The organism is Wolbachia endosymbiont of Protocalliphora sialia, assembly GCF_053891855.1.
Genome location: NZ_JAIUJX010000007.1, coordinates 1 through 52,786, shown reverse-complemented (window position 1 = coordinate 52,786; position 52,786 = coordinate 1). Strand labels below are relative to the sequence as shown.

The window sequence follows — 52,786 nt, the reverse complement described above, 5'->3', positions numbered from 1 at the left end:
ATAGACGAAAACAAAACTTTTGGAATATCTGAACGCAACATAGCCACCACCTTAATTAATTAGATTATCAATTACATTTTAAGTATAGTATTCTATCTTTAAAACTTGTCAATCATTATTGTAGAAAATTTTCTAACCCAAAGTAGTTTTAGGCAAAAGTCTCTTAAGAAGGTCGGTACGGGATTTTTCTTTACCTTCAAATTCTGTTTTCATTATGAGTTTGCCTTAAATTCCTCCTTAAGAAAATTAGTATTAATCTAACAACGTATTTTACTAATAGCTTAAATAATATAGCCATTTTCAGTGCTCAAAACCAGGGACGGTGAGAACAATTTTTCTTGGAATCAGTTGGTCTACCATGTGTACCATACGAACTTTTTTATATGGTAATTTCACTGTAAGCTAAAACCAGCTATATTGGATCACTTTCGCTAAATCTACGTACGAACTGGTTTGCCTAATTTTGTTGTAATAATTTCAAGCTTTTATTTTTACAACCCTATTTTTACGCAACGCGTTCTCGTAAATATACGTACTATTTTTGTGTTTTTGGGGAAAGTAAATAATTAAATCCTTTACGACGCTAATTCGCAGTATGTTTCTAATGCTATTTTCACTGCTTCAAATATAATTGACATTATATTTAAAACATATTAGACTTAGTTATATAATAATAGAATTTATATATATGATATCTGTAGAAATTAATAATTTAAATCAAGGATGGCGTTGGCGTAAATAATTTTACATCAATTTTAGGCTTTGTTTGAATTGTAGTTTTTATAGGGTATCACGATGTTGTTTTCCGTCATTTTTAAAGCTTTCTATTATAAGAAGTATCTTTTAGCGTTTCTATCTGTCCTGTTTTTTACTGTTGCAGTTTATGCTAATCATAAAAATATTGGTATTATTGTACCTCTTGAACATGAAGCAATGACTCAGATTGTTAATGGAATTAAAGAATCGTTGCAAGACCAGAGTGTTAAAATTACAGTTAAAAATGCTCATGGGGATCCTAATGTTTTACTCACAATAATTAAGCAAATGCAGCAGCAAGACATACTCATGCCTATTGGTTCTTCTACCTCTCTAATGACTATTTCTCATATAAAAAATAAACCTATCGTTTGTGTAGCTGCAGCAATAAATAACAAAAATCATCCCTTGGTGACCGGGGTTAATGATGAAATATCGATAATAAAGTTAGTTGATAAACTACCATCGTTGTATGATATAACATTATTATATAGTAGTAGTGAAAAAGTAGCACCTGCAGTAAAAGAATTAAAATTATATGCAGAAAAAAATAATATTGTTCTCCATAAAATGATGATAAATAACTTGACTGATCTCCCGCTAGCGGTAAAAAATAGCCCTAAAAATACGCAAGCTTTTCTAATCTTAAAGGATCATTTACTAGCAAGTGGCATAAATATCTTAAAACAAGAAGCGGATAATAGATCAATTCCTATAATTGCTTCAGATGAAGGGTCAGTAATTGACGGTGCAACTATAGCAATAGGAGTACGAGAAAAGGAAATTGGAGTTAATAGTGGATTAATTGCCAAAGATGTTTTAAACGGCATTCTCCCTAAAAATATTCCTTTTAAGCTTATGGATAGTTTAATGCTCTTTATTAATTCTAAATCATTTTCTAGACAAAAGATTCTAACTAAACTTGAAATATCTTCTTTACCATTTCAGCGTATAGAAATTGAGTAACAAATAATGGACATACTATTTATAGCGTTAGAACAGTCCTTTTTAATACTACCTCTTATTTTGGGGATGTATATAAGTTATGAAATTATGAAAATTACAGATTTAACTGTTGATGGTACTTATGTTTTAGGGGCCGGTATATTTGCCCGTACCATTGATTTTGGGCTATTTCCAGCATTAATATTTAGTATGCTTGCAGGTATGATAGTTGGAAGCATAGTTAGTTTTATGCAAAAAAATGACCGTATTGATAGTTTAATAGCCGGAATACTTGCAAGCTTTATGCTATATTCGGTTAATCTGCGAATACTTAGACGCCATAATATATCAATATTAGGAACGCCAACGATCTTATCATTATTTAATTTAGAAAATTGGTTGATTCCACTAACTATAATCAATTGTATTATCATTATATCACTAGTATTTTTACTAAATGGAAGGTTAGGATTATTACTTCGAGCATTTGGCTATAATAAAAATTTATTGGGTATTTTAGGGAAAAGACCGGAAGTTTATCGAACTATAGGTCTTGCATTAAGTAATGGATTCGCGGCTCTAACAGGTGCGCTTGCTGCTCAAGTAAATGGATTTGCGGATATTAATATGGGAATAGGACTTGCGCTTACTAGTGTTGGAGCTATTGTCATCGGATTACATATTTTTAGAGGTAATCCTCAGTATTTTCATATTTTTATGCAAGTAATTGCATGTTTTGTCGGAATATTTTTTTACTTTGTAAGCCTTAGCAGCATATTGCATATAGGAATTGATCCTGTAAATTTGAAGCTTGTTTTAGGGGTAATATTATTTATATCCTTGCAACGCAATAGGAATTATGGATAAAGAAAAAATATGGAATCTTATTTATATGCTAAAGAAATTGAGTTTAAAGTAACGAACCGTGATAAACCAATAATTTATGATACTACCCTTAATATTGACAAAGGTGAATTTGTAGTGTTACTTGGGGCCAATGGAAGCGGTAAATCTACCTTAGCTAAAATACTAGCCGGCTATCTTGCACCAACGAAAGGAGAAGTATTTTTAAATCAATTACCTATTGATAAAATCTTACCTATCCAAAAGGCTTTTATGGTTGTTACTTTAACCCAAAAAGCTGAAGATAGATTATTTACTGAATTAACTCTGGAAGAAAATATTCTTCTATGGGAAAGTAGGTTCCCAAAGAATGAGCGTTTTACAAGTAAAGAAGTAATTTCTAAAACCTATGCCCCTAAAAAATTTTTATCTCTTTTAAATCAACCGATAAATAATTTTTCTGGAGGAGAGAAACAAGCTATTTTATTAGCCCTTGCAATTAGTCATCCACCTCAAATTTTATTTCTGGATGAACATACAGCAAGTTTAGATCCGAAAGCTTCTAAAGAAATTATTGCGATAACAGCTAAAGTAATAGAAGAACATAACATCACTTCAGTAATGATAACTCATAATTTAGAGGATGCTGTAAATTATGGCAAAAGGATTATAGTATTGGATAATGGGCGAATAGTAATAGATAAAGTAAAATCTTTTAATTTTTACTTAAAAGAGTTAAAAGAAATTTTGAACTCTCTATAACAAAATTGATTTATTAGTAAGTATGGTTGTAGCTTTACTTTTGGAATATTCAAAAAAGCATACGCGTCAAGTTAAGGAAAAGTAGCTGATAAAAAGGGGCAAATGCTTTTAAGTAGAGTATCATCTCTTTGCATTTGATGGCGGTAAATAGGCACAATGTTGTTACTGGCAGGTGTAGCTAATTAAAAGTAGAAGCATCAATGTCAGTGAAGTTTAAAAAATACAAAAGTTAGAAAAATTATGCTTGCATTGGTTTTCTATCTACTATACATAATATTTCTATAAGCTGGGGAAAGCGTATTAAGTGAAGGTATTTTAAAACTTGAGCATGGTTATGGTAAGGCAGAAGTAAACAATCAAAAAAGCCAGAGAAGAGTAATAGTTTTAATGCGGTGGGCTAAGAATGGGGCTTTGTTATGGTGTTTGTCTATATAATATTTGGTGTACTTTTTATTGTTATCTTCTCTAATTTGTTAGACTCTTAATAAATGGAGTAGAATGTTAAAGGCTCCATAAGCTCAAATTAAGAAAAAATGACAGTGGGGCTAAGGTAAGTGATATTAGGTTAATAATTTAAGAGATTTTTTAGAGAAGTTATCTTGGCACTTATGGTTTTTGAGTATACGCTGGATTTAAAGAAGACTGAATATCTTCCACTTTCTCGAGCTGGGTATTGGGCTTTATAGCATTATACAGGGCAAAACCCATACAAACCAACCCAATAATCCCGCCAATTACCGCTATAACGTGTACTTTGGAATATTCAATCAGTAGATAAGATGCAACACAACTTACCAATAATACCGCACCAACAACACCAGCCAGGATTGCTTGTCTTTGCTGCGTTGTTTTTGTTGATGATTTCTCTTCCACAGCATCACATGGCTTTATTTCATTTGAAGGAAAGTCATTGGGTACATTGGACGTCTCTATTGGAGCATCTTGAGTCTTTTCGCTGGTTTCACATGTAGGCTGAGATATATTAATATTATCACTATTCTTATTGATATTTTTACATAGCTGAGTGTCAATTTCTGCAGCTTTATCAGCATTAGCGATCTCTTTTACCTCAACTTCTTCTGGAATATTAGAGTTCCTTGATTCCTCTATGACAGCTTCTTTTGCAGTAGTGGTATCTTTTCTATTTTTAACTTTCTGGTAATACCTCTCCATATTTTCTTCGGTGTTCTCATGATGTTTTTCTCCTTGTTACTTTTATAAACGTTACATCGCTAATCCATAAAATTTTTCTACCTGCTCACTCCACAGCATCGGTATTTCCCTCAAGTCAGCTAACTTTAAACCCCTTCGCTGTCTCCCATTTACTATATCTTCTTTAATCTTTGGTGCTAAATAATTCAACCTTAAAACTTGCTGTATTCGTCTTGTACCTATATTAATTTTGGCACTCAGTTCCTTCACACTTCTATATTTTCCTTCTTCTAGTTGACGTTTCCAGGAATGGGCTCTTACCACTGCTTTAAGTAACGCATTGTTTGTTTTTCCTTCTGGCTCTACTACTGTGCATTTGTTTCCTTTCTTTTTTAACCACATTGGTATAAATTCCACCTTATCCTCTAAACTCACCTCTATTCCATCTTCTTTTACCATTACTCCTTTTATTAACTTTTTTACTACTTCTTTCTGCTTTCCAAAACTTAAATTTTTCCATTCTTCCGCTTTTTCTCCCCATTTTTCATATAAATCTTCTGCTCTCTTTATTACCTCTTTTTCCACTTCTCCAGCAACTATTATTCGATTTATTGATTCACAATTCTTTCCCCTTAAGTGATTATTACATATGTAGTATCGATACCTTTTATTCTCTTTTTTTGAGTACGTTAGCGTCATATTTACATCACAGCTCTTGCACTTAATTATTCCCTTTAACAGTGCTTCCTCATATTTTGCTTTTCTATATGGTTGATTCCTTATTAATTCTTGTGCTTTTTTCCACTTTTCCTCTTCTATTATTGCTTCATGCTTTCCTTCATACTCTTTCTCATAATGCCTGATTTTTCCCATATATATTGGATTTGTTATTATTCTCCTTACTGTGGACTTTTTAAAGATATCTGCTTTCGTTCTGTAACCTTGACTATTCAATTCCCTTGCCAGTTCTGCCATTGACTTCAGCTCCAAATATCTTCTAACAAACTCCTAAGAACCTTTTTCATCTATCGGCTCCTCTTTCATTAGTATATAACCAAATTCCTTTGCTTTTTTAAGCAAATTTTTGACTACTCTCTCTTTGTAAAGTGTTTCATAATAGTTCATTCCTTTCTCTACATATTCTTGTCCATATTTCAACATTTGATAAAAGATACATGCTAATTTCCTTGCTGTCGCAGTTATTGCTTTTGGTGCTCCTAGCCTTTTTTTCAGCCTTCTACTATATGCACCTATTGCACTTTTGCTTCTCAACACACAATGGGCAGCCATTCGAAATGCATTCGCAGCGCGGTTAATAACTTTACGAGTTCCTGTTCCAACAATTTTTCCTCCTGTAATTTTATTAGCAGGGCTTAATCCAAGCCAGGAAGAAAAATGTTTTTCTGTTGGCCATTTATTATGATTTATACCTGTTTCCGAAATGATAGTTTGTACACTTAATACATCAAATCCCGGGACTTTAGTAAAATCTATCCCGGTTATTCGATTTAAATCCTCATCCGCAGCAAAATCTGGACCATTCTTCTGCTTCCGCTTTCGTATTTTATTCAACATCCTGTTCTCATTTGACTTTGCCTCAAATGTTTTATAGTAACTCTCTATACTTTTATCACATTCCGTTATTTGCTCTTGAAAAAAAGTATATGCTGCATATTCTTGTTTTAGTGCAAACAAGTGTTCTTCTCTATAGTCTTCTGTTAATGCTTTTGCTATAGTAGGCTTGTCATTCTTCATGTTTGAATTTCTAAATTCAGCTAGTTTTTGGGGGTCTTTCTCTCCTTCAATTATTGCTTTAATAATTTTCATGCCTGTTAAACCGTTGATATCACTAATAACCTTATGCAATTGAATATTCATTTGAATTAGCGCTTTTTGCATACGTTGAGTATGTTTAGCTGCATTTTCAATTAGATTAGCACGTTGTCTAACGTAACTACGCAATACACACATTTGATTATCCGGTCTAAATGATCCTTGAAGCAGTCCATAGCTGTGCAATTGTTGCAGCCATTGACAATCCTGAACATCAGACTTTCTACCAGGCACATTTTTGACATGTCGCGCATTTACTAGTTTTACCTCAAATTTATATGATTCTAATATTTGAAATAAGGGAATCCAATATACTCCAGTTGACTCCATGGCCACAGTTCTAACCTGACACTTTTTTAACCACTTTGCTAAGTTGTGTAGATCTACTGTAAAGCACCCAAATTTTTGGATACGTTGTTCATCTCTTCCTTCAGGTACACATATATAATGTACAGTCGAGCCAATATCAATCCCTGATGCGTCAGGGTTTATTATTTTTAATTTACTTTTTGCTTCTGCCATATAAAATTCCTCCTATACTATTATGATAAGAAGCACTTCAGCTTGGGACGGTTAGGTTATACAATCTTCTAAACGAGGTAGTCCAGAAAGAACTCCATCAATGGCTTTACCGTTTCCCCCAAAACCATGCTTTCAAACGGGCATTTATAGCACCATTGATTGTTTCGGTTATAGCTGCAGAAGCGCTTCTTCGTAAAACTATATCCAAAAAACATAAAGTAAAGAGAAAGAGTTTCTTTTTGGTTTTACAGATTTCGTCTGTTCAGGCTTTCAATGTTGAATTGATGAACAATACGCTAGATTATGAAAAGTTTAAATTTTATCTTCAGCAGGATTTTTTATATTTAGTGGACTGTACTCGTGCTTTATTGATTATTGCAGCTAAAGTTCATGACATTGAAATAATGAGCAGCTTAATAAATGTGGCAAGAGGAACATTTGATGTTCGGAGGCAATATAAAGAACATTTTGGAGATTGTGATTTATCTGATAATCACAAAAAATCAAGAGCCTGTTCTGCCTTTACTGACTTTTTCATGCGCGCTGCATATCACAGTTCTGTTGCTGAAGCTTTATCAGCATCTTACCCTTGCTTTAACATATACCAAATCATTCTACATAATATGATGAGTGAGGTAACACCTGATGAGGTTAAAAATAGCAAGTACGAAGGATGGATCAATATTTACAATAGCAAAGCAATGAATGCTGCAATTGATGAGTTTACTAATGTTATGAATAAATTTTATAAGAAAGCTGGCGATTGTGAAAAAAGAAGGATGCATGAGTTTTTTAAGAGAGGTTTAGAGCTAGAAATATTGTTTTGGGATGAGATGTATTCTCTAGCATAGTCTGTAGTATTAACACTAAATTATATTCTAGTTTATGTGATGTTCAGTGGTATAATTAAGAGCTATTATGGGTCAAATCTTTTAAAGGATATTATTGAGCATCCTTTTAATGTTGAATTAGCAAATAATACTTTAAACATAGAAAACTTCAAATTTTATATACAACAAGATGCATTCTTTTTAGCTGATTATGTTCGTACTGTTTTAATGATTGCATCAAAAATGGAGAGTTGTAATAACATTGTTCCATTGATTGGGGTGGCTAAAGGAGGAATAGAGATTATGAGAGTGTTATACGACCACTACTTTACTGTATACTCCATAAATCGTGGAGAAAAGTCGCTTGAGTGTTTCAATTTTACTAACTTTCTTTTGTCTACTTCATATAGCGATGTTTATGAAGCTGTAACAGTTCTTTACTCTTGCCATTTCATATATAAAATTGTTGTTGATAATATGAGAAATAAAATTAAAAAAAATAATAGGTATAAGGATTGGCTTGATTTTTTTGGCAGTAGCTTGATGGAATCTGGATGTGTTGCTTTGGAAGATATTGTTGACGAATATTGTAACAAAGTAGGAGAAAGTGAAAGAACCAGAATGCTAGAATTATTTAAAATAACTGCACAATTTGAGTTAGGCTTTTGGAATAGCGCATATAATTTTTCAAAATTTGATCAAGATTTTAAGAAATATTGACAATTTTAAGCTAATTTGTATGCTTGGTACGTATTTTTGAAGATGATATGAAAAGTAAAGAACATGATTTTCATTTAGTAGATCCAAGTCCCTGGCCAATTGCTATATCAGCAGCAATTCTTGTTCTTGCACTTGGATTAGTTGGTACACTCCATAAACAAATTTCTGGAATATTTGGTTTAGTTTTGGGAATCTCTGCGGTATCAGGGGTGCTGTTTTATTGGTGGAGAGATGTAATAAGAGAAGCAATTTATGATAAATGCCATACTGCCATTGTAAAACATGGACTCAAGCTTGCAATGTACTTATTTATCCTCTCGGAAGTTGTGTTTTTTATAGCGTTCTTTTGTTCATTCTTTAAAGCCTGGCTTGATCCGGTTTTTTTATTTGAAGCGTTTTCTCCTACAAAAAAAGTTGAATGGCCCCCTGAAGGGATTTTACCACCGGATCCGTGGTCATTACCATTCATGAATACATTAATATTATTACTTTCTGGTACAACGATTACTTCAGCACATCATTTTTTACTTGAAAATGATCAAAAGAGCATGATTAAAATGCTGTCTATAACTATATTGCTTGGGATGTTCTTTATAATAGTGCAAGCAATTGAGTATTATGAAGCAAGTTTTTCTCTACAAGAAGCGGGAGAGAAACTTATCTATACATCCAACTTTTACATGATTACTGGTTTTCATTGTGTACATGTTATAATAGGGATAATATTCTTGTCAGTATGTTTATTTAGAGCTCGAAAAAATCAGATTACACCTCAAGATCATTTATGTTTTGAGTTTGCTTCTTGGTATTGGCACTTCGTTGATGTAGTTTGGATATTTTTATTTTTGTTTGTTTATTGGCTCAGCATTTATTAAGTGATTAAGATAATAGGTCTAGATCCAGGAATAAGCAAAACTGGTTGGGCAATTATCAATCTGGAAGAAAAAAATAGTATTGAATTTTTGGGTGGTGGTGCCATATCAACTGATAGTAAGTTGGGTACAGGTAAGCGTTTACATATAATTTTTGAAGAATTAAAGAAAGTAATTTCTCTATACTCTCCAAATGAAGCTGCAGTAGAGAAAATTTTTGTTAATAAGAACCCAAAATCTTCGCTAACTTTAGGATATGCAAGAGCGATTGCAATTTTAGTATTACAAATGACGGATTTACCCATGAATGAATATGATGCAAACTATATAAAAAAGAGCATTACTGGAAATGGTCATGCTGATAAGGGTCAGATTATATTTATGGTAAAGCAAATAGTTAAAAGCTCAAATATAAAATGTCACCATACTGCTGATGCTCTTGCTACAGCAATTTGTCATGCTTATACGAGAAATTCTTGTTTTATTGAATAGTTTTACATGAATTCAGTTAAAAAAACTATTTGATGGTATTTATCTTATCTAACGTTCGTTGCAGAATAATACATGCAGCAATTTTATCATCTATTTTTTTTGATTTTGTGATTGATATTCCAGTAATTTTTAGTGCGTGAGTTGCAAGAGATGTTGATAGACTTTCGTCTTGTAGGTATATGTGTACTTTACATTTTTTTATTATTTTATTTGCAAACTGGATTATTGCTTTACACCATTCAGTCTCTTGGTCATCTATTTTGAATGGTAGTCCTATTACCATTGATCCAGCTTCATTTTCTTTAAGTACTCTATGTAGATAACCTAAATCTTTGCTCATATTTCTTCTATAATATATACTATGAGCTGTAGCTATAAGCTGTGTTTTATCACTAAATGCTACGCCTATTCGTTTTTCTCCCATATCAAGGCACATTATACGTTTATCTCTTGGAATAGACTTTAGAAATTCATCTGGATTTCTATATAGCATCTATTAGATTTCCTTTAAAACCAAGAATAAACAAATAAGTTGTAGTGTGATATAGAACTGTAAGAACGTTCTGTAAGGCAAGGTGTCATTCGAGTAGCTGACACTGGAATCCAGGCTATTTTATCATAGACGTTGTTTTTGACATATATTCCTAAAATCCCCTGCCAATTGTATGGTCTGCAAGCACTTTTATACCTGGATCCCAGTGCTCGACACTGGGATGACAAGAGGAGGAGTGTTTGGATGTTGGTGAGGATTACTTGAATGACGGGAAAGAGAATACTGGACGACAACTGAATTGCCTTGAAAACATAACTTTTGTACAATTGTATTTTTGTGACAGTAAGGTATGTACAGTCTACTGACATGATAGGCATTCATCATAATTAATATCTGTTTTTTGCTGCAGTATTTCGCTTTTTTTGAATATATCATGAGAAATCTTGTCAGCTCTCTGCATTGATTGTGACCTGCAGTAGTATAAGCTCTTTAATCCTTTTTTCCAAGCAAGCATATGTATTTTATGTAAGTAACGTTTATGCACATTGGCAGGTAAGAACAGATTTACTGATTGAGATTGACAAATATAAGAAGTTCTATCACTTGCATGTTCTATGATCCATTGTTGATCAAGTTCGTATGCTGTTTTAAATGTCAGTTTTTCATGCTTGCTAAGAAAATCTAAATGCTGAACAGAACCCTCATTTGTTGAAATTGAGGACCATGTTTCATCATTGTCTTGATTTTTTTCTGCTAGTAGTTTTTGCAAGAATTTATTTCGTACTACAAATGAACCTGTCAATGTCTTCTGTATAAATACGTTTGCTGCATATGGCTCTATTCCAGGGGAAGTGTTGCCTGCGATAATCGAAATTGAGGCAGTTGGAGCAATAGCGAGCTTATGTGTGAACCTTTCCATTAGATCGATTTCTTTAGCGTCAAGACATGGCCCTTTTTCTTCTGCTAATTTTTTAGAAACTACATCTGCTTGCTCGCGCAAATGCTTAAATACTTTTTTATTCCATTGTTGGGCTGTTACTGATTCAAAAGGAACCATTTTACTTTGTAAAAATGAATGAAAACCCATCACGCCAAGACCGATACTACGCTCTCTTATTGCGGAATATTTTGCTCGCTGTATTTCATTTGGTGCTTGGTTTATGAAATCCTCTAATACATTATCAAGAAAACGCATTATATCTTCTATGAAAAGCTCATTATCTTTCCATTCTTCGTAGTATTCAAGATTTACGGATGATAAACAACATACAGCAGTGCGTGACTTGTTCAGGTGATCGTAACCTGTAGTTAAAGTTATTTCACTGCATAGGTTTGACATTTTGATATCTAAATTGAGCTTTTTGTAAGGTTCTGGTTTATTGTTATTTGTTGCATTAAGAAAGATAATATAAGGTTCTCCAGTTTCAATTCTTGCTGTTAATATTTTAATCCATATATCCCGTGCTTTTACTGTTGAAATAACTTTATTGTTATGAGGGCTTATTAAATTCCATTCTTGATCATCTTCAACAGCTTTCATAAACTTATCTGTTACTATTACAGCATGATGTATATTTAATGCTTTGCGATTTGGGTCACCACCAGTTGGCTTACGTAAATCTAGAAACTCTTCTATTTCTGGATGCCATACAGGAAGATAAACTGCTGAGCTTCCTCTTCTTAAGGATCCTTGGCTGATTGCAAGCGTCAGAGCATTTTGTACTACGATAAATGGCACAATTCCTGATGTTTTACCGCTACCTTTGACACTTTCACCAATTGAACGTAAATTTCCCCAATAACTACCTATTCCACCACCACGTGCAGCGAGCCAAACATTTTCATTCCATAGATCAACTATTCCCTTCAAGCTATCTTCAGTTTCATTAAGAAAGCAGGAAATAGGCAATCCTCTTTTGGTACCGCCGTTACTAAGTATTGGTGTTGAAGGCATGAACCACAAGTTGCTCATGTAATCATAAAGACGTTGTGCATGTTTTCTATCATCAGAATAGTAATTAGCAATACGTATAAAGAGATCTTGATAACTTTCATTTTCTATTAAATACCTATCCAATAGAACTGCTTTTCCAAAATCGGTTAATTTACTATCTTTTGCGTAATTAATAGTAATGTAATTCATAAGGCTCCTTTTATGATAATATAGAAATTTATTTGAGTGATTTCTCGATTAAGTTGTTAAATTTTTTTGTGGATACTGTAATGCAAACAAGATACCATCAACTTGGCTGCCATATATTTTACAGTAACTCATTTGACTTATTTGCATATTTGTTTCTTTTGCAACATGCTGAATATAATCTTCTGAGTGACGAAAATAATCTCCTTTGTTTACAAAGTCAATACCTTTACTTTCCTTTCTTCTTACTAAACATACAATAATCCCTTTTTTGTTTGTCAATCCTTTTGCTAGTTCCAATTCTGCTAGAAAATCATGTAGATAGTGTAGCACTTCAGCAAAGATAATTACATCATATTGCTGATTCTTCTCTTGTTTAAGAAATTCTTTCATTTCTGTATGTATTAACTCATCGTAAACAGGTTTACCTTTTATAAGGCATCCTCTTGCAATATTGAGCATTCTATTTGAGATGTCAACTCCTGTTATGCGACTTCTAATATTACTTATTTTTAGGAAGTGACCACATATTCCAGTACCGCAACCAAGGTCGAGTATATTCAGTTCAGAAGTGGAGTTGTTAAAGACTTTTGTAATTATCATGTGTATGAGTTCATGCCCTCTGTATTGTTTGGCAATTAGCCAATGCTCAACAAAATATTCACCTGTGTAATCAAAATATTGCTTTATGAGATTTTTAGGCAATTCTACGATATCTGATGTGTTTGTTATTTTTTTTAAGTAGTAAGAAGCTTCTTTGTGACTACTATCTAATTTTAACGTCTTTGTTAAATAATTATAAGCTTTATTAGTATTTCCTACTGTAAAATGACATCTTCCAATATTATACCAGATTATAGGTAAATTGGGGTAGAATATGCTAATTAACCAAAATCTTAACTTTGCATCTGATATATTACCTTTATAGAAGTGATATAACCCGATTTCAATGTTGGTATTTAACAGGTTTTTAGATTTTTCAAGAAGCACTATAGTTTCTTTATGGAGAGTATTGTATTTATCCATAATGAAATTTTTTACTTTTTTAATGTTTAATAAGCCAGTAAGCTTAGATATAAAATTTAAAGCAAAGTTTTTTATAAGAGATAGATTACTTTTCATACATTAGAAATACTCCAAATGTTCATTGTCATTTTTAGGTAACTAATTTTAACACATTTTATCTTACAAAATATCTTTTTCATTAATTTTTCTGTACATATCAATTTATAGAATATTTCTCAGATTTTACTGTTTAAGATTGTTGATAATAATAGGTAAATGTTTTGTATAAAAAGGCGTTGACATATGATTTATCAGATTGTAACATATAAAAGATTAGTTTTTAGATGTTTGAAAAGTTTTATGGTAGAGATTATTTAATCTCAATTCAATTGTAAGTTAATATTTAACTCTGCATATTCTACATATAGTCAGATAAATAAATTATTAAGAGCACTTGATGGATGCCTTGGCGTTAAGAGGCGATGAAGGACGTGGCAGGCTGCGATAAGCTGTGGGAAATTGTCAACAAATTTTGATCCGCAGATTTCCGAATGGGGAAACCCAACTAGCTTAGCTAGTTATTATATACTAAGTATATAAAGCAAACTTGGTGAACTGAAATATCTAAGTAGCCAAAGGAAAAGAAATCAACCGAGATTCTGTTAGTAGTGACGAGCGAAAGCGGAAAAGGCTAGTGGTTTAAAAATAAGAATTAGAATACTCTGGAAATGGTAACCATAGAAGGTGATAGTCCTGTATAAATAGAAAGTTTTTAAATCCTTGAGTAGAGCGGGGCACGTGAAATCCTGTTTGAATATGGGGGGACCATCCTCCAAGCCTAAATACTCCTTAACGACCGATAGTGAACAAGTACCGTGAGGGAAAGGTGAAAAGAACCCCGGGAGGGGAGTGAAATAGAATCTGAAATTAAGTGCTTACAAACAGTTGGAGCTCTATATCAATTTATTGATATTTAGAGTGACAGCGTACCTTTTGCATAATGGGTCAGCGAGTTAATCTATGAAGCAAGCTTAAGCCGTTAGGTGTAGGCGTAGCGAAAGCAAGTCTGAATAGGGCGTTTAGTTTTATGGATTAGACCCGAAACCAAGTGATCTAGTCATGACCAGATTGAAGGTATGGTAAAACATACTGAAGGATCGAACCAGTTAATGTTGCAACATTATTGGATGAGTTGTGATTAGGGGTGAAAGGCCAATCAAACTTGGAAATAGCTGGTTCTCCGCGAAATCTATTTAGGTAGAGCGTTGTATTTATGTTGTTGGGGGTAGAGCACTGGATAGACTAGGGGGATTCATCATCTTACCAAATCTAACCAAACTCCGAATACCAATAATTAATTATACAGCAGACACACTATGGGTGCTAAGTCCGTGGTGGAAAGGGAAACAGCCCAGATCACTATCTAAGGTCCCAAAATTACAGCTAAGTGGGAAAGGAAGTAGAAAAACCATTACAGCTAGGAGGTTGGCTTGGAAGCAGCCATCCTTTAAAGAAAGCGTAACAGCTCACTTGTCTAAATAAGTTTTTCTGCGCCGAAAATGTACCGGGGCTAAAGCTGTATACCGAAGATGTGGGTGCTTATTGATTTCGATTAGTAGGCGCGGTAGCGGAGCGTTCCGTAAGTCTGTGAAGGTGGTTTGTGAAAACTGCTGGAGATATCGGAAGTGAGAATGCTGACATAAGTAGCGTAAAAGAGTGTGAAAAACACTCTCACCAAAAATCTAAGGGTTCCTACGTTAAGTTAATCTGCGTAGGGTTAGTCGGTTCCTAAGGCGAGTCCGTAAAGGAGTAGTCGATGGCAATTAGGTTAATATTCCTAAACCTCTTAAGTGTGACGGGTTTTGTATTTGTATAGGTCTTATTGGATTGATCTATGCTTAAAAGAAGCTCCAGGAAATAGCACTTATATTTATGAGGCCGTACCGTAAACCGACACTGGTGGATGAGTAGAGTATACTAAGGTGTTGAAAGAATGATGTTGAAGGAACTCGGCAAATTATACCTGTAACTTCGGAAGAAGGGTAACCTGCTTTTAGGCAACTATGAGTAGGTGGCACAAAATAGGGAGTAGCGACTGTTTACTAAAAACACAGGACTCTGCAAACACGTAAGTGGAAGTATAGGGTCTGACGCCTGCCCGGTGCTGGAAGGTTAATAGGAAGAGTGCAAGCTCTGAATTGAAGCCCCAGTAAACGGCGGCCGTAACACTGACGGTCCTAAGGTAGCGAAATTCCTTGTCGGGTAAGTTCCGACCCGCACGAATGGCGTAACGATTTCTCCACTGTCTCCAACATCATTTCAGCGAAATTGAATTCCCCGTGCAGATGCGGGGTACCCGCGGTTAGACGAAGAGACCCCGTGCACCTTTACTATAACTTTACATTGCTATTAAAAATGTGATGTGCAGGATAGGTGGGAGACTTTGAAGTTATGGCGCTAGCTGTAATGGAGTCGACCTTGAGATACCACCTTTTACATTTTTAATATCTAACTATGTTTCATTATCTGAAACTAGGACATTGTATGGTGGGTAGTTTGACTGGGGCGGTCGCCTCCTAAAAAGTAACGGAGGCGTGCGAAGGTAAGCTAGAGCTGGTCGGAAATCAGCTTGATAGTACAATGGCATAAGCTTGCCTGACTGCGAGGCTGACAAGCCAAGCAGAGACGAAAGTCGGTCATAGTGATCCGGTAATTCTGTATGGAAGGGTTATCGCTCAACGGATAAAAGGTACGCCGGGGATAACAGGCTGATGGTGTTCGAGAGTTCATATCGACGACACCGTTTGGCACCTCGATGTCGACTCATCACATCCTGGGGCTGGAGAAGGTCCCAAGGGTTCGGCTGTTCGCCGATTAAAGTGATACGTGAGTTGGGTTTAGAACGTCGTGAGACAGTTCGGTTTCTATCTGCCGTGGGTGAAGGAAATTTGAGAAGATCTGACTCTAGTACGAGAGGACCGAGATGGATATACCTCTGGTGTACCAGCTGTTATGCCAATAGCATCGCTGGGTAGCTATGTATAGATGGGATAATTGCTGAAAGCATATAAGCAAGAAACCCTCTTCAAAAAGATTTCCCAATTAAGGCCGTGGGAGACTACCACGTTGATAGGCTAGGTGTAGAAGCATGGTAACATGTGAAGCTAACTGGTACTAATAGCCTGATTGATTTATTTGCTTTCTATATGTGCATATGCAGTGTTAAATATTAAATTAAAATTTGTTAAGTCAGAAATTTTTGTTGACTTGGTGGCTATAGCAAAAATGAACCACCCGATCTCATTTCGAACTCGGAAGTGAAACTTTTTAGCGCTGATGATACTTAAAAAGGGAAAGTAGGTCGTTGCCAAGTTTATAAAAATTTCTTTTTATTTATATCTGTTCAGTAGAGCGATGAAACAAGGTAAACATAGAGTAGCTGTGAGGTAATATAACTGATCTTTTACAACTCTGCGAAAACTTTAAAATAAAAGTAGAATTTGTTACCTATTTGCAAACGAGGAGGAGAGATAGCAGTATTTAATAAATCATTAAAATAAGCTTGGTTAGTGCTCAAGCAATACTGAAAGTTTTAAAGGGAAAGAAGATTTTAAAAGACAGTGTATGTTGCAATCGTAATAGTCGCTGACAGATATGCAGCGTACAATTATTTTGCTGATAAAAAAGGTAAATTTATTGGATACCCTTAGCAAGGTACTTTGAAACATAGTTGAACTATTGAAGTTAAAATTCTGGGCTGTTACTTAAAAAACGCATTCACTGAATTATTTGTGCTAAAAAAAAGCTTTATTAAAAAGTGAAAGAGATGTTTTAACAGAAGTGTAAGAAAGTTGCAAAACGTATAAGGTATTACTTAAAGCTACCTATCTGAAGCAACTGGAGCTTCTCAAGTTGCGAAAAATATTTTAAAATCCGAAAGAATGATGTGAAATTTTTAAGTAAATCAGAAAGTATTCCACTACCATACTGAACAGCAAATTAGGCATTATATCGCTTACTGTAAAAGCTCATATTTTACGTAATCAGAGCGAGGAACTTGAAAGGATAATTTCATTATACTTAACATGAAAACAAAGAGAACTGTACAATTCCCTGCCTATCGTTTCTTGAACCACTCCCCTGAACGGGTACTTTTACTTTTATCAAACTATTCTCTTATTGTAATAAGTTGCTTCTATATTCAAATTTAGCAATTTCCCTCTAGGATTATCCTTATTTTGTTCTAAATATAGGCTTTGTTCAAATGCCATTCCCCATTGTGTGCGATAGCTAGACTCTCTATATTTATAAAAACTCTCCTTAGCATTATTTGTATCGAGCTTTTTATCTTGTTTTCTTATACTCTCTACCATCAAGCACCCACATCTATTAATTTATTTTTAAAAACTTTACTTATCTTATCATAAAAAATATAGCTGTAAATACTTTAGTGAAAATTTCTTCTTATTTTATCTTTCTTTAAGCAAATATTGAGGTCTTTTTGTAAATTTTTATAGCCTGCTTGCATAATGTTTTTATGGGTTAGTATTATGTAATAGCATCCTACATTACTTATATTAGAAATGCTAACTTTAGCTAGCATTCGTAATTGCCTTTTTATTTTATTTCTTTTTGCTGCTTTTCCGACTTTTTTACTGATAGCCAGACCTACTCTAATAACATGAATATACTTTTCAGGTTCTCTTTCTTTTATAGCATATAGTGATATATATACCCCTCGATAAAAAAGACTGTCAGGTGCTAATCTATTTTTAAAGGCAAAGGAAAACTCTTTTTTTTTATACTTACTATGCGCATAATTTGTTACACCCTAATGAACGGCGCCTATTAAGGATTTTTCTTCCAGCTTTTGTTGACATACGTGAACGAAATCCGTGTCTACGCTTTCTTATCAAATTTTTTGCTTGTAATGTTCTTTTCATTGTTTTTATATTAATATGACTATTTATTTTAAATTATTTTGCTCTATTGTCAAATAATGGTCAACTTCTATAGCATTCTTATTGAATAAAATTTGATATATGGAAAAATGAATTTAATTATAGGCGTACCTGTTTTACTAATCCTTTTATTTTGTTTGAGTAGGTTTCAAGCAGTAAGTAAAGTTAAGTCTTATATATATTTGAGTTGTATTTGGATGTTAGCTTGTTTGTTAGCACTCTATGGTGGTTATTTTATAATTTCTATTTCTATAGCGTTACTTTTTTTTATGCTGATTTTTATCTTTAAAGATAAAAGAAATAAGATGGTAAAATTTTTGTTATTTATGGCTTTAACCATATCACTTTTTATCACTTTATTTATAATGCTATCTATTTTTATTCAGTCCATTTCTTTTTTTAACAAAGTCGCTATTTCAGAATTCTTATTTTGCTTAAAATGGAAGCATAATGTAGCTATTATTGGTGAAGGAGAGGTGGGGTGTTTTGGTATAGCGCCACTTTTAGTGGGGACATTACTTATAACTATTGTAGCAATGTTAGTTGCGGTGCCGCTTGGTTTATTTTCTGCAATATATATTAGTGAGTATGCGAGTGAAAAAGTGCGTTATGTTATTAATACAGCCTTACAGGTTTTGTCTGCTATTCCTACTGTTGTATATGGATACTTCTCAGTTGTATTTTTGTCTTTTTTTATAAAGCAGGTAGCGAATTTTTTTAATCTAAGTATACACTCAGAAAGTGCTTTGATTGCTGGTTTATCGATTGGAATAATGATTCTTCCTTTTATTATTTCTTTGCTTGAAGATGCTATAAGATCTGTTCCAAAAAGTTTACGTTATGGTTTTATGGCGCTTGGCGCAACACCAGCGGAAACTATATGGCATATAACAATACCTTATGCAATTCCTACAATTTTAAGTGCAGTTTTATTATCAATTTCAAGGGTGATAGGTGAAACAATGATTGTACTAATGGCTGTGGGAATCAATGCAAATTTGACCTTTAATCCTCTCAATTCAGTTACTACTATCACTGTACAAATTGCTACATTACTTACCGGAGATCAGGATTTCAATAGTGTGCAAACTCTTGCTGCTTATGCGCTTAGTTTGGTGCTGTTTGTTATTACTTGGCTATTGAATGCATTTGCATTGTTTATAATGAAACGTAACTAGTAAGTGTTTTAATATTGCAAAGTTTCTGTTAATAATATAAGATTTATTTTCTTTAGAAGTTCTTTTATAGAATTGTAGTGTTAGGTGATGAAAGAGATGAGTACAGGTAAAGTAGTTAAAATAACTCAAGCAGTTGTTGATTTAAAATTTGAAGGCGAGTTACCTAAGATATTTAATGCTTTAAAAAGCAAACTAAAATGTAAGGGCAAGGAGCTAGTTTTAGAGATTTCACAACATATAGGTGACAATATAGTTCGTTGCATTGCTATGGATAGCACAGATGGTATGTCAAGAGGTGATGAGTTTGTTGATACAGGTGCACCAATATCAGTTCCGGTTGGACGCTCAACTTTAGGAAGGATTTTTAATGTTGTAGGAGAGCTTATAGATGAGTGTGGTCCTTTAAAAGGAAAGTATAATTTAGAACCTATACATAGATCACCTCCAAGTTTTACCGAGCAGAAGATACAGGAAGAAGTTTTAGTTACAGGAATAAAGGTTATAGATCTTCTTGCTCCTTATCTTAAAGGAGGAAAAATTGGCTTATTTGGTGGAGCTGGTGTTGGTAAAACAGTTCTGATAATGGAGCTGATTAACAACATAGCAAAAGCTCATAAAGGATTTTCTGTGTTTGCCGGAGTAGGAGAGAGAACGCGTGAAGGTAATGATCTTTATAACGAGATGATTACTTCGAATGTAATAGATATAAATGAGCACGAAAAATCTCAAGCCGTTTTGCTTTATGGTCAAATGAATGAACCTCCTGGAGCAAGAGCTAGGGTTGCTTTAACAGCACTAACTATGGCAGAGTATTTTCGTGATCATGAAAATCAAGATGTTCTATTTTTTGTAGATAATATCTTCCGTTTTACTCAAGCTGGCTCTGAAATTTCTGCTTTGCTTGGAAGAATACCGTCGGCTGTTGGTTATCAGCCAACTCTTGCGACTGATATGGGCGCTATGCAAGAGAGAATAGCCTCAACTACTGCTGGTTCTATTACTTCTGTACAGGCTATATATGTTCCTGCAGACGATTTGACCGATCCAGCTCCAGCAACGACATTCTCTCATCTTGATGCAACCACAGTGTTGTCAAGGCAGATAGCTGAAATGGGTATATACCCTGCTGTTGATCCACTTGACTCAACTTCTCAGTCTTTATCTGCTGAAATCATTGGTGAAGAACATTATAATGTGGCTTCTGAGGTGAAACGTATATTGCAAACTTATAAGTCGCTGCAAGATATTATCGCAATACTTGGTATGGATGAACTATCTGATGAAGATAAAATTATTGTTGATAGAGCTCGTAAAATTCAGAAGTTTCTTTCTCAACCTTTTCATGTTGCGGAGGTATTTACTGGCATGTCTGGCAAATTTGTTTCACTTTCTGATACTATTTCTAGTTTTAAAGGAATTATTGAAGGTAAATATGATCATCTGCCAGAAGCTGCTTTTTATATGGTGGGAAGTATAAGTGAAGCAATAGAAAAGGCTGAATCAATAAAAGCTGAAGTTGGAGCCGGACATTAAAGATTATGAACACTTTTAAGGTGCAATTTTTTTCTCCTGATAATCGAATTTCATTCGATGAAGTAGTTTCTCTTTCAGTGAACGGGCTTAAAGGGGAATTGATGATTTTAGCCTACCATTCCCCTTATTTAATTTATTTATTGCCTAGTATAATTACTGTTCAAATGAGTAACCAGATAAAGGAGAAAGTTGTAATTGACAATGGTGTATTAGAGGTTATAAATAATGATTGTAGCATTCTAACAAATCAAATTCAGGTTTTTGATCATTTGACTCATGATGAGGAATCATTAAAAAATAAGAGAGTTGGTATATATTTAAGTTATCTTGATGTCAAATCTCTTTAGGGGCTCTTTTTGTGTTCAAGAAATGAGTTTACTCTTGTCATTTCCACGTTTGTTGTTCAGGTAGTTGACACACAACTGTACGAACATTATGGTTCAGGGAAGATGTCATTCCAGTATCTTCTTTCTTGTTATCCCAGTGCGTGACACTGGGATCCAGATATAAAAAGTATTTGCAAATCATGCAGTAAACAATAGTTCTTAAGAACATATGTCAAAAACAATGTCCAAAAACTAGATCCCAGTGTCACGCACTGGAGTGACAAGAGTTGGGTGACAAGAAGAAGCACTGGTTTCACATACATCTGAACAGTATTAAACACTTGCAAGCTGACTTTGGCTACACACCTTTGAGGGACTGCTGATTAAGTCTAGAAGTGAATTACAGTGATCGCTATGAAATGCGCTATCAAGGCTTAAAGACCTAGATTTTTTTTCTGAATCATCAATTTTCTCTGTAAGCTGGTAAAACATTTTTGAATTATTATCAAAAACTTCCTTTTTATTAACAAGTACTTGATCAATTGCTGGACTTAACAGTTCTACTTGGCTATTTAAGTATTGCACTGTACCGTTTAGCTCTTTTCTTTCTCTAGTTATTCTTTCAATTTCCAGAGCTTTATTTCCAATTATTTCTGTCAAGTGCTCATTACATTCTTCCAATTCTTTAATCTTTGACTTCAGTAATTGATTCTCTTTTGTTTCTTCTCTCTTCTGCGACAACTGTTGCTTATACTTCTTAATTTGCTCATCTTTAAGCTCTACCTCGTTCTTTAACTCTTCATATTCCTGCTTTAGCTGATCTACCTCTTGTTTATAAGATTCCAGATTTGTGTTGTACTTATAATCTAAGCATCGAATTGTAGATTTTAAATCCTGTATATCTTTCCAATTTTCATCTAATATACCTCCTGCTTCCTCTTCCGCTTTTTTAAACTGTTTCAATTTATCTTCCAGTTTTTCATTTTTTGCATTAGCAATTGTTAACTTTTTCTCTAGATCTTTCTTTCCTTCATGTGCACTTTCAAGTTCTTGTATTTTCTCTTGCAGCTCTGTTGATATATTTTCTAGCTTCTCATCTTTTTGTGTTAGTCCAATTTGCAATTTTACGTTTTTTTGCTTTTCTTCTTCAAGTTTATTCTGTAAATCACTATTATGCTTTTCAAATTTTTGCTCAGCATCTTCGAGCCTACATTGTAAGTTGTTTCTCTGCTGATTTAACTCTCTAATTTCTTGCTCAGCCTCGTCGAGCCTATATTGTAAATCGTTCCTCTGCTCGTTTAATTCTCTAATTTCTTGCTTTTCTTTTCCAAGTTCATTCTGTAAATCACTATTATGCTTTTCTAACTCTTCAAATTCTTGCTCAGCCTTGTCGAGCCTATATTGTAAATTGTTCCTCAGTTCATTTAATTCTCTAATTTCTTGTTCAGCTTTTGTAAGCTTTTGATCTAGTTGTTGTGAGTTAACTTCTGTTTGCACTGCAGCTTCTTGCAAATTAACTTCTGTCTGAGTTTCAGTTTCTTGAGAGCCAATTCCTGTTTGAGTTTCAGCGTGCTGCACAGTAACCTCTGCTTGAGTTTCAATGTGCTGTAAATTAACTTCTATTTGAGTTGCAACCTCTTGTAAGTTCTGAGCTTCAGACTGTTGAGGGATAATTTCTGTTTGAGTTTCAATGTGTTGTACAGCAATTTCTGTCTGAATTGCAGCCTCTTGTAAATTAACCTTTGTTTGAGTTTCGGTTTCTTGAGAGCCAATTTCTGTTTGAGTCTTAACGTGTTGCACAGAGACCTCTGTCTGAGTTTCAGTGTGCTGTGAATTAACTTCTGTTTGAGTTGCAATTGCCTGAGTTGCAATCTGCTGTGGATTAACCTCTGATACATTGTTGCTAGTGAAAGAAAGAATAGGATTGCTTTTAGGATCATTTTCAAGATCTTTCATCTTTTCATCTTTATTGATTACGATATGTTCATTATTTTGCAGATTAATAACAGCTGGAGCATCTTTATTCTTTCCCAATAATGCTTTTACAACATCGTGTAGAGAGAGGCCTTGAATATATAATTCCTCATTTTGTCTTATTAAATTCCAAAACTCCTCAGGTGGCGATTTAAAATCTTTACCATTAAACTGTAGTACTTTAGTTATACCAGAATTACTTACATTCATAACCATAGTACAGGTAACAGTTTTTCCATCCTTGTCCTGCAAAGACCAAGTGCTTGTCATTTCATAATATGCACCCTCTTTAAATTCATAATGTCTTTCCTTACCTTTTCGGTAAGCGTATATGTCATGCTTTTTATCGCAATAAATATTCAATGTGCTAATATCCCTCTCTTGCTGCAAGATATCACTAATTCTTATTGGCTCACTTCTATTGTAATTAATAAGATTAATGTTTAACACTCTATCAGAGTTGTTAGTTTTTGCATAAAAAGCTCGAAGGTCTATGTCTTTGTTTCTAAAATACTTACTTACAGTTTTTTTTGCCTGATTTGCTAATTCTGTATAGTGATCAAAATCTTTCTTAAAGCTCTTGCTGAAAGAGTTATCTATATATGCTTGCTTGAAATTTTCATCATTTGTCAAATCCATTAGCAAGTCATAAAATTCCCATTTGTCCTGATAGTATTCTTCTAAAACAGTAATGCTATTTTTTCTTTTCAGTTCTGCTAATATGTTTTTCAATATCAAGAATTTTGCTGACATAGTATACCCCACTTACTATATTGTTCTGGTAATATATTTACTTTAGGAGTGATTAACTCCTTTTATATTAACCTTTTTAGTTGAATTTAATTGCGAGCGTTAAACTCGATCTTAGTCATTTTGTTTATCGTTCCCCACTATCTATTTGTGTTACTATACTAATAGTAGCACTAAGTTTTAGGCTATGCAAGAATTTCTATTGAACGTAAAGCTAGTAAACTTCAGAAATTTGGTATGCTAATTCTGTTGCAACTAATTCATGTTTATTACCAGAGGTATACTGTGTCTCAGTTCAATATTTTCTTTCCTAACAGACTTAGAATTGAGTTGAGTTAAAAATCCGATTTTATTTAACACTTTCCAAAGATGACAATATTTTGTAAAAATAGGTTTTGAACAGGATAATAATATGGAAATTTTTCTTGATAGTGTTGATTTAAATGAAATTAAAGAACTAAAAGAGTTCATTGATGGCATAACAACTAATCCTTCTTTAATAGCAAAGTCTGGGCGTAAAGATAAATACGAGGATTTAGTGCGTGAAATATGCTCTATTATCAAGGGGCCTGTTAGCGTTGAAGTTGTTGCAGATAGCCATGAAGATATGGTTAAGGAAGGCCTTAAGTTAGCAAAAATCGCTAGTAATATCGTAGTAAAGTTACCCCTTACACATGAAGGATTAATTTCTTGTAAAAAGTTGTGGACAGAACATAAAATACCTGCTAATATCACGTTATGTTTTTCTCCTGGACAAGCACTGTTTGCCGCTAAGGCAGGTGCTTGTTTTATTTCTCCCTTTGTTGGTCGCCTTGATGATATAAGCTATGATGGCTTATCACTAATAGAAGATATATGCACTATATATTCTAATTATAATTTTAAGACAAAAGTTCTTGTTGCATCAGTGAGAAGCCCAGCACATGTAATAGAAGCTGCAAGGATTGGCGCTGATTCAATTACTGTACCAGCAAAAATACTTAGACAATTAATTAATCATCCACTTACTGATCAAGGGCTCGCAATATTTGAAAAAGACTGGGGCGTAAAGTGATACATGATATTGCTATAAAATATAATATAAAAAGGACATATGTACCATCTGTCCTTTAAAGACATGCAGGTTAATGATATGCGTAATTCAGAATTTTAAACATAATGATCCTCCTGTTAATAAAAAAAGATTCAAAAAAATGTATACAGCTACGACCGAAGTATAGCTAAAATATATTTTAACTGAAGATTATAGATTAATTGAATTGAAAAGCATGCAGACGAAAATAGATTCCAAACTCTAGAACACCTTCATTACGAATAGTAAAAAGACTATCAGAATTTGTCAAGTAATTTTTATCGTAATTTTATGAACATGACGTACATCTGTATAGAGATTGAATATGTCATTTAGGTAGCCTCTTTGTTGTCATTCCAGTACTGAAATCCAGTTAGATTTGCGAGTATAAAAGTAATACAACATTTTTGATGATGGAAGCCATTACTAGGATGACAAGAAAGGAAGTACTGGTTTCAGTTTTTGTACGTTAGCCATGTATCTCAAATTTAATTATTTATAAATAAAAGATCACACTCCTTGGCTTTGTGATGGAATAAGTTTTTCAATGCTGTCTACACAAAACTCAGCCGTGTTGTTAGCTATTTCATCGAATTTATCATTTATATCCTTACCTATTTTTTCATCTTTAATATATTCATACAGAGCTAAAATAGCTATAGTTGAGCATATTGCGATGAAACCAACTTTTGCTGTAATAAGTAATGATAGCCCACCTGCAAGTATGGACACTGCTCCAATAGCTAGGTTTATAATTTTATTTTGTGTTGATTGATTCTCTTTATCCTCTAAAACGTTTGATATTGCTTTTGAGGCAATTTTTATTGCTATTGCTGTAGTTGAGATTATAACAAACATCATAGCTATTTTTGCTAAGAGAAAAATTGATGGTAGCATTATTACAAGAAACAGTGAAGCACCTCCTATAAATAACCATTTCTCATTTATTTTTTTAGACTGATCTGTATTATTAGGCATTGCAACCCTCCACTTTCATTAACAGTTTATTCATATAATATGAAACATGCGATAGTCAAGATGTTTTTGTGTGGAGAAGTTTGCGATTGAGTTTTGGCATGTTATTTAAAATTCTTATATAATATTAAATGAGTTTAAGAGAGAGTTAAATGCAGAATGCAGCTTTAGTTTTACAAGATGGCAAGTGCTTTTTGGGAAAATCGATAGGTAAAAAAGGTAAATGTATAGGTGAGGTTTGTTTTACCACTGGTATGACCGGGTATCAACATACTATAACCGATCCTTCTTTTGCTGATCAAATAATAGCGTTCACTTTTCCTCATATTGGTAATGTTGGAATAAATCACAAAGATAATGAAGGAGAAAAAGTTTTTGCAAGTGGTGTGATTATGCGTGAACTTTCTCCTATGTCTCACTCTTCTTCATATATTAGTTTAAATGATTGGTTGGAGAAAAATAATGTAGTTGGGATATCGGGAATTGATACTAGAGCTTTGACGAGATATTTGAGAAAACATGGATCTCAAAATGGAATGATATGTCCGTCAAGTGAGGCACATATATTAGATGAATTGAAGAAATACAAATCTGTAAATGGAATAGAAATAACTAAGAAAGTCAGTTTAAGTAATAACTTTCAAAGCGCTCTTAATGCAAAATATAGGGTTGTAATTGTTGATTTCGGTGTAAAAAATAGTATAATCTCACGCTTAGTAGAACTTGATTGTACGGTTGAATTAGTCAAACCAGATACAGGTTTTGCTCACAAAATATTAAGCATGAATCCAGATGGTATAGTGCTTTCAAATGGCCCTGGTGATCCACAAGAGATAGGAGAGAGTGTAATTTCAGAAATAGAAATTATTGTGAAATCTAAAATACCAGTTTTTGGTATATGCCTGGGCCATCAATTACTTGCAGTTACTTTGGGGGCAAAGACTGTTAAGATGGATATTGGTCATCGAGGGAGTAATCATCCAGTTTATGATCTGGAGAGTAAAAAAGTTGAGATAACTAGCCAAAATCATGGTTTTGTTGTTGATTCAGCTTCTCTTCCAAGTAACGTTGAAGTTACTCATATTTCTCTATTTGATAATAGTGTAGAGGGAATAATGATGAAGGATTACCCAGTCTTTTCTGCTCAATACCATCCAGAAGAAGCGCCAGGTACGCATGATTCACATTATTTATTTAGGCGTTTTATTGATAATATTTTGTTATATAAAAGTAAAATCTAACTGAAATCAGTTAGATTAGCTTTTATTACTTGATCTTTTGGATTTGGATGTTTAATATTAGGGATAATAAAACTTAAGTTAAGGTAGTGTTCTCTTAACAGATTTTTGTGGAGGAGTGACCGAGTGGTTAAAGGTAACAGACTGTAAATCTGTCCGCGTGAGCGTACGTAGGTTCGAATCCTACCTCCTCCATTGTGCGGGTATAGCTCAATGGTAGAGCTCTAGCCTTCCAAGCTAGTGACGTGGGTTCGATTCCCACTATCCGCTCTTTTTTTTGTTGTATTTATATAAAATCAACATATTATTTATTGATGTATTTGTATTTTAGGTAGAAGAGTTAAAGTTATGACAGCGATAGTAGAAGCATTTGGAAAGCCGCATGTAAACGTGGGAACGATAGGACATGTGGATCATGGGAAGACAACGTTAACAGCGGCGATAACAAAGCATTATGGTAATTTTGTAGCATATGATCAGATAGATAAAGCGCCAGAAGAAAGAAAGAGAGGGATAACAATAGCAACAGCGCATGTTGAATATCAAACAGAAAAGAGACACTATGCACACGTTGATTGCCCTGGACATGCTGATTATGTAAAGAATATGATAGTAGGTGCAGCACAGATGGATGCAGCAATATTGGTAGTGTCAGGGGTTGATGGGCCGATGCCACAAACGAGAGAGCATATATTGCTGGCAAAACAAGTGGGTGTTGGATATATCGTGGTATATATAAACAAAGCTGATGTTGCTGATGCTGATATGATAGATTTGGTGGAAATGGAAGTGAGAGAGTTGCTGAGTAAGTATGGATTTCCAGGTGATGAAGTGCCTGTGATAGTTGGGTCTGCGTTAAAAGCATTAGAGGATGATGGTAGTGAGTATGGAAAGAAATCAATAGATAAATTGATGGAGAAGTTAGATGAGTATGTGGCAGTACCTCCAAGGCCTATAGATTTGCCGTTTTTATTGCCAATAGAAGATGTATTTTCAATATCGGGCCGAGGAACGGTAGTAACAGGAAGAATAGAGAAGGGGGAGATAAAGACAGGGGATGAGATAGAGATAATAGGTCTGAAAGCGACGCAAAAGACGATATGTACTGGTGTTGAGATGTTTAAGAAGTTGCTAGATAAGGGAAGTGCAGGACTCAATGTAGGAATACTACTAAGAGGAACAAAGAGAGAAGAAGTGGAGAGAGGGCAAGTATTGGCAAAACCAGGGACAATAACTCCGCATAAGAAATTTAATGCGGAGGTGTATATATTGAAGAAAGAAGAAGGAGGAAGGCATACACCATTTTTTGGAAATTATCAGCCACAGTTTTATTTAAGGACAACGGATGTAACTGGGAGCATAAAATTGCTAGATGGAAAGGAGATGGTAATGCCAGGGGATAATGTAAGTATAGAAGTGGAATTGCAAGTACCAATAGCAATGGATAAAGGATTGCGTTTTGCGATAAGAGAAGGTGGTAGAACTGTTGGTTCTGGTGTTGTTTCGGAAATTTTAGAATGAGTATAGTAACTAAGATGAAGCAAGATATATATATTAGAATTAAAGCTTTCGATTGTTCTTTATTGGAAAAGTGTATTCGGGAGTTTATTGATCAATTAAAGCAGTTTAATGCAGATTTATCTGGTCCGATTGCGTTGCCAAGAAAAGATTCTAAATTTATTGTTAATAGGTCTCCTCATGTTGATAAAAAATCTCGCGAGCAATTTGAAATGAGAATTTCTAAGCGGTTAATTATTGTACATAATCCTACTTCTACTATGATGAAGATGCTTGCAGATTTATCTTTTTCTGCTGGTGTAGAAGTGGATTTAAAGGTTAAGGAAGTTAATATTTAGGAAAAGAAAATGAAGAGAATAAATTCGCTTAGGAGAGTTGGTTTATTAATGACTAATGTTGGCCATACTGCTATGTATTTTGATAATAGTCGCATGGCTGTAACTTTACTGCATCTCAGCGAAACTTGTATTATCGATATAAAAGGACAAGATAAATGTGGCTACAATTCAGTCATTTTAGGTACGGGGGATTTAAAAAAAATAGCAAAACCTCAGTTGGAATATTTAAAGAAAAAGGGTATAAATAGTAAATGTAAATTATACGAAAGTAGATTAATTGATCTATTAGGAATAGAATGTGGTAAAAAGGTGGGGGTTAATCATTTTGTAGTTGGTCAATATCTTGATATTACGGGTTATTCTTTAGGTAAAGGGTTTGCTGGTGTGATGAAGCGGCATAACTTCAGTGGGCTTAGGGCATCTCATGGTGTTTCTATTGCTCATAGATCGCAAGGTTCTACTGGTCAATGTCAAGATCCTGGTAGAGTATTCAAGGGGAAGAAGATGGCTGGTCATTTAGGTAATAGCAGAGTAACTGTACAGAATATGAAAATATTATCCATTGATTATGAAAATAGCATAATTGCTGTAAAGGGTAATAATGTTCCTGGATTTAAAAACTCTTATGTTTTTGTGAGAGATGCAGTTAAAAAGCCTTTACATAAAGATGTTCCTTTTCCAGTAGGTCTGCTGTTGAATACGAGTGATGATGCTAATAATTTGGTGAGTTAGTTATGGAATGTGAATTAGTTGATCTATCTAATAATAATGTAGGTAGTGTTGAGCTTAATCCCTTGATATTTTCTGCCAAGCAAAAATTGAGTATTTTGCATGATATAGTGAGATGGCAATTAGCAAAGAGAAGAGTTGGTGCTCATAAAACAAAGGGTATCAGTGATGTTTCTGGTACAACAGCTAAGCCGTATGGTCAAAAACGTACCGGTAGGGCGAGACAGGGGAGCTTGCGATCTCCTCAGTTTAGAGGTGGTGGAATTATTTTTGGTCCTGTTGTGAGGAGTCATGCTTATTCTCTTAATAAAAAAGTACGTAAATTTGGTTTGAAAATTGCTTTATCTCTAAAATATTTAAATAATCAAGTTATTGTTCTTGATAGTTTAAATGTTGATGTGAAGAAAACATCTAAAATGTGTGAATATATTAAAAATTTTAAATTTTCTTCTTTTTTAATAGTTGGTGATTATGGAGATGATTTGTTACGTGCTGCTAAAAATTTGCATTATGTAGATTTAATCAAACCTATTGGGTTAAATGTTTTTGATATATTGAATCATGAATGTGTGATGTTAACAAAAGACACTTTAAAGCATCTTGAAGGTAGATTGTTATGATTAAATATAATGATATAATAAAATCTCCTGTAATCACAGAAAAGGCTTCTCTTTTAAGAGAGAAGTTTAATAAATACTCTTTGTATGTTTTTGTAAATGTAAATAAGTGTCAAATAAAATCGGCAATAGAGTCTTTATTTAATGTCAGAATTTCTTCTATAAATGTTATTAGAGTTAAACCTAAATATAGACGTTTCAGGGGTGTGGTTGGTTGTAAAAAACAGAGAAAAAAGGTTTATTTTTCTTTGATAGATGGTCAAAAATTAGATATAATGAGCGTTTAATATGGGTATGAAATTTTTTAATCCTGTTACTCCGTCTTCTCGTGGGACTATATTAATAAGTAAAATTGATTTATCAAAAGATAAGCCGGAGAAGTCTCTTGTATTTGGTAAGAAATCCAGTGGTGGAAGAAATAATTATGGTAGAATTACAATTCGTCACAGGGGTGGTGGTCACAAGAAGAAGTATAGAGTTATAGATTTTAAACGTAATAGAAGTGATCAGGGTATAGTTGAGAAAATAGAGTATGATCCAAATAGAAGTGGGTTTTTAGCATTAATATCATATAAGAAAGATGATATTAAATCTTATATATTAGCTCCTCAAGGTATGAAGCCTGGTGATATTGTGACAGCTGGAGATGATGCTGATATTCTGCCAGGTAATTGTTTGTTGTTGAAATATATACCTGTTGGTTCTTTTGTTCATAACGTTGAATTAAAGCCAGGTGGTGGTGCTGTAATTGCTAGAGCTGCGGGTTGTTGTGCGCAAATTGTTGGTCGTGATGGTCAATATGTTTTATTGCGGCTTAGATCTGGTCAAGTTAGGTTGATTTTATCTTCTTGTAAAGCTACTATTGGTGTAGTGTCTAATCTTGATCATAAGAATAGAAAGCTGGGTAAGGCTGGAAGAAGTAGGTGGCTTGGAATTAGACCTGCTGTGCGTGGAGTTGCAATGAATCCGATTGACCACCCTCATGGAGGTGGAGAGGGAAAAACTTCTGGTGGTCGTCATCCTGTTACTCCTTGGGGTATTGCAACAAAAGGAAAGAAAACTAGGAAAAAAAATAAATCTAGTGATAAGTATATAAAAAAATTGAAAGGTTAATTTATGAGTAGATCTGTATGGAAACCACCTTTTTTACACCCATCTGTAATAAGATTAGTTCAGAGAGCTTTAAAAGAGGGTTCTATTAATAAGGTGATAAAAATTCATTCCAGGGCTTCTGTAATTCTTCCTAATTGTTTGGGTTTAAAGTTTGCTGTTTATAATGGTAAAGATTACATTCCTGTTAGTGTTGATAACCAGAATATGATAGGTCATAAATTTGGTGAATTTTCACCTACTCGTAAATTTACTGGGCACGGTGGTGATAAAAAGGCAACAAGAAGATAGGTAATTGATATGAAAAGTAGGGATATAATAGTTGAGGCTGGTTCTAGGGTTTTAAGATCAACTCCTCGCAAATTGAATTTGGTTGCTGGTTTAGTACGTAATAAAAAAGTTTCTTTTGCTAGTGTACAATTAAGATTTTGTAAAAAAAAAGCTGCTGGTTTTATAATGAAGGTGTTGAATTCTGCAATTGCTAATGCTCAAAATAATTATGGATTGAACATTGATAATTTATATATAAAGGAAATTTTAATAGGCAAGTCTCTTACTTTGCGTAGAGTATATCCAAAAGCTATGGGTAAGGCTAATAGAATGAGTAAATTTTATAGCAATATAACTATAAAATTGAAAGAAATTGTATAATTTATAGAAATGGAAAATTAATAAGGAAAGTGTAAAAATATGGGACAGAAGGTTAATCCTAAAGTATTTAGATTGCAAGTAAATAGTAATACCTGGGATTCTATTTGGTGTGCTACAGACGATTATAAACAGAAATTACATCACGATCTATTTATTCGCAGCTATATAAATGAATCCTTTAAGCATGCTGGTATTTCTAAAGTAATTATAGAGCGTACAGTTAATTTAACGTCTGTAATAATACATTCTTCTAAGCCTGGAGTTATGATAGGTAAGAAAGGTTCGGATGTTGACAAGATAAAGCAAAAAATAGCTAAAAAAGTAGAAAGTAGCGTTGAAGTGAATGTAGTAGGAGTTAAAAAGTCTGAAATAGATGCAGCTTTAATATCAAAGAGTATTACACATCAGCTAGAAAAAAGGATTTCATGTAGAAGAGCGATGAAAAAAGCTATTCAAAATTGTTTGAAGATGGGTGCTAAGGGTATTAAAGTAAGTTGCTCTGGGCGTCTTGGCGGAGCTGAAATAGCTCGTACTGAATGGTACAAAGAAGGTCGCTTGCCTTTACACACTTTGCGTGCTAATATAGATTATGCTTTTTGTAAAGCAAAAACTATATGTGGTATTATAGGAGTTAAAGTTTGGGTTTATATTGGTAGTTAAGGTGTATTGAAATGTTTGTTCCCAAAAAGAGTAAATATAAAAAGGCATTTAAGGGGAGAATTAAGGGTAATGCGAAGGGTGGTAGTACACTATCTTTTGGCGATTATGGCTTAAAAGCTTTGGAAGCAGGTAAGATTCAGTCTAAGCATATTGAAACTGCAAGGCGTATAATATCTAGAACGTTAAAACGCTCTGGTAAAGTGTGGATAAGAATTTTTCCTGATACTCCGGTTAGTAAGAAGCCGGCAGATGTGCGTATGGGTAAAGGGAAAGGTAGTGTTGAATTTTGGGTATTTAAAGCTAAGCCAGGTAGGATTTTGTTTGAAATTAGCAGTGATGTTCCCATGCCTTTAGCAAGGTTGGCGCTTGAAAAAGCGACTGCCAAGCTTCCTATGAAATGTAAATTTATATCTAATCATAATTGAATGGAGTTGCAATGGATATAGTTGAAATTGAATCAAAAGCCTCAAAAGAATTGCATGAAATTCTTTTGAGCTTGAGGAAAGAATTTGTTAATTTGGCTTTTCAAAAAAAACTGGGCCAGTGCAACAATTTTTCGCGTTTTAGCTTAATAAGAAAGAGCATAGCTCGTAGTCTAACTGTATTAAATAGAAGAAAGAGAGAGGGAAAAAATGCCTAAGAAGGTTTTTTGTGGTGTCGTAACTAAGGCTGACTCTGATAAGACTGTAAAGGTTTCGGTGTTACAAGTGTATAAGGATAGGCTGTATAAAAAAGTTATTAAAAAATACAAGAAGTATACAGCACATGATGAGAATAATAGTTGCAAAAAGGGAGATAGGGTTTTAATACAGGAACATAAGCCTATTTCTGTTACTAAAAAATGGGTTGTTATCAATAGCTAAAAAGGAATAGGTATTTATATGATTCAAAAAAATACATTGTTAGAAGTAGCTGATAATTCTGGTGCGTGTGCAGTGCTTTGTATTGGCTTGTTAGGTGGTAGGAAATCTGCATCTGTAGGTGATACGATTATTATATCTACTAAGTCTATTAACCCAAAAGGTAAAGTTGAAAAAGGAAAAGTATATAAAGCAGTTGTTGTTAGAGTAAAAAATAGTGTTAAGAAATCTGATGGTTCTGTAATTCGTTTTTCTAGCAATGCTGTGGTTTTAATTAATGATCAAGGTGAACCACTTGGCACTCGGGTGTTTGGTCCAGTAAAAAAGTTGTTATCTGGTTCTTTTATGAAAATAATGTCATTAGCTGATGAGGTTTTATAATGAGTGCTAAAATAAAAAGTGGTGATGATATTATAGTTTTAACTGGTAAAGATAAGAGAAAAATTGGTAAGGTAATCAAAGTTATAATACGTGATGCTAAAAAGAAAGTAGTTGTTTCTGGCGTAAATGTGTGTAAGAGACATACTAAACCAAGAGCTGGTAGTGGTGGTGGTATATTGAATAAAGAGTTAGCTATTGATGTATCCAATGTTGCAATATTGGATCCTAAGTGTAAAACTCCAACTAAAGTAGGATTTAAGATTATAGATGGTAGAAAAGTGCGTTTTGCAAAAGTTTCTGGAGAAGTGATAGATTAGGTTGATATGTTTAAACAATTGTATAAAGATAATATAGTAAAATCCTTAAAGGATAAGTTTAATTACGGCAATGTAATGCAAGTGCCTAAACTTGTCAAGGTGTGTATCAATATGGGCGTTGGAGATGCTGCTACGGACAATAAAGCGATAAATGAGCCATTTGATAATCTACATTTGATTGCTGGGCAAAAGCCTGTGTTAACCTTTGCAAAAAAATCTATTTCTGGTTTCAAAATTAGAAAAGGTGCAACTGTAGGTTGTAAAGTGACTTTGCGTAGAAATAAAATGTATGAATTCTTAGAAAGATTAATATATATTGCTTTGCCAAGGGAAAAAGATTTTAGAGGGTTTAGTGTGAAGCAATTTGATGGTCATGGTAATTTTTCCTTTGGTATCAAGGAGCATATATCATTTTTAGAAATAGACTATGATAAAATAAGTAAAATTAGAGGTATGGATATTAATATTATAACAAGTGCAGTTAGTGATAAGGAAGCAAAGGAATTATTACTGGCTCTTAAATTCCCTTTTTTTGATAATTGAGAGAAAATATATATGGCAAAAAAATCCATGATACAGAAGAATCTTCGTAGAATAAAGTTATGCGATCAGTATAGGGAGAGAAGGGAAGAATTAAAATCTATAATGAATAATAAGGATTTATCTATTGCAAAAAGGTTTGCAGCTCAAAGTAAGCTGATTAAAAAATTGCCTAGAGATTCTTCTAAAATCAGAATTAGGAATAGATGCGCTTTAACTGGTAGGCCGAGAGCAGTATATAGAAAATTTGGTTTATGTAGGATTGTTTTACGTGATTTGTGTTCTTTTGGACAAGTTCCAGGAGTTACAAAATCTAGTTGGTAAATGTGATATAAGGAGTGTAATAGTGTCGTTATCTGATAGTATTGGTGATTTTTTAACAAGAATACGTAATGCTCAATTGGCAATGCATAGGGAAACAAGGGTCCTATTCTCTAAAGTGAATTCTTCTATATTGAAGATCTTAAAAGAGGAAGGGTATATTCTTAATTATAAAAAGCAAGAGAGTGATAGTGTCCCTTCGCTTGTTGTGCAGTTGAAGTATTATAATAAATCACCTGTGATTAATGATATAGCTAGGGTATCAAAGCCCGGTTGTCGTTATTATTCTAAGTGTAAGGACATTTCTAAAGCATATAATGGTCTTGGAATTTTTATTATATCTACGCCGAAAGGAGTGATGACCGATTATAATGCACGTAGATTAAAAGTTGGTGGAGAAGTTTTGTGTCGTGTATTTTAAATGATAGGAGAAATGTATGTCTCGTATAGGTGCCGCACCTATCAATATTCCTGCTGATCTTTCAGTTGAATATAATGATGGTAGGGTATTAATAAGAAGTGTTAGGGCAGAAAAAGAGCTGAACTTGTGTAGTGGCATTCTGTGTCAGATAGTTGATAATCAATTGTTACTTTCTGTTGATCAAGGCAGGGATGATTATGATAAAATAAAATCTATATGGGGCACTTATAGAAGTAATATTAATAACATGATTAACGGTATGGTTAATGATTTTTCTGTTGATCTTGAGATTAATGGTGTGGGGTATAAAGCAGAATGTGATGATAAGTATTTGACTTTATATCTTGGTTATAGTCATAATATTAAGTATAAAGTGCCTAAAGACGTTGAGATTAAGTGTATAAAGCCAACTCATTTAGTGATTCGCGGTATGGATAAGCAAAAAGTCTATATGGTGGCTTCTGATATATGCAAAATTAGAAAATATGATCCTTATAAAGGTAAGGGTATTGTAATAAAAGGCAAATTTATGCTGCGTAAGGTTGTAAATAAAAAGAAGTAATTAAAATGAAAAGATTGTATAATTTTTTAAGTAGCTATGAAAAAAGGAAACTTCGTAATAGAGCGAAGCTCGATAAGAGCGCTGGGCGTTTACGTATATCCATATTTAAGTCTAATAAACATTTTTACGTTCAGTTGATTAACGATGCAAAAGGAACAACCCTAGCTTCTGCTTCTACTTTGGATGATAAAATTAGGAATGTATGTAAAGGTAGGGTCAATGCTGAAACTATAAAACAGGTTTCTTCTTTATTGATTGGGCGTCTGCCTAGTACAAAATTGCAGCAGCGGTTCGTCTTTGATCGGGGAGCATATAAGTATACAGGATTGATTTCTCAATTTGCTGAGGCTTTAAGAAGCTCTGGATTTAAATTTTAGAAGGTTTTAAATATGGCTGTAAAGAATTTACAAAATAATAATGATTTATCAGAACTTTTGGTTTCAGTGCGAAGGGTAACAACGGTTACTAAAGGTGGTAGAAGATTTTCATTTTCAACTTTGGTTGTTGTTGGTGATGGTAAGGGTAGGGTAGGATGTGGAATAGGTAAACACGCAGAGGTTGCTGAAGCAAGAGTGAAAGCTGTAAATGCTGCAAAGAAGTCGATGATTAGGGTGTACTTACGTGAAGGTAGAACTTTACATCATGATATTAAAGCTAAATTTTGTTCTGGTGAGATAGTTTTAAGAGCTGCAAGAACTGGAACAGGTATTATTGCTGGTGGAGCAATGAGGTCGGTTTTTGAGGTATTAGGTATAAAGGATGTGGTAGCTAAGTCTACTAGATCAAATGATCCCCATAATATTATATGTGCAGTATTTAAGGCTTTTGATGTTATGTTATCTCCTCGCCAAGTGGCAGGTAAGAGGGGTAAAAAGATTAGTGAGATAGTTGGAAATAGGTAAAGTATGAATGATGCTGTAAAATTAAATTCTGTGTTTACCAAATTATCTAAGAAAAAGAAGCCTAAATTATTAGGTAGAGGTATTGGTTGTGGTAAAGGTAAAACATCTGGTAGGGGGCATAAAGGGCAAAAAGCGAGAAGTGGCGTTTCTATAAATGGTTTTGAAGGTGGACAGCAGTCTATATATACTCGTTTACCTAAAAGAGGTTTTAAGCCTATACGCAAAAACTTATACTCTATATTTAATGTTGGTGATGTACAGTGCTTAATGGAAGCTAAAAAAATAGTCAAGGATTCTATAATAGATAAGGAGCTACTGCATAAATTAGGTTTTATCAGATCTGTAAAAAGTAAAATCAAACTTCTTAATAAGGGTAAATTAAGCGAGAAATTTGTGTTTCATGTTGATTTTGCATCAGAAGCTGCAAAAAGATCTGTAGCTTCAGTTGGTGGTAGTGTAGAAATACTATCATGAATTATGAACAGTAAATTTGCATTTGATAGTTTGGATTCTACGTTATTATATAAAACTGATTTACTAAAGCGCATATTTTTTACGCTGGTGGCTTTAGTTTGTTATCGTTTAGGCACTTATGTTCCTATTCCTGGAATTAATCTTGATATAATCAATGATATATTTCCAAAAGAGAGTTCTGGTATTTTTGGAGTATTTAATTTATTTTCTGGTGGCGCTTTAGCTAGAATGACGATCTTGGCGTTAAACGTTATGCCATACATAGTTGCATCCATAGTTATGCAATTATTGTCTTCTGCCGTTAAAGGAATCAATGAAATTAAAAATGACGGAGAGTTGGGACGTCGAAAGATGAACTCTTATATACGCTATATGACTATAGTGTTTTGTATCTTTCAATCAATTACGATCTTAATAGGGTTAGAAAGAATGAATAGAGAAGGGGTATTAGTTGTAGTTGAACCTGGTATTATGTTTCGTACTATAGGTGTCTTTAGCCTTTTAGGTGGAACTATATTTTTAATATGGCTTGGTGAGCGGATCAGTGTGAGCGGTATAGGCAATGGTATCTCATTAATCATTTTTACTGGCATAACATCTGAATTACATAATGCTTTATCATCTCTGCTAACATTAAATAAAAATGGTAGTATGTCGTTTTTCATTACCCTTTTTGTTATAGCATTGTTTTTTTTACTGCTCCTTTTAGTCATTTTTATAGAATCTTCTTATAGAAAGGTAATTGTTCAATATCCCAAAAAACAGTTTAAAAAATTACATAATGATGATTTTACTTACATTCCATTGAAGATCAATTTATCTGGTGTAATACCAACTATTTTTGCTAACGCAATTTTATTAACGCCTATTTCAATTGCAAATTTCTATAAAGGTCATTCCATTGCTGATTTTATTTTAAACTACTTTATGGCAAATAAAGTGATGTACATTATAACTTACTTAATACTCATAGTACTTTTTAATTTTTTCTATACCAATTTTATATTTAATCCAGAGGAAAATGCTGATTTTCTTAGGAAAAATGGTGGTTTTATTCCTGGTAGAGGGCCTGGAAAACATACTTCTGATTATCTTCAAGATATAGTTTTTAAATTAACATTTATTGGGTCTGCGTATTTGGTGGTAATATGTACTATACCTGAAATTATGAGGTATCATTATGATATACCATTTATTTTTGGTGGGACGAGCTTGCTGATTATAGTTAACGTTATTACTGATACTATTATGCAAGTACAATCTTATGTTTTTTCAAATAGGTACGATAGTTGGATAAAGAAATATGAGTCTAAAACAAGGAGACTAAAGTGATTATTACAATTTTTGGTCCTCCTGGCTCTGGTAAGGGTACTCAGTCCAGTTTGTTAATAGCAAAGTATAATTTTAAATTAGTTTCAGTAGGAGATTTATTAAGGAATATTATATCTAGTGGGAGTAAATTAGGTAAAGAAATAAAGGATACTGTTGAATCTGGTAATTTAATTCAAGATGAAGTTATATGTAAATTATTGTGTGACCAGCTTGCATTAATAGATGGTGATTTTTTGTTAGATGGTTTTCCAAGAAATTTAAATCAAGCTCATTTTTTAACTCAAGTTTTGCAAAAAAGATGTAATAGGGATGTTGATCTTGTAATTGAGTTGCAGCTTGACGATAATATTGCAATTGATAGATTAAAAGATCGTCTTACTTGTTTGGATTGTAAAAGTATATATAGTATATCTTCTTTTAAAAATACTACTTGTGCTAAATGTAAAAGTACGAGATTGGAGAAGAGAATTGATGATGCTAATATGCTTGCAATTAATAAGAGGATAAGAGAATATCATTTTCAGATGAAGGGTTTGCGCGAGTATTATAAGGGCAAGTTGTTAACAATTAATGCTAATTTGAGTGTTGATAGAGTAATGCAAGAGATTGAAAGTAAAATTTCTTGTAATTTGATTTGACTATAAGTTGTTTTATGGTATAAATTAAGAGTTATTATTAATAAAGTATCGAGGTATTAGTGGCACGTATTGCAGGCATAAATGTTCCAGTGAAGAAGTGTATTCCTTTTGCATTAACTTATATACATGGTATAGGTATTACTACTGCGAATATAATTTGTCGTAGCTGTAAAATTGATGAGCGTAAGCGTGTTTCAGAATTACAAGATGAAGATATAGAGAAAATTAGTAGTTTTATTAGGCAAAAATATGTCATAGAGGGTGAGCTCAGAAAAAAAGTGGCTATGGATATAAAATCTTTAATGGAAATCGGTTGCTATAGAGGATTAAGGCATAGAAAAGGTTTGCCTGTGAGGGGACAAAGAACCCATACTAATGCTAAAACTCGTAAAGGCAGATCTAAATTGCCTATTGCTGGGAAAAAATAAAATTTGTTATTATCGTGAGTTTTTATGAAAAAAGTTAAAACGGTTGGTAAGAATACAAAAAGGTTTATTACTGGTATTGTCCATATTCGTGCAACTTTTAATAATACTTTTGTAAATGTGACTGATGTTTGTGGTAATACGCTTTACCAGACTTCTGTTGGTGCATGTGGTTTTTCTGGTTCGAGAAAATCCACACCTTATGCTGCAGGTAAGGTTGCCGATTCTGCTGCGAAGAAAGTAATAGAGAGATTTGGTATGAAGGTTGTTTCTGTAATAATTCGTGGTCCTGGTTTTGGTGCAGAAGCTGCAGTTAAAGCACTTCGGAATTGTGGATTGACTGTCACTTCAATTGCAGATAAAACGGCGATACCTCATAATGGGTGTAGATTAAGGAAAAAAAGAAGAGTATAGGATATTTGGAAGGTTTTTGTATGTATTATAGTGATAGTGTTTCTTTCTGTGGAAATTTAGATAGATTAACTAAGCCTAATGCGATTAAGGTAATATCAGGTGATTCAAGTAAAAAAAGTGATATAGTTCTAGAACCTTTGGAAAGTGGTTTTGCTTTAACGTTGGGTCATGCATTAAGGCGTGTAATGTTGTCTTCTCTTCGCGGTAGTGCTGTTTATGGAATAAAAATTGAAGGCGTGAATCATGAATTTACTTCGATCCAAGGAGTTAGGGAAGACATAACTGATATAGCATTAAATATGGGCATGTTGAGATGTAAGCTAAATAACACGTCTAATAAGTGCTTAAATTTGAGCGCTAAAGGGCCTTGTCAAGTATTAGCTGGAATGATAGAAACTGATGACCAATGCTCTATTGTTAATAAAGATTTGGTGATATGTACACTAGGTCAAGATGTGGAGCTTAACGTTACTATATATGTTGGTAGTGGAAAAGGTTATCTTTCTGTAAATAAATATAAAGAAAATGAATTTTTAAAGTTTATGAATGAACAAGATTTAATTGGCTTTATTCCGATTAATGCTTTATATAGTCCTGTCGAGAGGGTTTCGTATAAGGTAGAGAATAGTCGTGTTGGTCAAGTTACTGATAAAGATAAGCTGATATTGTCAATTGAAACTGATGGTACAATCTCTCCAAGTCAAGCTATTGACTATGCTGCAAGAATATTACAGGAGCAATTGCGGCCTTTTGTTACTTCTAGTATAAGTGATAAAAGATCGAGGGTTTCTTTATCTGGTGATGCTAAAGGTTTGGGGTATGATCCTGTTTTATTGCGTAAAGTAGAGGAACTGGAATTATCTGTTAGGTCTCACAACTGCCTGAAAAATGAAAATATTGTTTATATAGGTGATCTTGTATCGAAGACAGAGAGTGAATTATTAAGGACTGCTAATTTTGGCAGAAAGTCTTTAAATGAAATTAAGGAAGTTTTAAGGAGTTTAGGCTTGTCTTTGGGTATGAATATACCAAATTGGCCACCTAAAGATATAGATGAACTAGCTAAACAACATACTGAGGAGGATTAGGTAGTGTATGAAACATGGAGTAAAAAAAAGTAAATTGTCTCGTTGTACCGAGCATAGGTTATCAATGTTAAAGAATCTATCTATCTCGTTAATTAATCATGAGCAGATTGTAACTACTTTACCAAAGGCTAAAGCACTTCGTCCATATGTGGAAAAGTTTATTACAATTGCTAAGAATAACGATTCTTTACATGGTAGGAGGCTTTTGCTTTCACGTCTTCATAATAGTAAGTTAGTAGTTGATAAGTTATTAAGCGTTCTAGCTAATCGTTATCAAGACCGTAAAGGTGGATATTCTAGAATAATAAAATTTGGTACTCGAAAGGGTGATTGCGCTCCAATGGCAGTGATAGAGCTAGTTGATAGAGATATTTCAGCAAAAGGTGAGATTTATAGTAAAAATAAAAAAGGAAGCAAAGTGGTTACACAAAGCTAATCATTCTTTTTATGGTAAATAGGTTACGCTATTTTGTAGGTTACTTTGGAGAATTGTTAGTTTCGATATATTTAAAGCTGAAATTCTATAATGTTATAAAACGTCGCTTCCGTTGTAAGTTGGGTGAAATTGACTTAATTGTATCTAAAAAAAGGGAGCTGATTTTTATAGAAGTTAAAACAAGTTTATTTGGAAAAGAAGTACCGATATCTCATTTTCAGTGTCAGTCTATTATAAATTCTTCTAAATATTTCTTAAGTAAAAATCTTAATTTTTTAGATTATTCAGTCAGATATGATTTATGTTTTCTTTCCTTAAAGAGAAGGCCTATTTATATAAAAAATGCTTGGATTGAGGAATGGTAGCTTAAATAACTTAGATTTACTAGAATAGGTAATTTAATATGAAAAACAATAATTTAGTTTCATCTTATGCTAGAGCACTGTTTCATGTCTCAGGAAGCAGATTAGGTATTATAAGAAAAGAAGTAGAATTTTTGTTAGCTTTTTTTAAAGATCAAAGTGATGTTTTTGTGTACCTATCTCATCCTATGGTTTCTCTTGTGCACAAAAAAGAAGCGATACTTTCTATAAATGAGAACTTGAGTGAAAACTTAGTCAAATTTATTATGGTTACACTTGCAAACAAGCGCTCCCGTTTATTAATCCTTATATTAGAAAAATTCTTAAATCTTGTAAGGGAAAGTGAAAACGAATTGGAAATTACTATAAAATCAGCAGAGGTTTTAAAGAAACCTGATATAAAAATAATTACTGAATCTTTGAACTTTCTTGGTAAAATAATAAAAGTCAGTAATGTGGTTGATCCTTCTATACTAGGTGGCTTCGTAGTTAGGTATGGTTTTAACTTGATTGATGCTTCGCTTAAGAGTTATTTGGATAGATTGGTTGATTTGAGTAAAATGGAAATGTTGAAAATAAGGAATTGTATATGAAGAATAGCATAAATGCCTCTGAAGTAGTAAACATAATAAAAGAGAAGGTTGAGACATTTGATAATCCTATAAAACGAGAAAATATAGGTGAAGTAATTTCAGTAACGGATGGTATCACATTGGTCTATGGGCTAGAAAAAGCAAAGTTTGGTGAAAAGGTATCTTTTGCAAGCGGTGTAGAAGGAATAGTTCTTGATTTAGATCATGATACAGCTGGAATAGTTGTGCTTGGCAATGACCGTGATGTAAAAGAAGGGGACGTTGTAAAATGTAGTGGCGACGTTGTACAGGTGCCTGTAGGTCATGAATTATTAGGGAGAGTTGTAAATGCATTAGGCGATCCTATAGACGATGGCGGAGAAATTAGAGCCAAGAACAAAATGTATATAGAATCTAAAGCGCCAGGTATTATTGACCGTAAATCTGTGCATGAACCTCTGCAGACAGGAATTAAAATTATAGATTTGTTGATTCCTATAGGTAGAGGGCAACGTGAATTAATTATTGGTGATAGACAAATTGGTAAAACCACTATTGCGATTGATACTATTATCAATCAGAAGAAGATTAATGATGAGGTAAACGAAAATCAAAAAATTTACTGTGTTTATGTTGCTATTGGACAAAAAATTTCGACGGTAGCAAAAGTGGTGAATAAGCTAAAAGAAAGTGGAGCATTAGAGTATACAACCGTAGTTGTGGCTAGTGCATCTGACTGCGCGCCTATGCAATTTTTAGCACCTTATACCGGTTGCACTATTGGAGAATTTTTCCGTGATAATGGAATGCATTGCTTGGTGGTATATGATGATTTATCTAAGCATGCTGTGGCATATAGGCAGATGTCCTTATTGCTCAGACGTCCTCCTGGTCGTGAAGCTTATCCTGGAGATATATTCTATGTACACTCTCGCTTGCTTGAAAGAGCTGCCAAAATGTCTGATGAAAAAGGACAGGGATCTTTGACTGCTTTGCCGATTATTGAGACTCAGGCTGGTGATGTATCTGCATATGTGCCAACTAATGTGATTTCAATTACCGATGGACAAATTTTTCTTGAGTCTGAATTGTTTCACAAAGGATTTCGCCCTGCAGTGAATATAGGTTTATCGGTTTCTCGGGTTGGCTCTGCTGCACAATTGAAATCTGTGAAAAAAGTTGCTGGTTCTATAAAGCTGAGTTTGGCCCAATATAGAGAACTGGAAGACTTTGCTAAATTTGGTTCTGATCTTGATGCTACTGTTCAATTGTCCTTAAACAAAGGTAAATACCTTATTGAATTATTAAAGCAAAAACAGCATTCACCTATGTCAATAGAAGAACAAGTATTGCTTATGTATATCTTTTCTAATCTGTATAGTCAATTAAGTAAGGTACAGGTGAGCAACATCAATAGGTTCGAGTGTGATCTTATCAATTATTTTCAAACTGTTCACCCTGGAGTTTTAAAAAAGTTGTCAGGTGACATGAATGATGATATAAAAGATGATATTGTTGGTATTGTGAGTGATTTTGTCACTCAATTTAATTGCGTTTAGGCGGTGATTATGACTTCATCCATTGTTAACAAGTTCCCTATTACAAGGGAAGGTTTTGAGAGTATGCAAGTCGAACTTGAGAAATTAAAGGAAGAAAAACCTTCTATCATACAAGCTATTTCTGATGCGCGTGATCAAGGTGATTTATCAGAGAATGCAGAGTATCATGCTGCGCGGGAAAGATTAGGTTTTATTGAAGGTCGTATAATCGAGTTAGAAAATAAGCTTTCGCATGCAGAAGTAATAGAAGTGAAAGATTTGTTTGGTGATTCAGTAATATTTGGTGCAACTGTTACGGTAAGCATGTTAAATGATGATAACAGTGAAATTGAATATGTTTATAAGATTGTAGGTGGATATGAAGCTGATGCTTCAAAGCAGTTGATCTCTACGGATTCACCACTCGGTAGTGCTTTAATTGGCAAAAAAGTTGGTGAGTATGTGGAAGTGATAGTGCCAAATGGAGAGAAATTGTATAAAATAGTTAAGATTGAGTTTAAGTAAATCATGGTACAAGTAACTTATCCTTCAATTAGTCTACCCGGTATTTCTTCTGTGGAAGATGTATTGAGGGATGCTAGTTCTGGTAAATTATTCATTTTAGTTGACGATGAAAACAGAGAGAATGAAGGTGATCTGATTGTATTAGCTGAGAAATTAGAGCCAGAACATGTGGCTTTTATGGTTAGATACGGTACAGGGATTGTTTGTTTAGCAATGACTAAAGTTCACATGAAAAGGTTAGGCCTTAGTTTCATGGAAAGAAAAAATATTGGTGAAAATCATACTGCTTTTACTACATCAATTGATGCACGTTATGGTATTACTACGGGTGTTTCAGCTGAGGATAGAACAAAAACTATACATGTTGCTATTGATACAAATAGAACTCAGGATGACATTATAACTCCCGGTCATATTTTTCCTGTGATTGCACATGAGAGTGGAGTAGAGCAACGTGCTGGTCATACTGAAGCAAGTGTTGAGATAGCTAAGTTAGTGGGATGTAATCATTCTGCAGTTATTTGTGAATTAGTGAATGATGATGGATCTATGATGCGCTTACCCCAGTTGCTTGAATTTGCTGAACAACATAATATTAAGTTAACTACCATTGATAAACTTATCAGTTACGTTCAAAATTTAAACTAGCGTTTATAGATTCGTATAGTTTAAGTGTTAAAATATAAAATTCCTCAAAGTTATACAAACAAGGAATTTCCATGTCTAAGCTTTTTGTTTTACTATTTTTTTTCGTATACTGTAATAGCGCTTACTCTGTTAGTATTATTAGAGATAGTGAAGTGGAAGCGGTAGTTAAGGATCTAGCGCAACCTTTATTTTCTGCTGCGGGTATTGATAATGATAAAATAAAAGTTTTTATAGTTGATGATAGATCGATTAATGCTTTTGTAATTAACAATAATAGCATTTTCATTCATTTAGGGCTTTTACAATATTCGACTGAACCTTATGTCTTACTTGGTATATTAGCACATGAAATTGCTCATATATCTGCTGGTCATGTATTACAAATGAGTAGTGCTGTAGGTTATTTTCAATCAATAGCAATGATTAGTTATATGGTAGGATTAGTTTCTAGTATTGTCATTAACCCTCAGGTTGCGAGTGCAATCTTGCTTAGTGGTGTAACGCTTAGTTCAAGGTTGTTTTTTAACTATTCTCAAGAGCAAGAGAGTGTAGCAGATAGCTATGCTTTAAGATACCTAGATGAATCTGGCTATGATAATTTGGGTATGAAAGAGATTTTTGACTATTTTAAGAGTATTGAGCATGAAAACACTGAAGAGTATTTCCGCACTCACCCACTTAGTGATAAGCGTATATTTGCTGTACAGAATTATAAGGTTAAAAACAATATAAAACCAATCCTTGCAGATAAATTGCTGAAGTTTGAGCGTATGGTTGCAAAGCTAGACTCTTTCTTTGCTCCTATTCATGTGTTATCTAATAAATATGAAGGTAGTTCTAAGTATGTAAATGCTGTAATTCACTATAGGCAAGGAAAGATAGAAGAGGCTATTACTAAAGTTAATTCATTGATTCAAGAGTCACGCAATGATCCTTATTTATATGAATTAAAAGCGGAGATGTTATACAAAGCTGGAAATTTAAGTGAAGCAATAAAAATGTATGAAGAATCACTTAGATATTTATCTGAGAAGAATAACTATTTAGTGAAACTTGCGTTATCTCATACTTTATTATTACACGGTGAAATAGAGAAGGCAATTTTTTACCTAGAGCAGGTTGCAAGCGTAGAAACAAATAACGCCTTTGTCTGGAAGTATTTAAGTATTGCATATAAACGTAGCGCTGATATGGCAATGTATTATTTTGCTTTGACGAAAAAGGCTTGTATTGAAGGTAATTTAGAGAAATTTATGAAATACGCTGAGTTAGCTATTAAAACTTTACCGAAAGATAGCTCTTGCTTGCTGCAAATTGAGGATATGAAGGAACAATACACACAAAAACACACTTATTTTTAGGTTATCTTTCCCCACACTTATTCAACGTCTCTCTTACTTCATCGCTTATATTGGGTATAATTTTCGTTATAATCGTTTTGGCACCAAAAAATACACCACAAAACATACCTAAGGCAAAGAGAGCTGGCCATGGCATTCTACCAAATATTGCAAGCAAAGCTGCACCTATTATGACTACAGTCATAAGTGGCCCACCTATTCCCCAAATATAACCAATAATATTGCATATTACTTGGGCAGTTGTATCATCTATATCATTAGCAGCATTTGCGTAATCTGAAAAAGAGAGAAACAGCACTATACATAAAGCATTAAAAAATTTTTTTATTATATAGCTCATTCTTTTGCCTCCAAGTAATAAACTAACGCGAAAATAAATTTATATATATACTTATTTTAAAGTAAAACTTATAATTTGTCCATAAATAAGTGTTGCTACATAAATAGCCCACCATTGATGTTAAGCACATGTCCCGTTATATATTTTGCCTCATCGCTTGCTAAAAACAATACTCCTGCTGCTATTTCTTTTCCTGTTCCCATTCTTTTCATTGGGATGTTATCTAATATTTTTTCCTTTTGTCCTTCATTTAAAACTTCAGTCATTTTAGTATCTATAAATCCAGGAGCAATACAATTTACTGTTACATTACGACTTGCAACTTCTTTTGCTATAGATTTACTCATGGCTATTATCCCAGCTTTAGAAGCTGCATAATTTGCTTGCCCGGCATTTCCTGTCAATCCTACTATTGAGGAAATATTTATGATTCTTCCCCAATTATTTTTAATGAATTTCTTGCATGCTTCTCTATTTAGCTTAAATGTGGAGGTCAAATTAATGTCAATCACCTTTTGCCATGCTTCATCTGTCATTCTCAACAATAAGCTGTCTTGTGTAATTCCTGCATTGCATATGAGTCCATCAAAGCCTTTCATCAACTCACTTGCTTTATTTATTAGTTGATTTACCTCTTCAGGATTTGATAAGTTGCAAGGAAGTACGTGAATGTTTTTTTCATATTTTTTAGCAACTTCTTCGAGTATTTCTTTTTTTGTACTAGAAATACATAAAGTTGCTCTGGCCTTATGCATAATTTCTACAATTGCCTGGCCTATTCCGCCTGATGCACCAGTAATCAGAAATTTCTTATTCTCTAATCCAAACATAATAATTTTTATTTGTTCCAGCTCGTAACAGAATATTAAAAGACTTGCAATAGATTTTTTCATAACTTTCATTTAATAGAAGCTTCTTGACAAATCTTGTATTTATTGGCGAAATTATGGCGGCTGCATGCCTTTTTTATTTTTTCTATTCAGCCTAAACACGCTTCGTTTAAGCGTTAGCACATTATCAATTACAGTAATAAAATCAGCACCATGTGGATTCTTTTGCCTTTTTTTGATTGGTAAATTTCTTAACACTTATAGCTAAAGTAATTTAAGAGAGCCAGCGCGTGACTAGTTCTTATTACTTGATCAGTCTTCTGGATCCCAGTGTTTGGGCACTGGGATGACAGGAGTGTGAGATAAGGCTACATTCATACTCCAACAGGTATGACGGTGTCATTCCAGCACTTGATGCTGGAATCCAGAAGTCTTTACTATAAATAAGCATATTGAGCACAAAATTATGCTAAAACACAACGTTTTTGTTGAGATTATGGACGAACTGGATTCCAGCGTCATGCGCTGGAATGATATCATAGAGGTCATTGAGATGACAGAAAAGAGTACTGGAATGAAAGGAAAAGGGACTATTTAATGTATTAGCTCTGCTGAATTTTACAAAATTTATTACTCCTGCCTGACAAATTTATTAGAATAGTATGTATATTAGTGAAAATCCGAAAAAAATGCAAGAAAAGTTAATATATTACTTTAGCCAAAGCAACTGTGAAGGTAATGCAGCAATGAGAAATCTACTAGGAGGGAAGGGAGCAAATCTGGCAGAGATGTGTAACATTGGCATTCCTGTTCCACATGGTTTTACAATTTCCACTGCTGTTTGTCAGGCCTATTGTCAAGATAATGAATTGTCTTGTGATCTACGTAACGAGATAAAAAACTACATGAAGATGCTCGAAAATGACATCGGTTGTAAATTTGGGGATTTAAATAATCCCTTATTAGTTTCCATACGCTCTGGTAGTGTTAGTTCAATGCCGGGCATGCTTGATACTATTTTAAATGTTGGTCTAAATGATGCAACCGTTGTTGGTCTTGCAAAAAAAAGTGGCGAACGTTTTGCTTACGATAGCTACTGCCGTTTCATCATGATGTACTCCAATGTTGTACTACAGCTTGATCATCACCTATTTCAAGATGTTATTGATAATGAGCAGCAAAAGAGTGGAGCAAAAAGCTTAGCTGATCTTGATGTTAATGTTTTAAAGAAAATTGTTAATGATTTTAAAGAGATAGTATGTGAGAAAGTAGGAAAAAATTTCCCGCAGAACGTTGAAGAGCAATTGTTAAACTCAGTTAATGCAGTATTTGCCTCTTGGAAAAATGATAGGGCTGTTTCCTATAGAAGAATACATAATATTCCTGAAAACCTTGGAACAGCGGTCAACGTGCAAGCAATGGTTTTTGGTAATCTGAATGATAATTCAGCAACTGGTGTGATATTTACAAGGAATCCTTCAACTGGAGAAAAAAAGCTTTTTGGTGAGTTTTTAGTTAATGCTCAGGGTGAGGATGTGGTTTCTGGTGTTTATACTCCTATGCCAATTGACGGGGAGCAAGAAAGTACCATGGAGAAGTTGCTACCAAGTGTCTACCGAGAATTATGCGCGGTATGTGAAAAACTTGAAAGGCATAATAAGGACATGCAGGATATCGAATTTACTGTACAGGACGGTAAGTTATGGATTTTGCAGACTAGGTCTGGCAAGCGCACAGCCGAAGCTGCTATTAGCATAATAGTTGATATGGTAAACGAAGGAGTGATTACAAAAGAGGAAGGAATATTGAGAATTGATCCAAAAACTTTTGACAATTTATTGCATCCAGTTCTTGATGTTAAAATCGATCAAGAAGTAATAGGCAAAGGACTGCCAGCTTCTCCAGGTGTTGCTTCTGGATATGTAGTATTCAGTGCAAGTGATGCTGAAAAAGCTGCAGAGCAGGGTAAAAAAGTAATTTTGGTAAGATCAGAGACGAGCCCTGAAGATATTAATGGAATGAATGCTGCAAGTGGAATAGTAACAGCGCGAGGAGGTATGACCTCCCATGCCGCTGTTGTAACTCGTGGAATGGGTAAACCATGTATTTGTAGTCTAAGTGGACTTTATATTGATAAAGATGAAAAATTTCTTTTTATGGGGGATATAAAAGTAAATAAAGGTGAACCAATCACCATCGACGGAGGAACAGGAGAGGTTATGCTTGGTATTCTCCCTACAATTTTGCCTGAATTATCTCAAAAGTTTAAAACGATAATTAACTGGGTAGATAAAGTCAAAACAGTGAAGGTGAGAGCGAACGCTGATACTCCAAAAGATGCAAAAATTGCAAAAGAATTCGGTGCAGAAGGTATAGGATTATGTCGCACAGAACATATGTTTTTTGCTAGTGATAGAATCGAATTCATTCAAAAATTGATAATAGCTGATGATGAAAATGAAAGGGCAAATGCATTAAATAAACTCGAAGAAATGCAAAAGTCTGATTTCAAAGAAATGTTTTCTATTATGGAGGGCAAGGAAGTCACTATAAGATTACTTGATCCACCTCTACATGAGTTTTTACCTCATGATCAATCCATTATAGAAAAAATCGCCAGATCACTGAATAAGTCAGTTGAATCAGTAAAAAATAAAATAGCACAGTTATCAGAAAAAAATCCAATGCTTGGCCATCGAGGTTGTAGACTTGCTATTTCTCATCCTGAAATATATGGCATGCAAATTAGGGCAATACTCAGTGCTGCAAGTGAATTAAGGAAAGAAAAGAAGATAGAAGTGAAACCTGAAATCATGATTCCTTTTATCATGAGTGAGAAAGAGTTTATTCTGATATGCGAGTTAATAAAGAAAGAAGCCGAAAATTTCGATGTGAACTATTCAATTGGAACGATGATAGAACTGCCAAGAGCAGCACTTATTGCTGACAAACTCGCAAAACACGCAGAATTTTTTAGTTTTGGCACTAATGATTTAACACAAACAACTATGGGACTTTCACGAGATGATTCAGTTAATTTCCTCGATTCTTATAAGGAAAGCAACATATTCAAAAACGATCCCTTTGAGGTGCTAGATGTCGAAGGGGTAGGGGAATTAATCAGAATAGCTATCGAAAGGGGCAAAAAAACCAGAAAAGAAATTAAACTTGGTATATGTGGAGAGCATGGAGCGAATCCACAGTCCATAGAGTTTTTCATCAAATCAGGGGTTGATTATGTGTCATGCTCGCCTTATAGAGTACTGGTTGCAAAATTAGTGGCAGCACAGCTTAGCATAAGTTTGTTGGGTAAATAGCGATAACTAACTGTGCGAACATAGATTTCGCTAACAAGTAGCGGAATGATGATTTTTCAAATTGTCGATAAATCTAAGTCAGTTTAGCTATTTTGCTGCTGCTTTTTCTTTTCTTAATATCTTAAGAAAGATTGACTTTTTGTCTAAAATAATATAGGATAAAATAATAGTGAGTGAGGTAAAAATGTCAATATCAAAAGAACGTAAGGAATATTTACTAGAAAAGTTTAAATATGCTGCCAAAGAATTTGGCAAGTCTGGTACAAAGTCCAATCATCTAGCAGTACCAAAGGAACAGCAACTCTCTATTGATTTAGGTAATAGAAAAGTTTTTGGTATCATAAATAAGATTCTGTATTGGATAGAGAATAATTTTACTTATTTTTTTCCACGATATAATTTGTTTCCAGAAGTTGGAGTTGAAGGAAGAAAAATTCCTGGAACTAATACAAGGGTTAAGTATTTTAACTCTGATGAACAATTTGATCAAAGAAAATTTATTGGCGAGCAAGATGGGGAACTTAAGTTATACAACTTAGAGGGCAAATTATATGATACAACTGATAAAATTAGTAAGGGTAAAAAAGGTTGTGTAGCTTATGTTATCACGCTTGATGGAAAATTAGTAACTCATGAACATATTAATGTTAACAAAAGCGAATGGGCTTATCGTCATTCAACTCTTGCAGGCGGTAAGCCGATTTTATGTTCTGGTTTAATGAAAGTGGTAAATGGTAAAATAACTTATATAGACAATAATAGCGGGCATTATAAACCAGAATCAGCAAACTTATACAATGCAGTGAAAAAGTTAGAAGGTCTATTTTCGAAAGATGCGAAAGTTGTTTGCTTACCATATTGGATTAGCTTGAAAAAACAAATTCCGCTTACACGCAAAATTAATCTAGCCAAACGAGAGCCAGTAGAGGAATTCTTGAAAAGGATGGAGAAAAAAGGGAAAGATGGATTGACTCAATATGAAAGACATTTTGAAAAGATAAAGAAATTTAATGAGCAATATGAACAAAAATTGCTTCTTGCAAACTATAAGTCACCTACAAATGAACTGTCCTACAAACCAACTATACATAAAAAACACAGATTGAAATACTCTGAATATATTAACTTACACCTTAATTTTTTGAAAGCCTGAACAGACGAAATCTGTAAAACCAAAAAGAAACTCT

The 52,786-nt window shown here is 33.7% G+C and carries 58 protein-coding genes, 2 tRNA genes, 2 rRNA genes and 4 pseudogenes; 53 read left to right on the top strand and 13 right to left on the bottom strand.

Going from position 1 to position 52,786, the window contains the following annotated elements:
• The first annotated feature begins 795 nt into the window (after positions 1–795).
• The 3 genes from LB100_RS04055 to LB100_RS04045 are packed head-to-tail and all read left to right on the top strand — an operon-like array spanning position 796 to position 3,306.
• Positions 796–1,722, top strand: a complete 927-nt coding sequence (locus LB100_RS04055; RefSeq protein WP_208571533.1) for an ABC transporter substrate binding protein — start codon at positions 796–798, stop codon at positions 1,720–1,722.
• Between the two features lie 6 nt (positions 1,723–1,728).
• Positions 1,729–2,568 (top strand): ABC transporter permease, encoded by an 840-nt coding sequence (locus LB100_RS04050; RefSeq protein WP_208571534.1) that lies wholly within the window; start codon positions 1,729–1,731, stop codon positions 2,566–2,568.
• Positions 2,569–2,577: 9 nt separating this feature from the next.
• Positions 2,578–3,306, top strand: coding sequence for an ATP-binding cassette domain-containing protein (locus LB100_RS04045; RefSeq protein WP_208571703.1), 729 nt, complete (start codon positions 2,578–2,580; stop codon positions 3,304–3,306).
• 606 nt (positions 3,307–3,912) lie between these two features.
• Here the strand turns inward: LB100_RS04045 and LB100_RS04040 are convergent.
• From LB100_RS04040 to LB100_RS04030, 3 genes and pseudogenes are all read right to left on the bottom strand, one after another.
• Complete coding sequence (locus LB100_RS04040; protein WP_456201511.1) at positions 3,913–4,479, bottom strand: hypothetical protein; 567 nt, start codon at positions 4,477–4,479, stop codon at positions 3,913–3,915.
• Between the two features lie 51 nt (positions 4,480–4,530).
• Positions 4,531–5,454 (bottom strand): annotated as a pseudogene (locus tag LB100_RS04035) (recombinase family protein); the annotation flags it as partial.
• A 12-nt stretch (positions 5,455–5,466) separates the two neighbouring features.
• Positions 5,467–6,813, bottom strand: a complete 1,347-nt coding sequence (locus tag LB100_RS04030; RefSeq protein WP_456201510.1) for an IS110 family RNA-guided transposase — start codon at positions 6,811–6,813, stop codon at positions 5,467–5,469.
• A 239-nt stretch (positions 6,814–7,052) separates the two neighbouring features.
• Here LB100_RS04030 and LB100_RS04025 point away from each other — a divergent pair, with 239 nt between their 5' ends.
• The 4 genes from LB100_RS04025 to ruvC are packed head-to-tail and all read left to right on the top strand — an operon-like array spanning position 7,053 to position 9,727.
• Positions 7,053–7,664, top strand: coding sequence for a TenA family protein (locus LB100_RS04025; RefSeq protein WP_456201514.1), 612 nt, complete (start codon positions 7,053–7,055; stop codon positions 7,662–7,664).
• A gap of 39 nt (positions 7,665–7,703) precedes the next feature.
• Positions 7,704–8,363: a TenA family protein gene (locus tag LB100_RS04020; RefSeq protein WP_264719965.1), complete on the top strand. Its 660-nt coding sequence runs from the start codon at positions 7,704–7,706 to the stop codon at positions 8,361–8,363.
• Positions 8,364–8,410: 47 nt separating this feature from the next.
• Positions 8,411–9,238: a cytochrome c oxidase subunit 3 gene (locus LB100_RS04015; protein WP_019236912.1), complete on the top strand. Its 828-nt coding sequence runs from the start codon at positions 8,411–8,413 to the stop codon at positions 9,236–9,238.
• Positions 9,239–9,727: a crossover junction endodeoxyribonuclease RuvC gene (gene ruvC, locus LB100_RS04010; protein WP_456201509.1), complete on the top strand. Its 489-nt coding sequence runs from the start codon at positions 9,239–9,241 to the stop codon at positions 9,725–9,727.
• A 25-nt stretch (positions 9,728–9,752) separates the two neighbouring features.
• Here the strand turns inward: ruvC and ruvX are convergent, their stop codons facing one another.
• The 3 genes from ruvX to LB100_RS03995 form a co-directional block, all read right to left on the bottom strand.
• Entirely contained in the window at positions 9,753–10,220 is a 468-nt protein-coding gene (gene ruvX, locus LB100_RS04005; RefSeq protein WP_264330588.1) for a Holliday junction resolvase RuvX, read from the bottom strand.
• Between the two features lie 358 nt (positions 10,221–10,578).
• On the bottom strand, positions 10,579–12,363 hold the full coding sequence (locus LB100_RS04000; protein WP_456201508.1) for a ribonucleoside-diphosphate reductase subunit alpha: 1,785 nt from the start codon (positions 12,361–12,363) through the stop codon (positions 10,579–10,581).
• Between the two features lie 48 nt (positions 12,364–12,411).
• The gene (locus LB100_RS03995; RefSeq protein ID WP_456201507.1) at positions 12,412–13,482 is read right to left on the bottom strand and encodes a methyltransferase domain-containing protein; all 1,071 of its coding nucleotides are present in this window, start codon (positions 13,480–13,482) and stop codon (positions 12,412–12,414) included.
• A 317-nt stretch (positions 13,483–13,799) separates the two neighbouring features.
• On the opposite strand from LB100_RS03995, the gene LB100_RS03990 reads away from it, so the two are divergent.
• From LB100_RS03990 to LB100_RS03980, 3 genes and pseudogenes are all read left to right on the top strand, one after another.
• Positions 13,800–16,564 (top strand): 23S ribosomal RNA (locus LB100_RS03990).
• 67 nt (positions 16,565–16,631) lie between these two features.
• A 5S ribosomal RNA gene (gene rrf / locus LB100_RS03985) occupies positions 16,632–16,738 on the top strand.
• Between the two features lie 222 nt (positions 16,739–16,960).
• Positions 16,961–17,454 (top strand): annotated as a pseudogene (locus LB100_RS03980) (IS66 family transposase); the annotation flags it as partial.
• A gap of 74 nt (positions 17,455–17,528) precedes the next feature.
• Here LB100_RS03980 and LB100_RS03975 read toward each other — a convergent pair.
• From LB100_RS03975 to rpmH, 3 genes and pseudogenes are all read right to left on the bottom strand, one after another.
• Positions 17,529–17,738, bottom strand: coding sequence for a hypothetical protein (locus LB100_RS03975; RefSeq protein WP_143689147.1), 210 nt, complete (start codon positions 17,736–17,738; stop codon positions 17,529–17,531).
• A gap of 74 nt (positions 17,739–17,812) precedes the next feature.
• A pseudogene (gene rnpA / locus LB100_RS03970) lies at positions 17,813–18,151 on the bottom strand (ribonuclease P protein component); the annotation flags it as partial.
• A gap of 22 nt (positions 18,152–18,173) precedes the next feature.
• Complete coding sequence (gene rpmH, locus LB100_RS03965; RefSeq protein WP_264336924.1) at positions 18,174–18,308, bottom strand: 50S ribosomal protein L34; 135 nt, start codon at positions 18,306–18,308, stop codon at positions 18,174–18,176.
• Positions 18,309–18,415: 107 nt separating this feature from the next.
• Between rpmH and pstC the strand changes: the two genes are divergently transcribed.
• The 3 genes from pstC (at position 18,416) to LB100_RS03950 (ending at position 21,384) form a co-directional block, all read left to right on the top strand.
• Complete coding sequence (pstC, locus tag LB100_RS03960; RefSeq protein ID WP_264336925.1) at positions 18,416–19,504, top strand: phosphate ABC transporter permease subunit PstC; 1,089 nt, start codon at positions 18,416–18,418, stop codon at positions 19,502–19,504.
• A gap of 96 nt (positions 19,505–19,600) precedes the next feature.
• Complete coding sequence (atpD, locus tag LB100_RS03955) at positions 19,601–21,037, top strand: F0F1 ATP synthase subunit beta (protein ID WP_456201513.1); 1,437 nt, start codon at positions 19,601–19,603, stop codon at positions 21,035–21,037.
• 5 nt (positions 21,038–21,042) lie between these two features.
• Positions 21,043–21,384, top strand: a complete 342-nt coding sequence (locus tag LB100_RS03950; RefSeq protein WP_264336926.1) for a F0F1 ATP synthase subunit epsilon — start codon at positions 21,043–21,045, stop codon at positions 21,382–21,384.
• A 312-nt stretch (positions 21,385–21,696) separates the two neighbouring features.
• Here the strand turns inward: LB100_RS03950 and LB100_RS03945 are convergent, their stop codons facing one another.
• The gene (locus LB100_RS03945) at positions 21,697–24,090 is read right to left on the bottom strand and encodes a hypothetical protein (protein ID WP_456201506.1); all 2,394 of its coding nucleotides are present in this window, start codon (positions 24,088–24,090) and stop codon (positions 21,697–21,699) included.
• 409 nt (positions 24,091–24,499) lie between these two features.
• On the opposite strand from LB100_RS03945, the gene fsa reads away from it, so the two are divergent.
• Positions 24,500–25,141, top strand: coding sequence for a fructose-6-phosphate aldolase (gene fsa, locus LB100_RS03940; RefSeq protein ID WP_264719969.1), 642 nt, complete (start codon positions 24,500–24,502; stop codon positions 25,139–25,141).
• Between the two features lie 528 nt (positions 25,142–25,669).
• Here fsa and LB100_RS03935 read toward each other — a convergent pair.
• A complete protein-coding gene (locus tag LB100_RS03935) occupies positions 25,670–26,137 on the bottom strand; it encodes a hypothetical protein (protein WP_264336930.1) in 468 nt (155 codons plus the stop codon).
• A 149-nt stretch (positions 26,138–26,286) separates the two neighbouring features.
• On the opposite strand from LB100_RS03935, the gene carA reads away from it, so the two are divergent.
• The 36 genes from carA to LB100_RS03755 all read left to right on the top strand — a co-directional run bounded on the left by carA (position 26,287) and on the right by LB100_RS03755 (position 47,112).
• Complete coding sequence (gene carA, locus LB100_RS03930) at positions 26,287–27,375, top strand: glutamine-hydrolyzing carbamoyl-phosphate synthase small subunit (RefSeq protein ID WP_456201505.1); 1,089 nt, start codon at positions 26,287–26,289, stop codon at positions 27,373–27,375.
• Positions 27,376–27,484: 109 nt separating this feature from the next.
• Positions 27,485–27,567 (top strand) — tRNA-Tyr (locus tag LB100_RS03925).
• Positions 27,568–27,571: 4 nt separating this feature from the next.
• Positions 27,572–27,642 (top strand) — tRNA-Gly (locus tag LB100_RS03920).
• A 78-nt stretch (positions 27,643–27,720) separates the two neighbouring features.
• Entirely contained in the window at positions 27,721–28,893 is a 1,173-nt protein-coding gene (gene tuf, locus LB100_RS03915; protein WP_264336932.1) for an elongation factor Tu, read from the top strand.
• A 14-nt stretch (positions 28,894–28,907) separates the two neighbouring features.
• Entirely contained in the window at positions 28,908–29,228 is a 321-nt protein-coding gene (gene rpsJ / locus LB100_RS03910; RefSeq protein ID WP_264337275.1) for a 30S ribosomal protein S10, read from the top strand.
• Positions 29,229–29,237: 9 nt separating this feature from the next.
• Positions 29,238–29,960, top strand: coding sequence for a 50S ribosomal protein L3 (gene rplC / locus LB100_RS03905; RefSeq protein WP_264336933.1), 723 nt, complete (start codon positions 29,238–29,240; stop codon positions 29,958–29,960).
• Between the two features lie 2 nt (positions 29,961–29,962).
• Positions 29,963–30,577, top strand: a complete 615-nt coding sequence (rplD, locus tag LB100_RS03900; RefSeq protein ID WP_006012216.1) for a 50S ribosomal protein L4 — start codon at positions 29,963–29,965, stop codon at positions 30,575–30,577.
• On the top strand, positions 30,574–30,861 hold the full coding sequence (locus tag LB100_RS03895; RefSeq protein ID WP_456201504.1) for a 50S ribosomal protein L23: 288 nt from the start codon (positions 30,574–30,576) through the stop codon (positions 30,859–30,861). The genes rplD and LB100_RS03895 overlap by 4 nt, the downstream gene beginning before the upstream one ends.
• A 1-nt stretch (position 30,862) precedes the next feature.
• On the top strand, positions 30,863–31,687 hold the full coding sequence (gene rplB, locus LB100_RS03890) for a 50S ribosomal protein L2 (protein WP_456201503.1): 825 nt from the start codon (positions 30,863–30,865) through the stop codon (positions 31,685–31,687).
• A gap of 3 nt (positions 31,688–31,690) precedes the next feature.
• Positions 31,691–31,975, top strand: a complete 285-nt coding sequence (gene rpsS / locus LB100_RS03885) for a 30S ribosomal protein S19 (protein ID WP_456201502.1) — start codon at positions 31,691–31,693, stop codon at positions 31,973–31,975.
• Between the two features lie 9 nt (positions 31,976–31,984).
• Entirely contained in the window at positions 31,985–32,335 is a 351-nt protein-coding gene (gene rplV, locus LB100_RS03880) for a 50S ribosomal protein L22 (RefSeq protein ID WP_264719972.1), read from the top strand.
• A 39-nt stretch (positions 32,336–32,374) separates the two neighbouring features.
• The gene (gene rpsC / locus LB100_RS03875) at positions 32,375–32,995 is read left to right on the top strand and encodes a 30S ribosomal protein S3 (protein WP_456201501.1); all 621 of its coding nucleotides are present in this window, start codon (positions 32,375–32,377) and stop codon (positions 32,993–32,995) included.
• An 11-nt stretch (positions 32,996–33,006) separates the two neighbouring features.
• Positions 33,007–33,420 carry a 50S ribosomal protein L16 gene (gene rplP / locus LB100_RS03870; protein WP_264336938.1) on the top strand — a complete coding sequence of 138 codons (414 nt, stop codon included), beginning with the start codon at positions 33,007–33,009 and terminating at the stop codon, positions 33,418–33,420.
• A gap of 11 nt (positions 33,421–33,431) precedes the next feature.
• Complete coding sequence (gene rpmC, locus LB100_RS03865; RefSeq protein ID WP_264336939.1) at positions 33,432–33,635, top strand: 50S ribosomal protein L29; 204 nt, start codon at positions 33,432–33,434, stop codon at positions 33,633–33,635.
• On the top strand, positions 33,628–33,858 hold the full coding sequence (rpsQ, locus tag LB100_RS03860; RefSeq protein ID WP_264336940.1) for a 30S ribosomal protein S17: 231 nt from the start codon (positions 33,628–33,630) through the stop codon (positions 33,856–33,858). Before rpmC ends, rpsQ begins: the two co-directional genes overlap by 8 nt.
• A gap of 18 nt (positions 33,859–33,876) precedes the next feature.
• Complete coding sequence (rplN, locus tag LB100_RS03855; protein ID WP_456201500.1) at positions 33,877–34,236, top strand: 50S ribosomal protein L14; 360 nt, start codon at positions 33,877–33,879, stop codon at positions 34,234–34,236.
• Positions 34,236–34,553 carry a 50S ribosomal protein L24 gene (rplX, locus tag LB100_RS03850; RefSeq protein ID WP_010404700.1) on the top strand — a complete coding sequence of 106 codons (318 nt, stop codon included), beginning with the start codon at positions 34,236–34,238 and terminating at the stop codon, positions 34,551–34,553. The genes rplN and rplX overlap by 1 nt, the downstream gene beginning before the upstream one ends.
• A gap of 6 nt (positions 34,554–34,559) precedes the next feature.
• The gene (rplE, locus tag LB100_RS03845; RefSeq protein WP_211907859.1) at positions 34,560–35,096 is read left to right on the top strand and encodes a 50S ribosomal protein L5; all 537 of its coding nucleotides are present in this window, start codon (positions 34,560–34,562) and stop codon (positions 35,094–35,096) included.
• A gap of 12 nt (positions 35,097–35,108) precedes the next feature.
• Positions 35,109–35,417, top strand: a complete 309-nt coding sequence (gene rpsN / locus LB100_RS03840; protein ID WP_456201499.1) for a 30S ribosomal protein S14 — start codon at positions 35,109–35,111, stop codon at positions 35,415–35,417.
• Between the two features lie 22 nt (positions 35,418–35,439).
• Complete coding sequence (rpsH, locus tag LB100_RS03835) at positions 35,440–35,835, top strand: 30S ribosomal protein S8 (protein ID WP_456201512.1); 396 nt, start codon at positions 35,440–35,442, stop codon at positions 35,833–35,835.
• 16 nt (positions 35,836–35,851) lie between these two features.
• Entirely contained in the window at positions 35,852–36,397 is a 546-nt protein-coding gene (gene rplF / locus LB100_RS03830) for a 50S ribosomal protein L6 (protein WP_010404706.1), read from the top strand.
• 5 nt (positions 36,398–36,402) lie between these two features.
• Positions 36,403–36,774, top strand: a complete 372-nt coding sequence (gene rplR / locus LB100_RS03825; protein ID WP_456201498.1) for a 50S ribosomal protein L18 — start codon at positions 36,403–36,405, stop codon at positions 36,772–36,774.
• A gap of 12 nt (positions 36,775–36,786) precedes the next feature.
• Entirely contained in the window at positions 36,787–37,299 is a 513-nt protein-coding gene (gene rpsE, locus LB100_RS03820) for a 30S ribosomal protein S5 (RefSeq protein WP_010404712.1), read from the top strand.
• Positions 37,300–37,302: 3 nt separating this feature from the next.
• Positions 37,303–37,773, top strand: a complete 471-nt coding sequence (gene rplO / locus LB100_RS03815; protein WP_006012263.1) for a 50S ribosomal protein L15 — start codon at positions 37,303–37,305, stop codon at positions 37,771–37,773.
• Between the two features lie 3 nt (positions 37,774–37,776).
• Positions 37,777–39,105, top strand: coding sequence for a preprotein translocase subunit SecY (gene secY / locus LB100_RS03810; protein WP_456201497.1), 1,329 nt, complete (start codon positions 37,777–37,779; stop codon positions 39,103–39,105).
• Positions 39,102–39,743 (top strand): adenylate kinase family protein, encoded by a 642-nt coding sequence (locus tag LB100_RS03805; RefSeq protein WP_264330572.1) that lies wholly within the window; start codon positions 39,102–39,104, stop codon positions 39,741–39,743. The genes secY and LB100_RS03805 overlap by 4 nt, the downstream gene beginning before the upstream one ends.
• 59 nt (positions 39,744–39,802) lie before the next feature.
• Positions 39,803–40,171: a 30S ribosomal protein S13 gene (gene rpsM / locus LB100_RS03800; protein ID WP_006012270.1), complete on the top strand. Its 369-nt coding sequence runs from the start codon at positions 39,803–39,805 to the stop codon at positions 40,169–40,171.
• 24 nt (positions 40,172–40,195) lie between these two features.
• Positions 40,196–40,582: a 30S ribosomal protein S11 gene (gene rpsK / locus LB100_RS03795; RefSeq protein WP_006012273.1), complete on the top strand. Its 387-nt coding sequence runs from the start codon at positions 40,196–40,198 to the stop codon at positions 40,580–40,582.
• Positions 40,583–40,602: 20 nt separating this feature from the next.
• Entirely contained in the window at positions 40,603–41,670 is a 1,068-nt protein-coding gene (locus tag LB100_RS03790; protein WP_264719979.1) for a DNA-directed RNA polymerase subunit alpha, read from the top strand.
• 7 nt (positions 41,671–41,677) lie between these two features.
• The gene (rplQ, locus tag LB100_RS03785; RefSeq protein ID WP_143689121.1) at positions 41,678–42,106 is read left to right on the top strand and encodes a 50S ribosomal protein L17; all 429 of its coding nucleotides are present in this window, start codon (positions 41,678–41,680) and stop codon (positions 42,104–42,106) included.
• Positions 42,107–42,117: 11 nt separating this feature from the next.
• Positions 42,118–42,471, top strand: coding sequence for a YraN family protein (locus LB100_RS03780; RefSeq protein ID WP_456201496.1), 354 nt, complete (start codon positions 42,118–42,120; stop codon positions 42,469–42,471).
• 38 nt (positions 42,472–42,509) lie between these two features.
• A complete protein-coding gene (atpH, locus tag LB100_RS03775; RefSeq protein ID WP_264719980.1) occupies positions 42,510–43,061 on the top strand; it encodes an ATP synthase F1 subunit delta in 552 nt (183 codons plus the stop codon).
• Positions 43,058–44,599 carry a F0F1 ATP synthase subunit alpha gene (gene atpA, locus LB100_RS03770; RefSeq protein ID WP_264719981.1) on the top strand — a complete coding sequence of 514 codons (1,542 nt, stop codon included), beginning with the start codon at positions 43,058–43,060 and terminating at the stop codon, positions 44,597–44,599. Before atpH ends, atpA begins: the two co-directional genes overlap by 4 nt.
• 9 nt (positions 44,600–44,608) lie before the next feature.
• On the top strand, positions 44,609–45,103 hold the full coding sequence (greA, locus tag LB100_RS03765; RefSeq protein WP_143689117.1) for a transcription elongation factor GreA: 495 nt from the start codon (positions 44,609–44,611) through the stop codon (positions 45,101–45,103).
• A 3-nt stretch (positions 45,104–45,106) separates the two neighbouring features.
• Positions 45,107–45,751, top strand: a complete 645-nt coding sequence (gene ribB, locus LB100_RS03760; RefSeq protein WP_456201495.1) for a 3,4-dihydroxy-2-butanone-4-phosphate synthase — start codon at positions 45,107–45,109, stop codon at positions 45,749–45,751.
• A 71-nt stretch (positions 45,752–45,822) separates the two neighbouring features.
• Positions 45,823–47,112 carry a M48 family metalloprotease gene (locus LB100_RS03755; RefSeq protein ID WP_063631059.1) on the top strand — a complete coding sequence of 430 codons (1,290 nt, stop codon included), beginning with the start codon at positions 45,823–45,825 and terminating at the stop codon, positions 47,110–47,112.
• 1 nt (position 47,113) lies between these two features.
• Here the strand turns inward: LB100_RS03755 and LB100_RS03750 are convergent, their stop codons facing one another.
• Together LB100_RS03750 and fabG are read right to left on the bottom strand one after the other, a co-directional pair.
• Positions 47,114–47,452 (bottom strand): TrbC/VirB2 family protein, encoded by a 339-nt coding sequence (locus tag LB100_RS03750; protein ID WP_143689115.1) that lies wholly within the window; start codon positions 47,450–47,452, stop codon positions 47,114–47,116.
• 95 nt (positions 47,453–47,547) lie between these two features.
• On the bottom strand, positions 47,548–48,282 hold the full coding sequence (fabG, locus tag LB100_RS03745) for a 3-oxoacyl-[acyl-carrier-protein] reductase (RefSeq protein ID WP_264719984.1): 735 nt from the start codon (positions 48,280–48,282) through the stop codon (positions 47,548–47,550).
• Between the two features lie 466 nt (positions 48,283–48,748).
• On the opposite strand from fabG, the gene LB100_RS03740 reads away from it, so the two are divergent.
• The 3 genes and pseudogenes from LB100_RS03740 to LB100_RS03730 form a co-directional block, all read left to right on the top strand.
• The gene (locus LB100_RS03740) at positions 48,749–48,880 is read left to right on the top strand and encodes a hypothetical protein (RefSeq protein WP_456201494.1); all 132 of its coding nucleotides are present in this window, start codon (positions 48,749–48,751) and stop codon (positions 48,878–48,880) included.
• A 64-nt stretch (positions 48,881–48,944) separates the two neighbouring features.
• Entirely contained in the window at positions 48,945–51,599 is a 2,655-nt protein-coding gene (ppdK, locus tag LB100_RS03735) for a pyruvate, phosphate dikinase (protein WP_456201493.1), read from the top strand.
• A 184-nt stretch (positions 51,600–51,783) separates the two neighbouring features.
• Positions 51,784–52,746, top strand: a pseudogene (locus LB100_RS03730) (hypothetical protein); the annotation flags it as partial.
• Positions 52,747–52,786: the final 40 nt, after the last annotated feature.

What these genes read in the sequence shown, in the direction of transcription:
- LB100_RS04055 (WP_208571533.1), top strand. Translation starts at nt 796, where the DNA reads ATGTTGTTTTCCGTCATTTTTAAAGCTTTCTATTATAAGAAGTATCTT.
- LB100_RS04050 (WP_208571534.1), top strand. Translation starts at nt 1,729, where the DNA reads ATGGACATACTATTTATAGCGTTAGAACAGTCCTTTTTAATACTACCT.
- LB100_RS04045 (WP_208571703.1), top strand. Translation starts at nt 2,578, where the DNA reads ATGGAATCTTATTTATATGCTAAAGAAATTGAGTTTAAAGTAACGAAC.
- LB100_RS04040 (WP_456201511.1), bottom strand. Translation starts at nt 4,479, where the DNA reads ATGGAGAGGTATTACCAGAAAGTTAAAAATAGAAAAGATACCACTACT.
- LB100_RS04030 (WP_456201510.1), bottom strand. Translation starts at nt 6,813, where the DNA reads ATGGCAGAAGCAAAAAGTAAATTAAAAATAATAAACCCTGACGCATCA.
- LB100_RS04020 (WP_264719965.1), top strand. Translation starts at nt 7,704, where the DNA reads ATGTTCAGTGGTATAATTAAGAGCTATTATGGGTCAAATCTTTTAAAG.
- LB100_RS04015 (WP_019236912.1), top strand. Translation starts at nt 8,411, where the DNA reads ATGAAAAGTAAAGAACATGATTTTCATTTAGTAGATCCAAGTCCCTGG.
- ruvX (WP_264330588.1), bottom strand. Translation starts at nt 10,220, where the DNA reads ATGCTATATAGAAATCCAGATGAATTTCTAAAGTCTATTCCAAGAGAT.
- LB100_RS04000 (WP_456201508.1), bottom strand. Translation starts at nt 12,363, where the DNA reads ATGAATTACATTACTATTAATTACGCAAAAGATAGTAAATTAACCGAT.
- LB100_RS03995 (WP_456201507.1), bottom strand. Translation starts at nt 13,482, where the DNA reads ATGAAAAGTAATCTATCTCTTATAAAAAACTTTGCTTTAAATTTTATA.
- LB100_RS03975 (WP_143689147.1), bottom strand. Translation starts at nt 17,738, where the DNA reads ATGGTAGAGAGTATAAGAAAACAAGATAAAAAGCTCGATACAAATAAT.
- rpmH (WP_264336924.1), bottom strand. Translation starts at nt 18,308, where the DNA reads ATGAAAAGAACATTACAAGCAAAAAATTTGATAAGAAAGCGTAGACAC.
- pstC (WP_264336925.1), top strand. Translation starts at nt 18,416, where the DNA reads ATGAATTTAATTATAGGCGTACCTGTTTTACTAATCCTTTTATTTTGT.
- atpD (WP_456201513.1), top strand. Translation starts at nt 19,601, where the DNA reads ATGAGTACAGGTAAAGTAGTTAAAATAACTCAAGCAGTTGTTGATTTA.
- LB100_RS03950 (WP_264336926.1), top strand. Translation starts at nt 21,043, where the DNA reads ATGAACACTTTTAAGGTGCAATTTTTTTCTCCTGATAATCGAATTTCA.
- LB100_RS03945 (WP_456201506.1), bottom strand. Translation starts at nt 24,090, where the DNA reads ATGTCAGCAAAATTCTTGATATTGAAAAACATATTAGCAGAACTGAAA.
- fsa (WP_264719969.1), top strand. Translation starts at nt 24,500, where the DNA reads ATGGAAATTTTTCTTGATAGTGTTGATTTAAATGAAATTAAAGAACTA.
- LB100_RS03935 (WP_264336930.1), bottom strand. Translation starts at nt 26,137, where the DNA reads ATGCCTAATAATACAGATCAGTCTAAAAAAATAAATGAGAAATGGTTA.
- carA (WP_456201505.1), top strand. Translation starts at nt 26,287, where the DNA reads ATGCAGAATGCAGCTTTAGTTTTACAAGATGGCAAGTGCTTTTTGGGA.
- tuf (WP_264336932.1), top strand. Translation starts at nt 27,721, where the DNA reads ATGACAGCGATAGTAGAAGCATTTGGAAAGCCGCATGTAAACGTGGGA.
- rpsJ (WP_264337275.1), top strand. Translation starts at nt 28,908, where the DNA reads ATGAAGCAAGATATATATATTAGAATTAAAGCTTTCGATTGTTCTTTA.
- rplC (WP_264336933.1), top strand. Translation starts at nt 29,238, where the DNA reads ATGAAGAGAATAAATTCGCTTAGGAGAGTTGGTTTATTAATGACTAAT.
- rplD (WP_006012216.1), top strand. Translation starts at nt 29,963, where the DNA reads ATGGAATGTGAATTAGTTGATCTATCTAATAATAATGTAGGTAGTGTT.
- LB100_RS03895 (WP_456201504.1), top strand. Translation starts at nt 30,574, where the DNA reads ATGATTAAATATAATGATATAATAAAATCTCCTGTAATCACAGAAAAG.
- rplB (WP_456201503.1), top strand. Translation starts at nt 30,863, where the DNA reads ATGGGTATGAAATTTTTTAATCCTGTTACTCCGTCTTCTCGTGGGACT.
- rpsS (WP_456201502.1), top strand. Translation starts at nt 31,691, where the DNA reads ATGAGTAGATCTGTATGGAAACCACCTTTTTTACACCCATCTGTAATA.
- rplV (WP_264719972.1), top strand. Translation starts at nt 31,985, where the DNA reads ATGAAAAGTAGGGATATAATAGTTGAGGCTGGTTCTAGGGTTTTAAGA.
- rpsC (WP_456201501.1), top strand. Translation starts at nt 32,375, where the DNA reads ATGGGACAGAAGGTTAATCCTAAAGTATTTAGATTGCAAGTAAATAGT.
- rplP (WP_264336938.1), top strand. Translation starts at nt 33,007, where the DNA reads ATGTTTGTTCCCAAAAAGAGTAAATATAAAAAGGCATTTAAGGGGAGA.
- rpmC (WP_264336939.1), top strand. Translation starts at nt 33,432, where the DNA reads ATGGATATAGTTGAAATTGAATCAAAAGCCTCAAAAGAATTGCATGAA.
- rpsQ (WP_264336940.1), top strand. Translation starts at nt 33,628, where the DNA reads ATGCCTAAGAAGGTTTTTTGTGGTGTCGTAACTAAGGCTGACTCTGAT.
- rplN (WP_456201500.1), top strand. Translation starts at nt 33,877, where the DNA reads ATGATTCAAAAAAATACATTGTTAGAAGTAGCTGATAATTCTGGTGCG.
- rplX (WP_010404700.1), top strand. Translation starts at nt 34,236, where the DNA reads ATGAGTGCTAAAATAAAAAGTGGTGATGATATTATAGTTTTAACTGGT.
- rplE (WP_211907859.1), top strand. Translation starts at nt 34,560, where the DNA reads ATGTTTAAACAATTGTATAAAGATAATATAGTAAAATCCTTAAAGGAT.
- rpsN (WP_456201499.1), top strand. Translation starts at nt 35,109, where the DNA reads ATGGCAAAAAAATCCATGATACAGAAGAATCTTCGTAGAATAAAGTTA.
- rplF (WP_010404706.1), top strand. Translation starts at nt 35,852, where the DNA reads ATGTCTCGTATAGGTGCCGCACCTATCAATATTCCTGCTGATCTTTCA.
- rplR (WP_456201498.1), top strand. Translation starts at nt 36,403, where the DNA reads ATGAAAAGATTGTATAATTTTTTAAGTAGCTATGAAAAAAGGAAACTT.
- rpsE (WP_010404712.1), top strand. Translation starts at nt 36,787, where the DNA reads ATGGCTGTAAAGAATTTACAAAATAATAATGATTTATCAGAACTTTTG.
- rplO (WP_006012263.1), top strand. Translation starts at nt 37,303, where the DNA reads ATGAATGATGCTGTAAAATTAAATTCTGTGTTTACCAAATTATCTAAG.
- secY (WP_456201497.1), top strand. Translation starts at nt 37,777, where the DNA reads ATGAACAGTAAATTTGCATTTGATAGTTTGGATTCTACGTTATTATAT.
- rpsK (WP_006012273.1), top strand. Translation starts at nt 40,196, where the DNA reads ATGAAAAAAGTTAAAACGGTTGGTAAGAATACAAAAAGGTTTATTACT.
- LB100_RS03790 (WP_264719979.1), top strand. Translation starts at nt 40,603, where the DNA reads ATGTATTATAGTGATAGTGTTTCTTTCTGTGGAAATTTAGATAGATTA.
- rplQ (WP_143689121.1), top strand. Translation starts at nt 41,678, where the DNA reads ATGAAACATGGAGTAAAAAAAAGTAAATTGTCTCGTTGTACCGAGCAT.
- LB100_RS03780 (WP_456201496.1), top strand. Translation starts at nt 42,118, where the DNA reads ATGGTAAATAGGTTACGCTATTTTGTAGGTTACTTTGGAGAATTGTTA.
- atpH (WP_264719980.1), top strand. Translation starts at nt 42,510, where the DNA reads ATGAAAAACAATAATTTAGTTTCATCTTATGCTAGAGCACTGTTTCAT.
- atpA (WP_264719981.1), top strand. Translation starts at nt 43,058, where the DNA reads ATGAAGAATAGCATAAATGCCTCTGAAGTAGTAAACATAATAAAAGAG.
- greA (WP_143689117.1), top strand. Translation starts at nt 44,609, where the DNA reads ATGACTTCATCCATTGTTAACAAGTTCCCTATTACAAGGGAAGGTTTT.
- ribB (WP_456201495.1), top strand. Translation starts at nt 45,107, where the DNA reads ATGGTACAAGTAACTTATCCTTCAATTAGTCTACCCGGTATTTCTTCT.
- LB100_RS03755 (WP_063631059.1), top strand. Translation starts at nt 45,823, where the DNA reads ATGTCTAAGCTTTTTGTTTTACTATTTTTTTTCGTATACTGTAATAGC.
- LB100_RS03750 (WP_143689115.1), bottom strand. Translation starts at nt 47,452, where the DNA reads ATGAGCTATATAATAAAAAAATTTTTTAATGCTTTATGTATAGTGCTG.
- fabG (WP_264719984.1), bottom strand. Translation starts at nt 48,282, where the DNA reads ATGTTTGGATTAGAGAATAAGAAATTTCTGATTACTGGTGCATCAGGC.
- LB100_RS03740 (WP_456201494.1), top strand. Translation starts at nt 48,749, where the DNA reads ATGCTAAAACACAACGTTTTTGTTGAGATTATGGACGAACTGGATTCC.
- ppdK (WP_456201493.1), top strand. Translation starts at nt 48,945, where the DNA reads ATGTATATTAGTGAAAATCCGAAAAAAATGCAAGAAAAGTTAATATAT.